At 35.7% G+C, this 57,671-nt stretch carries 48 protein-coding genes and 3 pseudogenes (1 of these 51 running past the window's edge); 40 read left to right on the forward strand and 11 right to left on the reverse strand.

All coding sequences use genetic code 11. The features are described from left to right. The coding region (locus PVA17_RS08140) for a hypothetical protein (RefSeq protein ID WP_274067393.1) at positions 1-190 on the forward strand (190 nt) is incomplete at its 5' end. A 48-nt stretch (positions 191-238) separates the two neighbouring features. Continuing rightward, positions 239-466 (forward strand): hypothetical protein, encoded by a 228-nt coding sequence (locus PVA17_RS08145; protein ID WP_248718840.1) that lies wholly within the window; start codon positions 239-241, stop codon positions 464-466. Positions 467-800: 334 nt separating this feature from the next. Here the strand turns inward: PVA17_RS08145 and PVA17_RS08150 are convergent, their stop codons facing one another. After that, complete coding sequence (locus PVA17_RS08150; RefSeq protein WP_132358655.1) at positions 801-1,760, reverse strand: helix-turn-helix transcriptional regulator; 960 nt, start codon at positions 1,758-1,760, stop codon at positions 801-803. Between the two features lie 169 nt (positions 1,761-1,929). Between PVA17_RS08150 and PVA17_RS08155 the strand changes: the two genes are divergently transcribed. From PVA17_RS08155 to PVA17_RS08230, 18 genes and pseudogenes are all read left to right on the forward strand, one after another. Then, positions 1,930-2,538, forward strand: coding sequence for an MptD family putative ECF transporter S component (locus PVA17_RS08155; RefSeq protein ID WP_274067394.1), 609 nt, complete (start codon positions 1,930-1,932; stop codon positions 2,536-2,538). 16 nt (positions 2,539-2,554) lie between these two features. After that, entirely contained in the window at positions 2,555-3,289 is a 735-nt protein-coding gene (locus PVA17_RS08160) for an energy-coupling factor transporter transmembrane component T (RefSeq protein WP_274067395.1), read from the forward strand. Further along, on the forward strand, positions 3,283-4,743 hold the full coding sequence (locus PVA17_RS08165; protein ID WP_274067396.1) for an ABC transporter ATP-binding protein: 1,461 nt from the start codon (positions 3,283-3,285) through the stop codon (positions 4,741-4,743). The genes PVA17_RS08160 and PVA17_RS08165 overlap by 7 nt, the downstream gene beginning before the upstream one ends. An 87-nt stretch (positions 4,744-4,830) precedes the next feature. Beyond that, positions 4,831-6,582, forward strand: coding sequence for an ABC transporter ATP-binding protein (locus PVA17_RS08170; RefSeq protein ID WP_274067397.1), 1,752 nt, complete (start codon positions 4,831-4,833; stop codon positions 6,580-6,582). A gap of 67 nt (positions 6,583-6,649) precedes the next feature. After that, positions 6,650-8,362, forward strand: coding sequence for an ABC transporter ATP-binding protein (locus tag PVA17_RS08175; RefSeq protein ID WP_274067398.1), 1,713 nt, complete (start codon positions 6,650-6,652; stop codon positions 8,360-8,362). A gap of 40 nt (positions 8,363-8,402) precedes the next feature. Beyond that, the gene (locus PVA17_RS08180) at positions 8,403-10,046 is read left to right on the forward strand and encodes a (2,3-dihydroxybenzoyl)adenylate synthase (RefSeq protein ID WP_274067399.1); all 1,644 of its coding nucleotides are present in this window, start codon (positions 8,403-8,405) and stop codon (positions 10,044-10,046) included. A 38-nt stretch (positions 10,047-10,084) separates the two neighbouring features. Continuing rightward, a pseudogene (locus PVA17_RS08185) lies at positions 10,085-15,955 on the forward strand (amino acid adenylation domain-containing protein); the annotation flags it as partial. Positions 15,956-16,123: 168 nt separating this feature from the next. Next, positions 16,124-17,515: pseudogene (locus PVA17_RS25530) on the forward strand (amino acid adenylation domain-containing protein); the annotation flags it as partial. Between the two features lie 108 nt (positions 17,516-17,623). Beyond that, a pseudogene (locus tag PVA17_RS25535) lies at positions 17,624-17,842 on the forward strand (phosphopantetheine-binding protein); the annotation flags it as partial. Then, positions 17,839-18,807: an ABC transporter substrate-binding protein gene (locus PVA17_RS08190; protein WP_132358638.1), complete on the forward strand. Its 969-nt coding sequence runs from the start codon at positions 17,839-17,841 to the stop codon at positions 18,805-18,807. The pseudogene PVA17_RS25535 and the gene PVA17_RS08190, both read left to right, overlap by 4 nt. A gap of 15 nt (positions 18,808-18,822) precedes the next feature. Next, positions 18,823-19,578 (forward strand): ABC transporter ATP-binding protein, encoded by a 756-nt coding sequence (locus tag PVA17_RS08195; protein WP_132358636.1) that lies wholly within the window; start codon positions 18,823-18,825, stop codon positions 19,576-19,578. Beyond that, positions 19,562-20,323: an ABC transporter permease gene (locus PVA17_RS08200; RefSeq protein WP_274067401.1), complete on the forward strand. Its 762-nt coding sequence runs from the start codon at positions 19,562-19,564 to the stop codon at positions 20,321-20,323. The genes PVA17_RS08195 and PVA17_RS08200 overlap by 17 nt, the downstream gene beginning before the upstream one ends. A 14-nt stretch (positions 20,324-20,337) precedes the next feature. Then, complete coding sequence (locus tag PVA17_RS08205) at positions 20,338-21,375, forward strand: methyltransferase (protein WP_274067402.1); 1,038 nt, start codon at positions 20,338-20,340, stop codon at positions 21,373-21,375. Position 21,376: 1 nt separating this feature from the next. Further along, positions 21,377-26,890: a non-ribosomal peptide synthetase gene (locus PVA17_RS08210; protein ID WP_274067403.1), complete on the forward strand. Its 5,514-nt coding sequence runs from the start codon at positions 21,377-21,379 to the stop codon at positions 26,888-26,890. Next, complete coding sequence (locus PVA17_RS08215) at positions 26,874-27,995, forward strand: saccharopine dehydrogenase NADP-binding domain-containing protein (RefSeq protein WP_274067404.1); 1,122 nt, start codon at positions 26,874-26,876, stop codon at positions 27,993-27,995. The genes PVA17_RS08210 and PVA17_RS08215 overlap by 17 nt, the downstream gene beginning before the upstream one ends. Next, on the forward strand, positions 27,992-29,074 hold the full coding sequence (locus PVA17_RS08220) for a Gfo/Idh/MocA family oxidoreductase (RefSeq protein WP_274067405.1): 1,083 nt from the start codon (positions 27,992-27,994) through the stop codon (positions 29,072-29,074). The genes PVA17_RS08215 and PVA17_RS08220 overlap by 4 nt, the downstream gene beginning before the upstream one ends. Beyond that, positions 29,065-29,838, forward strand: a complete 774-nt coding sequence (locus PVA17_RS08225) for a thioesterase II family protein (RefSeq protein ID WP_274067406.1) — start codon at positions 29,065-29,067, stop codon at positions 29,836-29,838. The genes PVA17_RS08220 and PVA17_RS08225 overlap by 10 nt, the downstream gene beginning before the upstream one ends. A 186-nt stretch (positions 29,839-30,024) precedes the next feature. After that, entirely contained in the window at positions 30,025-30,249 is a 225-nt protein-coding gene (locus PVA17_RS08230; protein WP_274067449.1) for a chorismate-binding protein, read from the forward strand. A gap of 199 nt (positions 30,250-30,448) precedes the next feature. Here PVA17_RS08230 and PVA17_RS08235 read toward each other — a convergent pair whose 3' ends face one another. Continuing rightward, positions 30,449-30,694, reverse strand: coding sequence for a YkuS family protein (locus PVA17_RS08235; protein WP_274067407.1), 246 nt, complete (start codon positions 30,692-30,694; stop codon positions 30,449-30,451). Positions 30,695-31,251: 557 nt separating this feature from the next. Next, positions 31,252-32,397 (reverse strand): hypothetical protein, encoded by a 1,146-nt coding sequence (locus PVA17_RS08240; protein ID WP_274067408.1) that lies wholly within the window; start codon positions 32,395-32,397, stop codon positions 31,252-31,254. Positions 32,398-32,918: 521 nt separating this feature from the next. Here PVA17_RS08240 and PVA17_RS08245 point away from each other — a divergent pair. Together PVA17_RS08245 and PVA17_RS08250 are read left to right on the forward strand one after the other, a co-directional pair. Continuing rightward, positions 32,919-33,107: a transmembrane Fragile-X-F protein gene (locus PVA17_RS08245; protein ID WP_132358613.1), complete on the forward strand. Its 189-nt coding sequence runs from the start codon at positions 32,919-32,921 to the stop codon at positions 33,105-33,107. Positions 33,108-33,232: 125 nt separating this feature from the next. Continuing rightward, complete coding sequence (locus PVA17_RS08250) at positions 33,233-33,883, forward strand: DUF4085 family protein (protein WP_274067409.1); 651 nt, start codon at positions 33,233-33,235, stop codon at positions 33,881-33,883. Positions 33,884-34,209: 326 nt separating this feature from the next. Here the strand turns inward: PVA17_RS08250 and PVA17_RS08255 are convergent, their stop codons facing one another. Beyond that, entirely contained in the window at positions 34,210-34,785 is a 576-nt protein-coding gene (locus PVA17_RS08255) for an LOG family protein (RefSeq protein WP_132358713.1), read from the reverse strand. 141 nt (positions 34,786-34,926) lie between these two features. Between PVA17_RS08255 and PVA17_RS08260 the strand changes: the two genes are divergently transcribed. From PVA17_RS08260 to PVA17_RS08270, 3 genes are all read left to right on the forward strand, one after another. Further along, entirely contained in the window at positions 34,927-35,244 is a 318-nt protein-coding gene (locus PVA17_RS08260; RefSeq protein ID WP_053482762.1) for a MazG nucleotide pyrophosphohydrolase domain-containing protein, read from the forward strand. Between the two features lie 24 nt (positions 35,245-35,268). Then, positions 35,269-35,712, forward strand: a complete 444-nt coding sequence (locus PVA17_RS08265) for a GNAT family N-acetyltransferase (protein ID WP_274067410.1) — start codon at positions 35,269-35,271, stop codon at positions 35,710-35,712. A gap of 397 nt (positions 35,713-36,109) precedes the next feature. Continuing rightward, on the forward strand, positions 36,110-36,616 hold the full coding sequence (locus tag PVA17_RS08270) for a hypothetical protein (protein WP_132358607.1): 507 nt from the start codon (positions 36,110-36,112) through the stop codon (positions 36,614-36,616). A 77-nt stretch (positions 36,617-36,693) separates the two neighbouring features. On the opposite strand, the gene PVA17_RS08275 is transcribed toward PVA17_RS08270, so the two are convergent. Then, positions 36,694-37,866 (reverse strand): multidrug effflux MFS transporter, encoded by a 1,173-nt coding sequence (locus PVA17_RS08275; RefSeq protein WP_274067411.1) that lies wholly within the window; start codon positions 37,864-37,866, stop codon positions 36,694-36,696. A gap of 439 nt (positions 37,867-38,305) precedes the next feature. On the opposite strand from PVA17_RS08275, the gene PVA17_RS08280 reads away from it, so the two are divergent. The 6 genes from PVA17_RS08280 to PVA17_RS08305 all read left to right on the forward strand — a co-directional run bounded on the left by PVA17_RS08280 (position 38,306) and on the right by PVA17_RS08305 (position 42,237). Beyond that, complete coding sequence (locus PVA17_RS08280; RefSeq protein WP_274067412.1) at positions 38,306-38,548, forward strand: hypothetical protein; 243 nt, start codon at positions 38,306-38,308, stop codon at positions 38,546-38,548. Continuing rightward, positions 38,524-39,162, forward strand: coding sequence for a GNAT family N-acetyltransferase (locus PVA17_RS08285; protein ID WP_274067413.1), 639 nt, complete (start codon positions 38,524-38,526; stop codon positions 39,160-39,162). The genes PVA17_RS08280 and PVA17_RS08285 overlap by 25 nt, the downstream gene beginning before the upstream one ends. A 107-nt stretch (positions 39,163-39,269) precedes the next feature. Then, entirely contained in the window at positions 39,270-39,800 is a 531-nt protein-coding gene (locus tag PVA17_RS08290; RefSeq protein ID WP_274067414.1) for a GNAT family N-acetyltransferase, read from the forward strand. A 172-nt stretch (positions 39,801-39,972) separates the two neighbouring features. Next, a complete protein-coding gene (locus PVA17_RS08295) occupies positions 39,973-40,188 on the forward strand; it encodes a hypothetical protein (protein ID WP_132358601.1) in 216 nt (71 codons plus the stop codon). Positions 40,189-40,604: 416 nt separating this feature from the next. Then, positions 40,605-41,228 carry a DJ-1/PfpI family protein gene (locus tag PVA17_RS08300; protein ID WP_274067415.1) on the forward strand — a complete coding sequence of 208 codons (624 nt, stop codon included), beginning with the start codon at positions 40,605-40,607 and terminating at the stop codon, positions 41,226-41,228. Positions 41,229-41,460: 232 nt separating this feature from the next. After that, positions 41,461-42,237, forward strand: coding sequence for a class I SAM-dependent methyltransferase (locus PVA17_RS08305; protein ID WP_274067416.1), 777 nt, complete (start codon positions 41,461-41,463; stop codon positions 42,235-42,237). A gap of 130 nt (positions 42,238-42,367) precedes the next feature. Here PVA17_RS08305 and PVA17_RS08310 read toward each other — a convergent pair whose 3' ends face one another. Continuing rightward, positions 42,368-42,766 carry a glucosamine 6-phosphate synthetase gene (locus tag PVA17_RS08310; RefSeq protein WP_274067417.1) on the reverse strand — a complete coding sequence of 133 codons (399 nt, stop codon included), beginning with the start codon at positions 42,764-42,766 and terminating at the stop codon, positions 42,368-42,370. Positions 42,767-43,044: 278 nt separating this feature from the next. On the opposite strand from PVA17_RS08310, the gene PVA17_RS08315 reads away from it, so the two are divergent. The 9 genes from PVA17_RS08315 to PVA17_RS08355 all read left to right on the forward strand — a co-directional run bounded on the left by PVA17_RS08315 (position 43,045) and on the right by PVA17_RS08355 (position 53,998). Further along, entirely contained in the window at positions 43,045-43,656 is a 612-nt protein-coding gene (locus PVA17_RS08315; protein ID WP_132358595.1) for an undecaprenyl-diphosphatase, read from the forward strand. Positions 43,657-44,132: 476 nt separating this feature from the next. Next, a complete protein-coding gene (locus tag PVA17_RS08320; RefSeq protein ID WP_274067418.1) occupies positions 44,133-45,956 on the forward strand; it encodes an IucA/IucC family protein in 1,824 nt (607 codons plus the stop codon). Next, complete coding sequence (locus PVA17_RS08325) at positions 45,928-47,682, forward strand: IucA/IucC family protein (protein WP_274067419.1); 1,755 nt, start codon at positions 45,928-45,930, stop codon at positions 47,680-47,682. Before PVA17_RS08320 ends, PVA17_RS08325 begins: the two co-directional genes overlap by 29 nt. A 2-nt stretch (positions 47,683-47,684) precedes the next feature. Continuing rightward, positions 47,685-48,917 (forward strand): AMP-binding protein, encoded by a 1,233-nt coding sequence (locus tag PVA17_RS08330; protein WP_132358709.1) that lies wholly within the window; start codon positions 47,685-47,687, stop codon positions 48,915-48,917. Then, complete coding sequence (asbD, locus tag PVA17_RS08335) at positions 48,914-49,171, forward strand: petrobactin biosynthesis protein AsbD (RefSeq protein WP_132358589.1); 258 nt, start codon at positions 48,914-48,916, stop codon at positions 49,169-49,171. The genes PVA17_RS08330 and asbD overlap by 4 nt, the downstream gene beginning before the upstream one ends. A 13-nt stretch (positions 49,172-49,184) precedes the next feature. Continuing rightward, positions 49,185-50,159 carry a DUF6005 family protein gene (locus PVA17_RS08340; RefSeq protein ID WP_274067420.1) on the forward strand — a complete coding sequence of 325 codons (975 nt, stop codon included), beginning with the start codon at positions 49,185-49,187 and terminating at the stop codon, positions 50,157-50,159. After that, positions 50,156-50,980, forward strand: a complete 825-nt coding sequence (locus PVA17_RS08345; RefSeq protein ID WP_274067421.1) for a sugar phosphate isomerase/epimerase family protein — start codon at positions 50,156-50,158, stop codon at positions 50,978-50,980. The genes PVA17_RS08340 and PVA17_RS08345 overlap by 4 nt, the downstream gene beginning before the upstream one ends. A 701-nt stretch (positions 50,981-51,681) precedes the next feature. Then, on the forward strand, positions 51,682-53,388 hold the full coding sequence (locus tag PVA17_RS08350) for a hydrogenase maturation protein (RefSeq protein WP_274067422.1): 1,707 nt from the start codon (positions 51,682-51,684) through the stop codon (positions 53,386-53,388). Positions 53,389-53,500: 112 nt separating this feature from the next. Then, positions 53,501-53,998 (forward strand): YfbM family protein, encoded by a 498-nt coding sequence (locus PVA17_RS08355; RefSeq protein ID WP_274067423.1) that lies wholly within the window; start codon positions 53,501-53,503, stop codon positions 53,996-53,998. Between the two features lie 242 nt (positions 53,999-54,240). On the opposite strand, the gene PVA17_RS08360 is transcribed toward PVA17_RS08355, so the two are convergent. The 5 genes in view from PVA17_RS08360 to tenI are tightly spaced (at most 17 nt apart) and all read right to left on the reverse strand, a layout consistent with a single transcriptional unit that may run on beyond the window. Next, the gene (locus PVA17_RS08360) at positions 54,241-55,260 is read right to left on the reverse strand and encodes a thiazole biosynthesis adenylyltransferase ThiF (protein ID WP_274067424.1); all 1,020 of its coding nucleotides are present in this window, start codon (positions 55,258-55,260) and stop codon (positions 54,241-54,243) included. Beyond that, on the reverse strand, positions 55,257-56,024 hold the full coding sequence (locus tag PVA17_RS08365; RefSeq protein ID WP_274067425.1) for a thiazole synthase: 768 nt from the start codon (positions 56,022-56,024) through the stop codon (positions 55,257-55,259). Before PVA17_RS08365 ends, PVA17_RS08360 begins: the two co-directional genes overlap by 4 nt. Positions 56,025-56,026: 2 nt before the next feature. Further along, on the reverse strand, positions 56,027-56,224 hold the full coding sequence (gene thiS / locus PVA17_RS08370; protein WP_366151255.1) for a sulfur carrier protein ThiS: 198 nt from the start codon (positions 56,222-56,224) through the stop codon (positions 56,027-56,029). 17 nt (positions 56,225-56,241) lie between these two features. Continuing rightward, positions 56,242-57,372 (reverse strand): glycine oxidase ThiO, encoded by a 1,131-nt coding sequence (gene thiO, locus PVA17_RS08375; RefSeq protein WP_274067426.1) that lies wholly within the window; start codon positions 57,370-57,372, stop codon positions 56,242-56,244. Positions 57,373-57,375: 3 nt separating this feature from the next. Beyond that, on the reverse strand, positions 57,376-57,671 hold the end of the coding sequence (gene tenI, locus PVA17_RS08380) for a thiazole tautomerase TenI (protein ID WP_337993605.1). 331 nt of this gene lie beyond the right edge of the window; the window shows 296 of its 627 coding nt (coding positions 332-627); the start codon falls outside the window, past its right edge — the gene reads right to left on this strand; it ends in the stop codon at positions 57,376-57,378.

A 57,671-nucleotide genomic window follows, 5' to 3' on the forward strand; every position in this document is an offset into this window, starting at 1 on the left:
ATCGAGGGCAATGGAACTTGAAAAAGCTGCCGCCTGCAAAATACAGACAGCAGCTTCAAAAGGTTGCCTAGCTTTTTTTCAAAATGTCCTTTACAAAGGGTACACTTTAAGGTTGCCTAGCTTTTTTTCAAAATGTCCTTTACAAAGGGTACACTTTAAACTTGGTCTGGCTTTTTATTATGTTTCATAATTTTTGTACTTACAACCCATTATATAAGTAGATGGGAGGTGTTGATTTATGGAGTATGAATATAAAGTAAAGTTTTACTTTGACGAAGGCCGTGAAGAAGAATATAAAATCAAAAATAATATTGAACAAGAAACATTTACAGAGGAGCTTTCTAATGGTTTCAATGAGAAGCCTTGGTATTCATTTACTGAAACAGAACATTATAAAACAATTTTAATCAGTACGAAAGAAGTTTATCAAGTAGTAGTAGAAAAAAATGTTTTAGAATTTGATTAATCAAAAGTATAAAGTGACATCTAACTTGGTGTGGCTTATTAGCATTTAAAAAAGGCTATTTTCTATAAGTGTTGCTGTTATAAAATAAAGACAGGATAAATCTACAAATTCTTGTAGAAATAATGCTGTCTTTATTTTAATTTTTTCATTGAAATATTAAACCTTTGCTATCAAATAACCGCGCTTATAGTCATCTTTATAATGGAATTGCTGAAGTTTGTTCTGTTTGTCATTTGAAATGAAAGCTGTGAATTTTGAATGGTATTTATCGAAATGTGAATCTGTAATGGAAAGTAGAGCAAGTTTTATGATGGTCAGTAACCCCCTACTATGTTTAACCTCTAAATATTTGCTGCCTATATTCTTTCGGTGTTAAATCGGCATAGCGTTTAAATAACTCTGAAAATCTACCTGCACTTTGATAGCCTACTGTTCGAGCAATTTCGTTAATAGGGAGCTCTGTATGAGCTAGTAATTTCTCAGCCTGATGAACACGTTGTTTTTGAATATATTCCGTAATTGTGCAATGATACACTTCTTTAAATAATTTTTTTAATTTTGTAGCACCCATACAAGAAATTTTAGTTAAATGATCTAACGTTAGTTGTAGGGCGTAGTACTTTTCTATATGAGTGGCTACATGCTCAATTTGGTGAATATCTTCTTTAGAAATTTGAGAGCAATGACAAGTTTCATTGAAAAGTACACGTTCCATTATAAGGGCTAATGCTTCATATACTTTCCCTTCATAAAAAAGTGCAGAGGTCAGATCAGCACCACGATAAGCCGCTATTTGTCGAAACAGGATTACCATTTCTGGAAAAGTAGTTGTGGCTTTTAGTGTTGTTAATGCTTGACGTATATTCACATATTTTTCACCATATTTATGAGCTAGAAATTGATCACAAAAAATAGGGGTAAACTCAATACCGATTGATTGTACTGGAATATTTTTATGAATAATAGCGCTATATTTTTCTCCTTTTCCCCAATAACTCCTTATATAACCTGGCTTTAATTGTTGGTAAGGGTTAAGCTCCTCACCTGAAATAGATTCATAGTATGAGACGGTTAAAAGTTCAGGCATTGTTAATTCTAACTGATAATCCTCAAAAAAATAAAAATCATGAATAAGAATAGAAAACATTTCCTTGTAATGATATATCCAATAATAACCTTTACCTAAAGTTGGATCGATTGTATATGTAGTACCTACTGAGTTATATTTGCTCATTTGGTCAAATTTTGAAAAACCATTCTCTAATAATAGAGGTTTAAAATGATGAGATGTCATCAGTTTTCTCCTTTCCTCAATTAGACTTTCCTCTTCCTTGATTAGACGTAAACATAGTGTAGTTATTTTTTTATGTACTACTATTCATTATAATGGTAATGATAATCATTATCAATGTAATAAAGTAAATATAGTAATAAATACTAGAGGAAGGAAGAGAAGTATAAAAATGTATTCGCAAACAATGCAACAAAAAACTTTAAGTATTAAAGATTTAATTACAGTCGGTATTTTCTCAGCACTGTTCTTTATATTCATGATGATTGGATCAGCCCTTTTTGCCCCCAATCCTGTATTAACGTTTTTAATGCCAGCTGGCGCAGCTCTATTAACGGGACCTATTTATTTATTAATGATTGCTAAAGTACCAAAATTTGGCCCTATTCTTATTTTAGGAATATTGTTAGCGATTATTACATTTGTTACAGGGATGTACTGGTTATGGTCATTAGCTTGTATAGGAGTAGCTATAATTGGTGAATTAATAGCAGCGATTGGTCAGTATAAAAATATTTCAATAAATATTTTAAGCTATATTGTTTTTGCACTTCATCCAATGGGTTCTTACGTAATGTTGTGGCTTAATCAACAAGCGTATAAGGAGTATTTGGTAGGTCAAGGAACAGAACAAGCTTATATGGATACGATGTTAACAACTGCCCAAAATTGGATGTTACCAACAATGTTTGTTGGCACAATGCTATGTGCTTTGATCAGCGGTTTATTGGGAAAAAAATTATTGAGAAAACAGTTTGAAAAATCAGGAGTGCTTGCATAGGTAGGGCGGTGAAATTATGAATAAGGGAGAAGAATTACAGGGCAATATGCATATGCATGTTTTCACCGTCAAACTTGATCCAAGAACGAAAATATATCTACTACTGTTAGTAAATGCAGCGGTTTTTTTGTCACCTTCTTTTCAATTTGAACGCATATTAATGGCCATAATATTTAGTCTTTGCTTTCTAATGGGAATGTTTTCTTTTTCATTGAAAATGATGCTTGGTTACGGGTTAATTCTAGGAGTTCACTTAGTAAGTGAAATGTTTTTGTCAGGTGCGTGGGAGCTAATGTTTGTATCATTTACAATGTTTATTAGGAAAATATTCCCGTGCGTTGTAATGGGTGGGTTGTTAGTTGGAACAACAAAAATAAATGAATTTATGACGGCTTTAGGAAAAATAAGAATTTCCAAAAAGGTAATTATTCCATTAGCTGTAATGTTGCGCTATTTTCCAATGATTGGTGAGGATTGGCGATATATAAAGGATGCTATGAAGTTAAGAGGCATCTCACCCTCCATAATAGGTTTTCTAAAAAATCCTGTGCAAACGGTTGAATGTATTTACGTTCCTTTATTGATGGCAGCCTCAAAAATTGCTGATGAATTATCTGCTGCAAGCATAGCGAGAGGGATTGAAAACCCGAAAGAGCGTACTTGCTTTCAACATGTGTCATTCCAATTCAGTGATAGTATTGTAATGTTTATATTTACATTTTTTGTGTTTGGAGGAGTGTTCATATGTTGAAAATCGAGCAATATTCATTTCATTATACAGATGAGAAAAGTGAAGGTATAGAAAATATAAATATTCATGTCAAAAAAGGACAGTGCATTTTACTGTGTGGTAAAAGCGGTTGTGGTAAAACAACTATTATCCGAGCAATTAACGGTTTAATTCCTTATTTTTATGCTGGAAAGCTAAAAGGGCAAGTGTTGTTAAATAATCAACCTGTAGAAAATAGGAAAATGTATGAATTAAGCGAACAGGTTGGGACGGTGTTCCAAAATCCGAGGTCACAATTCTTTAATGTGGATACTGATAGTGAGATTGTATTTGGAATGGAAAATATGGCATATTCAAAAGAAATGATGGAAGAACGAATGCGGCAAATTACGTCTGAGCTTCGTTTAGAAAGGCTTCGTCGACGCAATATTTTTCATTTATCGGGGGGAGAAAAGCAAAAGATTGCTTTTGCAAGTGTGTATGCTGTAGCACCCGATATTTTTGTATTAGATGAGCCTTCCTCTAATTTAGATGCGGCTGCTATTGAGGATTTAAAAGACATGATTGCATTACTAAAAATGCAAGGTAAAACAATTATTGTATCGGAGCATAGACTTTACTATTTAAAAGAATTAATTGATAGAGCCATTGTATTAAATAAGGGACAAATTGTATCAGTTTACTCACAGAAGGATTTTTTACAGCTTTCAGATCTTCAACTGAGGCAATTAGGACTCCGCACACTTTATTTAGACAATGTACAGTTTCAACATAAATCGCTACCTGCTGAACAAAAAGTTCATGAGCTTGTTGTGAAGGATGTCACTATATCGCACAAAAAAAGAAAGGTATTAGAAAATATTCAATTCACAGCAAAAAGCGGAGAAATAATTGCAATCACAGGACATAATGGTGCAGGAAAAACGACCTTTGCTAGAGCGATATGTGGTCTACATAAACTATCATCAGGAAATATTTATTTTAATAAACAAAAACTAACATTAAAAAAACAGGCTCAGCTTTCCTATATGGTCATGCAAGATGTCAATTATCAGTTATTCGCAGAAACGGTTGAAAAAGAATGTGTATTTGGGGTGAAAAATCCCAATCCGAATTTAGTACGAAAAGTATTGGAGGAAATGGATTTATTAGAACTGGTCAATCGACACCCGAATACATTATCAGGAGGACAAAAACAGAGACTTGCTGTAGCTGCAAGTTTAATAAGTGAAAAAGAAATTATAGTGTTTGATGAACCGACAAGTGGATTAGATTTTGACAGTATGCAAAAGGTTTCTAGTATTTTACAGAATTTAGCGGAGGCTAATAAAATTATTTTTGTCATTACACATGACTTAGAATTTATAGCATCTTGCTGTCATCGTATACTTCGCTTCGGAGATGGAATGAAGCAAGATGATTATAAGTTAAATAAAGAAAATCATCAGTATACAATTGAAACTTTCACTAGATAGCAGGAAATGGATCTAACGTAACTGACCTGCAATGTGCAGAGAAATGTACGATACAAAATTACGATGCAAGGGAAGGGCTGAACGATAATGGGGAAAGTTGTAAAACAAAATAAAAATCCGATCTTTATGCTTCTTTCTTGGGCTGGAAAGGATAAAAAATATTTATATTTGTCTGTTTTATGTTCTTTAATTAGTGGTCTTTCGACAATTGTACCTTATTTCATTATTTATCAAATAATTGAGCAAGTCTATCACAATAATTTAACAGAAGCTTTGTTAATTCAAAATTTATTGATTTTGGCTATTTCGATAATTGTTCGATTTGGACTCTTTGCTATTTCTGGTACCCTATCGCATAAGGGTGCCTATCGAACTTTATTTAAAGTGCGTTGTCAAGTAACAGAGCATATGGCGCAAGTTTCACTAGGTTCTTTAAATGAACGAAATACAGGAGAAATTAAAACACTATTAAATGAAGAAATTGAAAAGCTAGAGTTATTTTTAGCACATCATTTACCAGAGTTAGTGTTTTACTTGAGTGGTCCAATTGCTGTCTTCATCTATTTATGTACAGTTAACGTACCGTTAGCGCTTATTTCGTTTATTCCATTAATTGTTGCAGTGGCAGTAATGGCAATAATGTTTCGGGGGACGAATCAATTAATGGATCGAGGAGCACGTTCCATAGCCAATCTAAATGCAATTATTATCGAATATATTCAAGGAATGCGTTTAATTAAGGCATATAACATGAGTAGTTCATCATTTAAAAAGTTTACAAACGCAGTAGATGATGAATTTAATATCTGGAAAGAAATGTCTTTAAAAATGGGTCCACCATATGCGAGCTTTGTCATTATTATAGAATGTGGCTTACTCCTTATGGTACCTATTGGTGGAATGTGGTTTTTAAATGGTAGTTTAACAGGAAGTGTCTTTATTCTTTTTGCATTTGTAGGCTCATTGTATTTAACAGAATTACGACCTTTACAGGAATTAGGTTCAAACTTTGCACAGGTTTTAAATGCTGTAAAGAAATGCGTAGCCTTTTTAGAAACACCTGTTTTTGGGCAAGGGCAAGCATTTCCGAAGAATTACAATATCGAACTAAGAAATGTCAATTACTCTTATGATGGGCAAAAAGAACATTTAAAGAATGTGAATCTTTCTATTGCTGAAAATGAAAAAATAGCTATTGTAGGTGACTCAGGTTCTGGGAAAAGCACCATTGTACAGTTAATTTCACGCTTTAATGATGTTCAGCAAGGAGAAGTTTTGATTGGTAATCAAAATGTGAAGGATATTGATTATGAGGAATTATTAAAAAATATAACAACAGTTTTCCAAAAGACCTTTTTAACAAGTGGTACAGTGTTTGAAAACATTGTCATGGGTTCTAATGCCACACTCGATGAGGTAAGAACTGCGGCGAAAAAAGCACAAATAGATGATTTTATTATTTCATTACCTGATGGTTACGATACGAGGGTAGGGAGTTTTGGAACTAGATTTTCTGGTGGAGAAAAGCAGCGAATTGCTATTGCACGTGCCATTTTAAAAGATGCACCGATTTTAATATTAGATGAAGCAACATCCGCAGCAGACCCAGAAAATCAGGCCGAGATTGATCAAGCCATTGCTGAACTTTGTGTTGGTAAAACAGTAATTATCATTGCACACCGTCTTGGTATTATTAAGCATTGTGATCGAGTGGCAATTGTAGAAAATCAAACACTACAAGCATGTGGAACGCATCAAGAAATGCTAGAAGAAAACCCTTCATATAAAAAGACTTGGCAGGATTATAGTAAAGCTAGAGAAATTACGTATGAATTTTAACGATGTTGTACTTGTAGAAAAAGAAGGGTCTTTCAAGGGAAAGCCTATTTATGAAGGAGACTTAAGTATGGACAAAAAAAATGCATTTACAAAAAATGCTTCTTTTTATCTTTCTATTGTTTTCAATGTCATCGAGGGTATGCTAGCTGGTTTTAATTTTATCGTACTATATTACACGATTAATGCTTTAATAACAGAGCAATTAACGATGAACTTGTTAACTCGAATTCTGTCATTGTTAGGCGCTGTTTTTGTTATTCGTTTAATCATCTACGCGTTTGGTTATACGAGAGGGCAAATCGGAGGTGCCCAGATTAGTAGAATTCTTCGCTTGACACTGGGCGATAAAATGAAAAAAATACCGCTTTCCTCCTTTACGAAGGCACAAACAGGAGAGTACATTAATGCAACGACAACAAGTGTCAATAATTATGAAAATATTTTGACTCATAAAATAGGAGATATTATAAAAAATTCATCATTTACTTTACTGCTAATTGGCTTTATTTCGACTATTTATATACCTGCTGGAGTAGTTCTGTTATGTTCAGGTTTATTGTTAATACCAACTCTTTACTTGTCCTTTTTAATGGTAAAAAAATACGGAAATCAAAAGAAAAATATTATGACAAGTAACACAAGTGCTGTAGTTGAGTATATAAATGGTATTCAAACGTTGCGATCATTTGGTTTGGGTGGTGTTAAAAATAAAGCAACAACCTCATCAATGAAGGACTATAGTGATGTTAGTTATTTATATGAGATTAAAGTAATTCCAATTGGTACAACGTTTAGTATTTTGTGTTGGCTAAGTTTACCGATTGTTCTTTATTTAGCAGGACATCAATGGCTGGAAGGGAATTTAGATGCGTCTTCTTTCTTTCTAATTAGCATTTCCCCTTTATTTACATGCAAATTATTTGGCACACTTTTTATTGATTTAACCTCTTATAAAAACTTAATGATTGCAAAAAGACAAATTGAGTGTGTCATAGAAGAGGTGGAGGAGTTATCAAATGAGACTTCTTTTGAACCTGAACAGTATAGTATAGCTTTTCAAAATGTGAATTTCGCTTATAACCAAGGGGAACCTATACTACGAAATGTCAATTTTGAAATTGATTCTTCACAGTTTGTGGCGATTGTTGGACCATCGGGTTCGGGAAAATCAACTATTTTAAATTTAATAACAAAATACTATGAGCCTGAACGCGGTGATATATTAATCGGTCAGCAAGTTATTCAATCGATTGCTTCTGAAAAAGTATTGCAGAAAATTTCACTAGTCGACCAAGATATATTTTTGTTTAATGATACGATTTTAAATAATATTCGCTATGCAAAGCCAGAAGCGACAGAACAAGAAATTATTAATGCTGCGAAAGAAGCAAACTGCCATGATTTTATTGAGAAATTAGAGTATGGCTATGACACAATTGTTGGAGAAAATGGTAATAAGCTATCGGGCGGTGAAAGACAACGTATATCCATTGCACGTGCTATTTTAAAGGACAGCCCAATACTTTTATTAGATGAAGCGACAGCGTCGTTAGATATTGAGAATGAGCTGGCTGTAAAAGAAGCGATTAAAAATCTTTTGAAAAAGAAAAAAACGGTTGTGATGATTGCCCATACGCTTTCCATTATAAAAAATGCAGACAAAATCCTAGTTGTTAATGAAGGACAAATCGTAGAAGAAGGTTTACATGAAAAGCTCATTGCTAAAGAAGGCAAATATGCAGCAATGTGGAGAAAGGAACATCAATTAAGTAGCGTATAACAAAATGTATTTTGTAGATGAGAGGATGGGAGCGAAAAGCATGTCTTCACAAATGGATTGGTATTTACATGAGGTTGAACGATATGAGCAATTGGGTTTCTTAAGAAAGAAAACATTAATGGAGGAGCTAGAAATTATCGCTGAACAATTTCCTCATAACATAGCAGTTGTGGAAGGAAATCGACGCTTAACTTATCAAGAATTGCTTCAAGAAATTGAGCAATTATCGACAGGCTTTTTGTCATTAGGTTGGCGGCAAGGCGATCGAGTTTTATTACAATTACCAAATACAATGGAGTTTATTACTATATTATTTAGTTTACTAAAAATAGGTGTGCAGCCTGTTCTGATGTTGCCTTCTCATAGAGAAATAGAAATTGATACAGTTGCTAAGATGGTACAACCAATAGCTTATATATGTTGCAGCACTCATCTTGGTTTTCAGTATGAGTGCATGGCTGCACAGATTATCCCTCTGCATAAAAGTATTCGATATATTGTGACGGTTGGTAAATCTACTGTACAGTGGCCAGCAACTTTTACACATGTAACATTAAATCAGCTTAAAGAAAGTAACTATTCATTAGTGGTTAGTGATTTACCACATTATAGAGATACCGCGTTATATTTATTGTCTGGTGGCACAACAGGTATTCCAAAAATTATTCCAAAAATCCATGAGGCATATGTTTACAATGCACTAGCCTCTGCTGAAAAATGTGGAATGGGACCTGAAACTGTATACATGGCAGTACTATCTATTTCACATGATTATCCGTTATGTTCTCCAGGCATATTAGGCACTCTTTTTACAGGAGGCAAAGTGGTATTGTGTCAAACTTCTAGCTTTGATGAAGCATTTCAAGAAATAGAAAAGGAACGTGTGACACATACCTCAATTGTGCCGACAATAGCTAGCTTATGGTTAGAAGCTTTTGAATGGTATGAAGAATTGGATATGTCGAGTCTAGAGGTTGTTCTAATTGGCGCTGCTCACTTAGAGCAAAAAACAGCTGTTCATTTTATGGATAAATTTCAATGTAAAATACAACAAGGATATGGACTAGGGGAAGGAATTACTTGCTTCACAGCATTAGATGATCCAATAGAAATTGTTACGAGCTGTCAAGGGCGAGCAATTTCTTTAGGTGATGAAATAAAGATTGTAGATGAGCTAGGAAGAGAAGTTCCTCATGGTGAGCTTGGTGAATTGGTGGCAAAAGGACCGTATACATTTGGGGGCTACTATCAAGCACCTGCTTTAAATGCTGATGTTTTTACAATGGATTATTTTATACGTACTGGTGATAAAGCACGTATAACACCAGAGGGGAATGTACAAATTGTTGGTAGAGTAAGAGAACAAATTAATCGTGCAGGTGAAAATATTATACCCGCTGAAATCGAAAGCTTTCTACGAGCACATCCAATTATAAAAGATGTAGCTGTTATCGGTTTGCCGGATAAAGAGTTAGGCGAGAACATTTGTGCATTTTTAGTTACAGATGGACAAAAAATGGAACGAGATGAGATATGTAGTTTTCTAATTCATCTAGGCGTTGCTCAATATAAACTTCCAGATCAAATCATATATGTAGAGCGGTTACCATTTATAAATGTAGGGAAGGTTGATAAGAACAAATTAAAACAGATGGCTATAGAAAGAGAGGCGTCAAAGTATTGAGATTAAAGAATGATCTAGATAATATCCAAAGTCTAGCGTTGGAAGTCAATCATCTACTCGGTATACAGAAAGAAATACATGAGGATCAAAATTTATTAGAATTAGGCTTAAACTCCTTACAAGTGATGAAATTAGTTGGCAAACTAAAAAAAGTTGGAGTAACAATTACCTTTAAAGAATTAATATCCGAGCCGTATTTAAGTGCTTGGAATAAATTAATAAATAGAGATTATGTATATACAATTAATAATGATAACGAACTATTAGAAAATCAAGATAAGACAGTAGCTAATATGTATGAACCTTTTCCATTAACAGATGTACAGTATGCTTATTGGGTTGGACGACAAAGCGGTCAATATTTAGGTGGAAATGGTTGTCATGGTTATATGGAAGTTGATGGTCAAAATATTGATATAGAGAGGCTTGAAACGGCTTGGGCATTAATAATTCAGCATCATCCTATGCTCCGTGTCAAATATACAGAAGATGGTCAACAGCAAATTTTACAAGAATCACCTTTTACAACTATTGATGTCCACGATTTTACAACTTGCTCGCAAGTCGAGATTAGCGAAAAGCTAGAAACTATTCGCGCTAATACCTCACACCGGCTATTGGCAATTGATCAAGGGGAAGTAGCTCGTTTACAGCTATCTCTATTACCAAAGGGTAAAACTCGTCTCCATTTTGATATAGACTTACTTGTAGCTGATGTTCAAAGTTTCCAAATCATTTTAAGAGATTTAGCGGCAGCTTATTCTAGACAGCAAAAACCGAAGGCACCTGAAAATTGGAACTTTGCAAAATATCTACATGATAAAGCACTAGCAATTGCCAATGAAGAAAGCGACGCAGAGGCTTATTGGAAAAACAGGTTAACTACTTTGCCATTAGGTCCAAAACTACCGTTATCAAACAATGCTGAGTTGATACAACACACCCCTAAATTTACAAGAAGGGAGCATTTTTTAGAAGAACAATTTTGGAGTAAGCTTAAATTGACTGCCTCACACCATAACGTCACACCTGCAATCGTATTGTTAGCAGCTTATGCCTATACATTAAGTAAATGGAGCAGTGAATCTCGTTTTATTATTAATATTCCATTGTTTAACCGAGATACTTTGTCTGAAGAGATAGAGCAAGTGGTAGCTGATTTTACTACGCTACTATTATTGGAAGTTGATAGTGAGACTCCACAACATTTTTTAGCATTTACAAAAAGTTTACAACAGCAATTTCATCAAGATTTAAACTATACCGCTTATTCAGGTGTGAAAATTCAACGGGATTTAGCTAAGTATTATCCAGATGAAAAAGTGTTTGCTCCAATGGTTTTTTCATGTAATTTAGGTGTACCACTTATTAATGAAGAGTTTAAGGATGCATTTGGTACTATTCATTATATGATTTCACAAACGCCACAAGTTTGGTTAGATTTCCAAATGTTTGATATGGACGATGGTTTGTTATGTATTTGGGATGGTTTAGATGAACTATTCCCTTCAGGTTTGTTGGATGACATGTTTGAACTGTTTATCAAAACTATTCATTGGTTAATTGAAGATGAAGAGCATTGGCTTCAACAGCCAGCTATCGAAACAAAAGCACAAGAAGTAAGACGTCAATTAATTGATAATGCCACAATAGAAGATCATGCTCAATGCTTGCACACGTCTTTCTTCGAAAAAGCAAAGCAACAACCACAAGTTATAGCGCTTATAGATGGTATAAGTCAAAAAGAAGTTAGTTATGAGACGCTGTCATTTCAAGCAGAAAAGGTTGCTGCAGCCCTGTTACATAATGGTTTTAAACAAGGTGATCGAGTAGCTATTTCATTGCCAAGAGGATTAGAGCAAATACAAGCGATTTTAGGAGTCCTAGCTATTGGAGGCTGTTATGTTCCTGTACATGTGACACAGCCGATTGAACGTTATAAAAAAATTATTGAGAAGGCAAATGTTTCTTTTATTCTAACAACGGCCTCCTACGAAGAAAAGTACCAAGATATTGAACAAGTACAAGTTATTATGATGGAACAGATACATCAATTTGGTCATGTGAAGTTTCCTAAAGTAGATGTAAACAGTTCTGCTTATATTATTTTCACATCAGGTTCAACGGGAGAACCAAAAGGTGTAGAAATTAGTCATAAGGCCGCTTGGAACACAATTGCAGATATTAATAAAAAATATGATATTAGCAAAGAAGATCGTATTCTAGCATTATCATCATTAGATTTTGATTTATCTTTATATGATATATTTGGTCTTTTAAGTGTTGGTGGTAGCCTTGTCCTTCTATCAGAAGATACGGCTCGAAACGCAGATATTTGGTTAAAGTTAATATGTAATTACCGTATTACATTATGGAATTCAGTACCTGCTTTATTGAAGATGTTATTAATAGAAGCCGAGAGCGTAAAGTTGATTTATCAAAATTTACGTATTGTGATGTTGTCAGGAGATTGGATTAGTTTAGATATTCCTGAGAGACTGTTAAAAGTAGCACCGAAAGGGCTATTAGTAGCAATGGGCGGTGCGACAGAAGCGGCAATTTGGTCCAATTATTATGATGTCAATCATCCAATACCAGCAAGTTGGCGTTCAATCCCTTATGGAAGACCCCTGAAAAATCAGTTTTATAGAATTATTGATACAAATGGGGAAGACTGTCCGAGTTGGAAATCAGGAGAGCTGTGGATAGGAGGTGCTGGTGTAGCCAAAGGATACGTAGGAGAGCCACAATTAACTACTGAACGCTTTATTGAAGAGAAAGGTATTCGTTGGTATAAGACAGGGGATATCGGTCGATTTTGGAACAACGGCCTTATCGAGTTTTTAGGAAGAAATGATTCACAGGTAAAGGTACGGGGTCACCGTATTGAATTAGGTGAAATCGAAAGTGCTATTAGTAGTTATGAAATAGTTGAGGATGCTACTGTCACGGTCAGAGGAGAGGAAAACCAATATTTAGCCGCTTATATTGTAAGTAGTTCTGAAAAAGAGCAAGCACAAACTATTAAATATAATAAACCAATGATTGATTGGTCTTATATTGTTCAATTAAAAGAGAATGGGGATTTTACTAAAACTTACAATGAGAATGAAAATCGTTATCGGCCGTTAAAGGATTATTGTGAATATCTTACTATGGAAATGATTAGTAAAATAATTTCCAAATTAGGATTTCCGCTAGAAAAAGATGTTCGTTACAATATTTTAAAAATAATAGAGCGAGAAAAAATTAACAGCAGATATCAAAGTTTAATATATCAATGGTTTAGTTTTTTAGAAAAAAACAATCTAGTTTCTTGTGAAGGATCTACTATTCATAATAAACAATGCTTAATCGTTAATAGTGAAGAACAGTTTAGTAGTTTAGAGAAAATGCAAACAACATATATAAGGGAGTTTGTTTCTGACTTTTTTGAAAAAAGCTATGCACTTTTAACGGGTGAGCTAGAGCCTTTAGAATTATTGCTTCATCATAACATACATCCTTTAGAACAATTGACTGAAAACATGTCTGATGGAAAAAAACAGCAGGATTTAATAGCGACTCTGATTCAAACCGTTTTAAGTAATCGAACAGAACGCCAAGCACCACTCAAAATATTAGAGGTTGGGGTACGTCATACGAACACACTTCGTATGCTAGCAGAGACCTTTTCAAAAGATGACATTCATTATATTGCTACAGATGAGTCCAACTACTTTATAAATCGTGTTCAAAAAATAGTAGGTTTACAGCCCAATATCCATTTTAAAGTACTTGATATAAATAAATGTCCAATTTCTCAAGGTTTTATAGATGGTGAATATGATTTGATTGTGGCGTCGCACTCTTTGCATAGAGCAGTCCATATTAGAAATTCACTTAAAGATTTAAAGAAGTTATTAAAGCATGGTGGGCTATTCGTTAATTTAGAAATGACGGAGAATAATCCTCTGCAATTAGTCAGTACAGCATTTTTAGAAGATGGTTTTACACATTATAAGGATGAACGGGAAAAGACATGTCTTCCATTACTATCGGAAGATCGTTGGCTCTCTATTTTTAAAGAAGAGGGCTTTACAAATATTACGCTTCAGCCTATTGATACAGCCTTTACTCAGTATTTATTTGTAGCTCAAGTTGAAAGACAATCATTTTCAGAATTCCAGCTAGAGCCACTTAAACATTATTTAGAAAAACGATTACCAAGTTATATGATTCCTCATGTAATTATTCCATTAGAGGAGTTACCTATTACGGCCAATGGCAAAGTGAATCGAGCAGCATTACCAATCCCTGAAATTGAGCAAGTCCATTTAGCTACAAAAGAATTTATTGCACCAACAACCCCAATCGAAATAAGGTTAGCAGAAATATGGACCGAAGTATTAGGGGTAGATGCAATTGGCATACGTGATCATTACTTTGAGCTAGGCGGAGATTCATTATTAGCTACTCAGCTTAGTGCAAAAATAAAAGAGCAATTTGCTGTCAAAATTAGCTTAGAAGCAATCTTCAATCAACCTGTTTTTCAACAGATGGCATTGTTATTAGAGGAATTAGTGCTACAAAAGACAAATGAAGAAACGGAGAAAAAGCTACCAACTATAGTGCCTAATGAGCGGGATCGTTTCGAGCCATTTCCATTAACAGAAGTTCAACAAGCATATTGGCTAGGTCGTAGTGGTATTTATGCATACGGTGATGTATCCACTCACTGCTATTTTGAAATGGATTGCCCAGCTCTAAATCATGTAAGAGTGGAACAAATATGGAATCGTCTCATACAACATCATGATATGATGAGGGCCGTCATTTTAAATGATGGACAACACCAACAGGTTCAAGAGTTTGTAGAGTACTATTCTATTGCATCGTACAATCTTACAAATCTTTCAACAGAACAGCAAAAAGAACAGCTTACATTAGTGCGAAGTGAGATGGAGCATCAAACATTTAATCCAAGTGAGTGGCCATTGTTTGATATTCGAATGTCGACTATAAATGACCATAAAACAAGACTACATATTAGTTTTGACAATATTATTTTTGATGGTTTTAGTATGTTCTATTTATTTAAAGAGTGGAAGCGCCTATATGATGATTCTTCTGCAAAACTACAAGTGCTTCAAACTACATTCAGAGATTATATATTGGCTTATGAAAAAATTCGGGAAACAGAAATGTATGAGCAGGATATGCAATATTGGCATCAACGTATTGATAATATGTACCCTGCACCAGATTTACCTCTACTTGATTATAAAGGAGATTTATCTAACTGTAAGTTTACGAGATATGAAGAGAAACTATCTTCACAGCAATGGCTAGCCTTAAAGCAATTAGCTACCAAAATGAACTTGTCTCCAGCATCCTTGTTAATTGCTGCTTATGCAGAAACTTTAGCAAGATGGAGTAGTCAACCAAAATTTACAATAAATCTTACTCGTTTCCATCGTGTGCTATTTGAACCGGATGTAGAACAGCTTATAGGTGACTTTACATCGCTTAATCTTTTATCTATTGATATGTCAAAAGGAGAATCTTTTTTAGAACGTGCTAGAAATGTTCAAAAGCAACTATTGCAGGATTTAGAGCATCCTTATGTGGGTGGTGTATATGTAGAGCGTGCACTAGCTAAAAAGTGGAATCGTCAAATGGGCATAATGATGCCATTTGTCTTTACGAGTGGATTAGGGCTTGAAAAAAATAATGGGGCAACAACAATGGGTGGCTATTTAGGAGATATTGTATATGGATTATCTCAAACTCCTCAAGTTTGGCTTGATCATCAAGTTTCAGAGCAAAAAGGTGAACTATGGTTAAGCTGGGATGCAATAGAGGAGATTTTCCCACAGCATTTAGTCATTGGCATGTTTGGGGCATACATCAGCATTTTAAAAGAGCTTTCTACGAAGGAAGATTTATGGGAAAAAAGAATTGAAAGTCTTGTGCGTTTACCATCTCATGAGCAAGTAGGAAAAATTAAAGGGCAGGACACAGAAATATCAAATGAGACGTTGTTAAGTCTTGTTGAAAAACAAATAGCAGAAAATCCTACTAATATCGCAGTGTTCTCAGAAGAAAATACTATTACGTATCAACAGCTATGTCATTTAAAAAATCATACTGCTCAATCATTACTTGAACGGGATAGTACTAAAGGGAAATTAGTTGCTATTGTTATGGAAAAAGGATGGGAACAAGTAGTTGCTGCATTGGGGATTATTAAAGCTGGGAAGGCATATTTACCGATTGATTGTACAACGCCTATTGAACGGATGGAATTTCTTTTAAAAGAAGGAGAAGTTCAATCTATAGTAACACAAGCACATATACTCACACAGCTACCCTTCCTAAATGATTATCATGTGACGGTCGTTGATGCTAAATGGGCACATCAAGAATGTCTAGTCGATAGTCCTGACTTGTCGCCTTCAGATTTAGCGTATGTCATTTATACTTCGGGTTCTACTGGTAAGCCGAAGGGTGTCATGATTGATCATAGAGGTGCAGTAAATACAGTATTAGATATTAATCATCGACTTGCTGTTTGTACGGAGGATCGTATTCTTGCATTATCTAACTTAACGTTTGATTTATCCGTATACGATATTTTTGGCATACTTGCTGCTGGTGGTGGAATTGTTATACCAAAAGCGGAGCATGTAAAAGAACCTGCATATTGGAAAAAATTAATACAAAATCATCACATCTCCATTTGGAATACAGTGCCGGCCTTTATGCAAATGTTAACAGAATATAGTAGGAATATAGAGTCTGTTCAGTATCCAACACTAAGGGCTGTGTTATTGAGTGGTGACTGGATTTCATTAAGCTTGCCTACAGATGTTTGGGAAATTGCGCCAAAGACTCGAATATTGGGATTAGGTGGTGCGACGGAGGCGTCTATATGGTCAAATAGTTTCGATATACAAACAGTAAATAGGGATTGGAAGAGCATACCTTATGGCAAACCTTTAGCCAATCAATATTACTATATACTAAATGATCAAATGGCAGCTTGTCCTGTGAATGTACCAGGAAAATTGTATATCGGAGGATTAGGACTTGCTATTGGATATTGGAAAAATGAAGAGCGGACAAATGACCAATTTTTACTTCATCCAATTACAAAAGAACGTCTATATGATACAGGAGATTTAGGGCGGTATTTACCTGATGGCAATATTGAATTTTTAGGGAGGGCAGATTCACAAATTAAACTAAATGGCTATCGGGTTGAAATAGGTGAAATAGATTATCACCTAGCTAAATTGCCTACTGTGAAGGAAGCGGCAACAATTGTTCATAAACGTAATGGAGCAACAATATTAGTGGCATATGTAGTATTAGAAGATGAACAAAATGGTCTAACTATTGAACAAACCAAAAATTTATTGGCACAAAAATTACCTAATTATTTGTTACCTACTGTGTACAAATATATTGATAAAATGCCACTGTCAGAGAACGGAAAAGTTAACCGTAAACTTTTACAACAGTTACCTTTAGAGCAAGAGGAGTCATCTGAATATAGAGAGCCTTTTACAGAGATGCAAAAAGAAATAGCGAAAATTTGGGAAGAAATATTGTCTTATTCTCATCCTGGAATTGATGATGATTTCTTCGCATGTGGAGGTAATTCTTTAATGGCCATTCAAATCATCGGAAAAATAAAGGAGAAATTTAGTATAGCGCTTTCTATTCAAACATTATTCACTCATTCACGTCTTGAACAACTAGCAGCATTCGTTGAGGAAAACAATGTCACTATGGAGGAAGGTGCTCTATGAGACAATATCACCTTTCTCGAATAATTTTTATGATTGTCATTTTAGCTTTCATAAGTGGGTGTAGTGAAGATACAAAAATGACCAAGCATTCTTCACTAAAAATAGGTGTGTTGCGTATCGATGATAGTCTGCCTCTTTATGTTGCAGTGAAGGATCAGCTTTTCCAAAAATATGGTGCTGATGTTGAGCTTATAGAGTTTGGCAGTGCCTCTGATCAAGCGAAGGCGATGGAGGCTGGTGAGCTAGATGGCATGATGACTGATATGATCGTTCAAAATTTAATAAAAAAGGGGGGCATTGATGTTAAAACGATTGCATTAGCATTAGGTGCGACTGAGAAGGAAGGAAGATTTTTAGTCGTTTCTTCTCCACATAGCTCTATTGTTGAACCGAAGCAGCTAGTAGGGCAATCTGTCATGATCTCTGAGAATACAATGATGGATTATTTAATGGAGCAATATGAACGACATTTGAAACTAGATTCTTCTGAAATAGCGAAAATTCATCTTCCGAATCTTTCATTACGTGTAGATACAGTATTAGCTGGAAAAGAAGCGCAAGCGGCTATATTACCTGAGCCATTGGCAAGCTATGCTGTTGCACAAGGTGCAAATATTGTCATTGATGATACAACACTTGGAGAGAACTTTTCACAATCAGTCATCGTTATGACACAAAAAAACATAACAGAAAATAGAGTTGTGATTGAAAACTTCCTAAGAGCTTACAACGAAGCGATTAAACAGTTAAATCAGCATCCAGAAAAATACTTTGAACTTGCTCTAAAAGTGGCAAACGTACCGGAAGCTTTAAAAGGGCATTATGCAGTTCCAGTTTTTACTCCTAATTGTGTGCCAGCACAAGAAAATGTCGAGCGTATATCTGATTGGTTAGTTTCTAGAGGATTATTGGACAAAGCTTTTCCATATGAAGATCTAGTAGAAACGTCATTGGAAGAACAATAAAAAGGGGGATATGTCGTGTATAGAATTCAGCATGTTGACTTAGCGTACAAGACAGCTTCAGGTACGGTTAATGTCCTGCAAAACATTAACCTTCAAATATCTTCTGGTGAATGTGTAGCTATTGTTGGTGTTTCTGGTAGTGGGAAATCCTCTTTATTAAAAATTGTAGCTGGTTTGGAAAAACCGAGTAATGGAACCGTTTATTTTGATGGAAAAGAATTGAAAGGACCACAGCAGGAGATAGCGATTATTTTTCAAAATTACGGCCTGTTCCCATGGAAAAGGGTGAAAGATAATATAGTTCTCCCTTTAAAGCTTGCCAAACGACCTAAGCAGGAACGGGAAAAAGAGACACAATTTATTTTATCACAATTGAATATTCACAATCAGCAGTACAGATATCCTTTTCAACTATCCGGGGGACAGCAGCAAAGGGTTGCAATAGGGAGAGCTTTAATCCAAAAGCCAAAAGTTTTGTTAATGGACGAGCCATTTTCAGCGTTAGATATTTTAACGAAGGAGCAATTAATACTAACATTGCAGAAAATACGTCATGAAAGAAATTTAACGCTACTATTTGTGACACATAACATTGATGAAGCGTTGATGATGAGCGATCGCATCGTCGTCTTTCACGCGAATGGAAAAACAATTGCAGGTATCATTGAGAATGATTATCAGATAGAGGGGCGACGTAATCCTGCTTTCATGTATCGTCAACAACGAATTAAACAATTACTAAAGGGAGAGCCGTGTGAAGAAGACATATAGTATAGTCATCGCTACCATTATCATTATTTTATTATGGCATCTATCTAGCATCTCATTGAATAAAGCTTTTTTACCTAAACCTTTTGAAGCGGGACAATCATTTTTAACAGTAGTAATTAGTGGTGAATTAACACAGCATTTTTTCATAAGTAGTTATCGAGTAGGTATCGGTATAATCTGTGCTCTCTTTTTCGCGATTCCTACAGGTTTACTTATGGGGTGGAATAAAAAGATAGATCTTTTATTAAGTCCTTTATTATATGTGCTTTACCCTATCCCAAAGGTTGTTTTTTTACCAATTATTCTCGTGCTATTTGGATTAGGGGATGTCCCAAAAATCATGTTAATTGCCTTTGTTCTTTATTTTCAATTGGTAGTAGTAATTCGTGATGCCGCAAAAGGAATTCCTTATGCTCAGAAACAAGTTATTCAATCATTGAACGCTACAAAACTACAAACACTGAGCCATTTGACACTACCCTATTGCTTACCGAGCGTAATGACTTCCTTGCGAGCTTCATTAGGAACAGCATTAGCAATCCTATTTATAGCTGAAACCTTTGCATCATTTAGTGGATTAGGTTATTACATTTTAAATCGAATGGATAGTAGAGATTACTTAGCTATGTATGCAGGTGTAATAGGGCTAGCTTTATTAGGAGGAGGGCTATATGCCCTTATTAATATCGTAGAGAATACTATTTGTAGATGGTATAAATTGATGGCAGATAGCAACAGTAATTAATAAGGAGATTAACTATGGATATACAAGAAAGTATGATACGTTCAACGATTCAAGGCTTTTCTACTTCTTATTTGCTATATACAGCTTGTGAATTAGGAATATTTGATGCCATATTCGATGAACGAAAGCATGTAATGTTATTGGCACAGGAATTAGCGCTTGACGAAGAAATGCTCTTTCGTTTTATGCGACCATTAGTAGCTTTGAAATATATGGAGGAAGAAAATAATTATTTTAAATTACTTCCTTTAGGGGAGAAATTATCAGGACAAGCAAGTGATTCATTAAAGGATTTTTTATTATTCACAGGCAGACAGGCAATGCCTTATTGGTCGAAGCTTTATGAAGCGATGAAAACGAAGAAAATCCCTTATCAATTAGTAGAACAACAGTCTTATTTTCAAGCGCAAGTACAGCAAAATGAAAAATTTGAAGTGTTTAATAAGATGATGAGTAAAACAAGTGAACGGCTTCAATTAGAAGCATATTTTGCAGAAAAAAAAGATTGGTACTGCATCAAAAAAATTATCGATGTGGGTGGAGGATCTGGAGAGATAATTGCGAAATTTTTGGAATTTTACCGCAATGCTCAAGGGATTGTAATAGATCTGCAACATGTACAACAAAAGGCAGAAGGAAAATTGGAGCTTTACGGCATCAACAGTCGATGTTCATTTCAGGCAGGAGACTTTTTTCAAGAGGTACCTAAAATGGGTGATCTCTATATTTTATCGCGAATCCTCCATGATTGGGAGGATGAAGCAGCAATCACAATTTTACGTAATATCGCTCAAAGTATGGGCGAAAATTCTACACTAACTATCATTGAAAAATTATTACCAGAGGTTATTGAAGGAAATGCCTCGCATTTATATATGACTGATTTAAATATTTGGACGATGTGTGGAGGTAAGGAAAGAACACAATCCCAATTTGAGGCGCTATTTCATCAAAGTGGATTAACGATCAAAGCACTTTATTCATTAAAAGAAGATGACTATCTAATAGAAGTTGTGAAAAAGGACTTCGAATATCAGGAGGGAATATTATAAAATGAAAAAATTATTAGAGGAGTATAGCGAGCTGGGAGTGAACTTTTGGGTAGAAGATGGAAAATTACATTTTAAGGCTCCAACTGGTGTACTTACAAATGAACGTAAAGAGCGATTGAAAGAATATAAAGAACAACTCCTTGATTATTTACAGAAGGAACAACAATCAATTATTCATGATACTGAAAAACGCTATGATTCCTTTCCGCTTACTGATATTCAATCAGCCTATTTAGTAGGTAGAAGCAACAATTATCGTTATGGAGGAATAGGTTGTAAAGTATATGCAGAACTAGTTGGCACTTTTTTTGATCCTACACGGCTTGAAAAGGCATGGCACCAAGTCATAAAGCGACATGATATGCTCCGTGCGATAGTGCATCAGGAAGGTTATCAGCAAGTATTAAAAAACGTAGAGCTCCCAACTATACAAGTTATTGATTTATCAGATGAAGTACCTGAAGTAGCCAATCAACGATTATTACATGTAAGAAATGAGTTATCTGTTAAGCAATATGCTCCTGATAAATGGCCGTTGTATGACCTAGTCCTTACACAGCAAAAAAATCAAAGTGTTATTCATCTATCTATTGATATGTTAATTGCTGACTTTGTCAGTATCAATGTATTAATAGCAGAATTAGAACACTATTACTATACAGAAAATACTCCATTACCAGCTTTAGATATTCAATTTAGAGATGTCATGATACAACAATATGAACAACGTGATCGCTCGATTGCCAATGAAAAAGCTAAAAATTATTGGACTAGTCGTTTAGAGACTTTCCCAGAGGCGCCAGAGTTACCCGTTCAAAGCGACAAAATTGATAGGAATACAATTCGTTTTGAACAATTTAATTTCCTGTTACCTAATCATAAATGGCAATTTTTAAGTCAGAAGGCAAAGGATCATCGGCTAACTCCTTCCAGTATTATTTTAACAGCTTTTGCTGAAATTATTGGCTTATGGTCAAAACAATCTCACTTTTGTATGAATATAACGATGCTTAATCGACCTAATATTCATGCTCAAATTAATGATGTAATTGGAGATTTTACGACCATCAATCTGTTAGAAATACATGCAAAAAGAGATAGAGCATTTTATGAGCATGCGGCTGAAATACAACAGCAGCTTTGGACAGACTTAGAGTATCGCGATTTTTCAGGAATTGAAGTATTGCGTGAATTAAAGCGACATCGTAATCGTGATGTTATGATACCGGTAGTTTATACAAGTACATTAGGTGCAAACGCGAATAGTCATATGTCTGAAAATGAGCCTAAGTTGAAATTAGCATATAAAATTAGTCAAACACCTCAAGTATGGATTGATTGTCAAGTATCTGAACAACCGGATGGAATATTAATAAATTGGGATGTACGTGAAGGTATTTTTCCAAGTGGGCTAATCGATTCAGCCTTTCAATTTTTTGTAGATCACTTAACAAAACTTGCAACTCACGAAACAGCATGGACAGAACGTCAATTATTAGGTTTACCTTTAGCAATGCAAAAGATTAGAAATGAAGTAAATAAAACAACGATTGATTTACCTAAGGGGTTACTCTATGACAATGTGCTAGATGCAATTACACAATATGCTAAAAATATAGCTATTTACGCAGATGGTAAATATTTTACATATGAGGAGCTCGGTCGTTATGTTTATGCCATTCAACAGGCATTGATTAATAAAGGTGTGCGGCAAGGAGATTTTGTAGCAATTGACTTACAGAAGGGTATTTGGCAAATTGCTGCTGTAATAGGAACATTAACAGCAGGTGGCGTGTATTTACCTTTAGATATTGAGCAACCGATTACTCGTAAAAAAAATATTATAAGTGAATCACAAACCACTTTTATTTTAGGTCATGCTAGCCATAGTGATTTATACGAACAAGAATCTCTTTCCTTTATTGAAGTCGAGCAATTAAACACTGCTTTAGAAGCACAGTTAATTCCTGTACGTCTAGATGTAGAACAGCCAGCTTATATTATTCATACGTCTGGCAGTACAGGAAAAGCGAAAGGCGTTATTGTTAGTCATAGGGCAGTACTAAATACAATAATGGATATGAATCATCGTTTCCAAGTAACAGAGCATGATCGAGTTTTAGCAATTGCCAATTTAGCTTTTGATTTATCGGTATACGATATTTTTGGATTATTAAGTGTTGGTGGTAGTGTTATATTACCAGAGCATAAACGTCTTAAAGATCCAAAACATTGGTTGGAGCTTTTAACATCTCATCAAGCCACTATTTGGAATTCAGTACCAGCCCAATTGCAACTTCTTCATGCATACATGCAGGATGCGACAACAACTCTTCATAAAAAATTACGTTTAGTATTTTTATCTGGAGATTGGATACCTGTTACATTACCAAAACAAATGGCACATTATTTTGAACAAGCGAAATTTATCAGCCTTGGTGGAGCAACAGAAGCAGCAATCTGGTCTATTTATTATCCAATAGATATAAATACTACCTATAAGAACAGTATTCCTTATGGTAAGCCATTAGCAAATCAATATTTTTATGTGTTGAATAAGGAGCTAGAGTCATGCCCTGATTGGACAATTGGTGATTTATATATTGGGGGAGAGGGGCTTGCCACCGGTTACCTACAGGATGAAAAAAATACTACAGCGAAATTTATTGTCCATCCTTACACTGGAGAACGTTTATATGCAACTGGAGATATAGGGAGATTGCTACCAGATGGTGTGATTGAGTTTTTAGGGAGAGAGGATACTCAAGTAAAAATTAATGGGCATCGTATTGAGTTAAGTGAAATTGAAAGTTCTATACAACGTATGCAGCTGATAGAGCATGCAGCGGTTATTGCAAGTAAAGATTTGGCAAGTAAAGAATTTAACATTTCAGCATTCGTGCAAGCAAGGAAAAATGCAAATGAAATAAAAACATTGGTTTCTTCAGAAAGATTAACAACTGTAGTTAAAAACGCTGGAGATCATGCGACCCATAATGTAGATCGAGAGTTATTTGCACAATGGTCTACAATTTCAAATTGGACAGCCGTACTAGATATTATGAAAACATTCCAAGACTTAGATATTTTTATAGATGATCGAGAATTTTCTATAAGTGAAATTCAGCAAATAGTCAAAGTACATCCATACTACCATCAGCTACTAAGAAGATGGCTGAATGTTTTATGTAAAGAAAATCTTATAAAGCAAAATCCAGCAACGTCAAACTATTATCTAGTCAATAAAGATTTACCACACAATGCATCAGAAATCTCTTGGCTAAAATGGAGAGACATTGAAGAAAAAATGCAGTATGGAAAAAAACTTGTGGATTACTTTGAAGATTCAAGTAAGCATCTTTTAGGTTTACTTCGCGGGGATATTGATTCATTAGATTTATTTTTCCCTAAAGGAAGCTTTGATATTGCTTTAGCGGCATATAAAGACAACCTAATTAGTCGTTCATTAAATGAAGTTACAATTCAAGCTGTCCATACAATTGTAGATGAATTTAGAAAGGCTAATCCAGAGAAAACGTTCCGAATTTTAGAGGTAGGAGCTGGCGTAGGCGGTGTAAGTTTAGAGTTAATACCAACATTAAATCATAAAAATGTAGAATATGTTTTTACAGATTTATCACAATTCTTTTTAAATGAAGCGCGAAAATCGTTTGAACCTTATAAGTGGGTTACATATGGTTTGTATGATATCAATCAATCCTATTGGTCTCAAGGAATTCAAGCATCTTCCTTTGATTTGATTTTATGTAATAATGTTTTACACAACGCTAAGAAAGCTCCACAAGTGTTACAAACCTTTAAGGAAATGACAGTTGAAGGAGGAGCGTTAATAGTAGCAGATACGACTGGGGAAAACTATTCACTTCTTACATCAATGGAATTTCATGCTGGTCTAAATGATTTTGAAGACTTTAGAAAAAACAATGATCAAGTATTTTTCAATCGTGAACAGTGGCACGAGTTATTTGCAGCAACAGAGGTGGAGATAGCCGGTGTATATCCTACAAAAAATGATCCATTAGCCGCTGCAAATCAGGCAGTATTTGTCGGTCAATTTATAGGTGAACGTAAGAGACTTTATGCGAGTGAGGTTCAGCAATATTTAGAAAGACAACTACCAAAATATATGATACCAGCGCATATTGAAGTGCTTCGTGAACTACCGTTATCTGAAAACGGCAAAGTGGATCGAGGTGCATTACAAAGTCGACTAGAAGCATCCAATCCATTTATTGCACAATCCGGTGAATCTCCGCAAGGTGACTTAGAGAACAGAATCGCAGAAATTTGGGCGAAAGCACTAAATAGAGAAAGTATTTGGCGCAATGAAAACTTCTATCAAGCAGGTGGCGATTCATTACTAGTTGCACAAGTTGTGGCAGCAATGAGAGATACACTTTCAGAAGTGGAGCATTGGGAGTGGGATCAATTAATGGTAGAGATTTTACAAACACCGACGATTGCAGAAATTGCAGAAAAGATAAGTCACTCGCTTGAAAATCATCAAACAATGCAGGATGAAACTGCCTCAGATACGAAAACATCTTTCGTTATATTAGCTGAAGGAGAGGTTGGCAGAAAAATAAAAGTACTATTCCACGATGGAACGGGAACACTTACACCTTACAATCAATTGCTCCCTTATTTAATAGATGAACCTAACCGCAAAGACACGATAGCAGGATTTATTTTTGGTGATGAAGAAGATTATTTAGCCTATACACCTGAAACACTTATTCAAAATTTAGGGCAAAAATATGCGCAACAATTGTTAAAGCTAAACGCTTCAAACATTGAATTAATAGGGTACTGTATGGGAGGGCTTATTGCTGTTGAAACGGCAAAGGTGTTACTTGCAGAAGGTGTTCAAGTTGAACCAGTCATTACAATAGATACTACGCCTTGTGATGCAAAGCTTCGAAATGATCTATTAATGGAAAGAACATTTGGTTTATTAATAGGCGCTGATCTTGTAAAAAGTGGTCACGATGTCGAGGATGAATTACTTAAAAAAGCACTACATGATTTAATCAAAAAAGAAGCGAATACCATTACAATTGAAGATTTATGTAATCTAACCGGAGAGTTTGCACCAATTGCACAATGTTATCAAAAGCTTGCTGGCAAGTCTCCTAAACAGAGATTAGTAGATTTATATACTACCGTTCCAGCTTTGCAAGGTGATATTTCAGCTTTTCAAAAGCAACGAATGGTAACGCTATATCAAATCTTCTGTCAAAGCTTTAAAGGTGTTGTATCGTATGGAACCGAGCCTTTCATGGGAGACGTAGTTGCATTTAGTTGTATTGATAAAACATCGTCCTTTTTACCAGTAATGAGTACAAGAAACGAAGAATTTTGGAGAGATATTATATTTGGTCATTTAAATATCATTCCTATAAATGGTAATCATATTACGTGTTTGCAGGAGCCTAATGTGAAAGAGACTGCTAAATTGCTGCTTAAAGGAGTAAGCCATGAACCATCAATTTAAAATAGGAATTATTGGCTACAATGGGGCTGTTGGACAAGCGGCTGTACGATATTTAAAAGATAAATATCCATTACGCTGTGGGAGTAGAAGTGAGCATAAAGAACATTCTCAATTAGACAAATTTATGGAATATATGCAGGTAGATATATATGACCAAATAGCGCTAGAGACATTTTGTGCAGGTTGTACAATCGTGTTAAATTGTGCAGGCCCCTCGTATAGCATTATTGATAGAGTGGCGCAAGCTGCCATAAAAGCTGGAGCTCATTATGTCGATGCATTTGGGGCAGATTTATTGGAGAAGAAATTTATGCAGCAGGAGCTAACTAATATAATGATTCTCTCAGCAGGAAGTTATCCCGGTTTATCGGGGATTCTTCCCCGCCTATTAGCTCAAGAAGGATTCGATCAAATAGATAAAATAAGCGGTTATGCAGGAGGAGAAGAAGTGTATAGTAAAGGCGCAGCAGCTGATATAATGCTTAGCTCTATCTATGGTTTTGGTACAGCGAATGCCTTTTATAAGGATGAAAAAATAGTACGTGATATAGCACAGACAGAAAAAATAAATGTGACAATTAATGGTGAGGAAAATACAGTCTATGCTCAAAGTTATCTAACAAATGAAACAATTCTTCTTGCAAAAAAGCTACATATAAAAGAAGCACATTGGCATAATATTTATCCAAATAAAGCTGTTTTTTCATTATTACAACAGGCATGTATACAATTAGCAATGAAAAATACGCCTGAACATTTACATCAAATTGTAGATGATCTGATGGAAAAACTTATCCTTTACCCTGTTCGACAAACATGGTACACACTCGTCATAGAGATGATTGGGAAATATAAGGGACAATCGATACGACGACAAGCTCAATTACTTTGTCAAAATAGCTTTACAATTAGTGGCATTATTTGTGCGCTATCAGTAGAAGCCATCATAGAAGGGATCGTTCAGGAAAATAGGGTTTATTGGGCTTACGACATATTGAATCCAAGTAATGTCATGCGAGAATTACATGAACAGCGTGTAATAGAGGATTTCATCATTACTTCACAGACAGAAAATCATGCAGGCTTGGAGGTAGGGATTTTATGAGGCCATTAAGAGTAGTCGTTTGTGGTACGAGATTCGGTGCGTATTATTTGCAAGCAATCTTAAATTTACCATCTCATTATAAGCTTGTAGGTATTTTATCTAGGGGTAGTAAACAGTCGCAAGAACTCGCCAATACATTGAATGTTCCACTTTATACAACTGTAGAAGCTATAACAAATGAGCAGGTGGATGTTGCATGCGTTGTTGTTAAATCAACGATCGTGGGTGGAGAAGGGACAAGCATAGCACAAGCATTTTTAGAGAAAGGCATACATGTTATACAGGAGCATCCTGTTCATGAAGCTGACTATGTAAAGTTAATTAAAAGTGCGAAAGTAGGTAATTGTAAATATCACTTAAATAGTTTTTATCCAAATGTCGATGCTGTACATTCCTTTATACAAACCGCGAAAACATTAAGAGAAGTTAGTGATATTATTTATTTAGAGGCGGCTTGTAGTATCCAAGTACTTTTTCCAATGCTAGATATTATAGGGCAAGCCCTTGGTAGTTTACAAACCTGTATACTTACACCAGTTAATATTCCTACAGAGCATGATCCTTTTTATATGCTATCTGGACAATTACGGGATACCCCTGTGACATTACGTGTTTTCAATCAAATGGACTTAGCTAATCCAGAAAGTAGCATTTATTTATTGCACAGAGTGACATTGGGAACGAATAGAGGAACATTATATTTACCGGACACGCACGGTTCAGTACATTGGATGCCGTGTATGAGTTCGTCATTAAACGAATCGGCTATATTAAATAATAGAATAGACAATAATTTTTTAAGCTATCCAGTGGAGGAGATTGTTTTTACAGCACAAAACAATAGCTTTGAAGATTTATATAAAAAGGTATGGCCTAAAAGCGTTGAACGCTCGCTTCTAACATTTTATGAAGATATTTGGAGTCGTTCTTACTTTAATCAAACAACACAATATTATTTAACAGCTTGTAAATTGTGGAATGATATTGGTAAAAAAATAGGGCCATCTCAAAAAGTTTGCATACAGGAACGCGAACCATTAAGAATGAAGGATTTGAAGGAGGATGAAGAATGGGTATGATGGATGTTAAAAAATGGTTCCCTTTTGTGGACGACTTAGATTATGAACATTGTAATAAGCTTTTCTGCTTCCATCATGCAGGAGGTAGTGCCGCCTCCTTTAGAAATTGGAAAACATGGGAGCAGAACTTAGCTGTATTTCCGATAGAGCTACCTGGTAAATCAACAAGAATAAAAGAACAATATATTACAGATTATCTTCATGTGATGCCACAAATTGCAGAAGCAATTAACAGAGTAACAAACCAAACGCGAATATATTTTTATGGTCATAGCATGGGAGCTATTCTTGCTTTTAAAACAGCCTGTTTACTAGAAGAAAAATATAAGAAAAAAGTGAATTTATTAATAGTAGCAGGTCGCCATGCACCTCAAGATCATTTCCCTGATGACTATCAAACATATATGGATGATAGTGAATTAGTTAAAGAATTAATACGAGTAGGAGGTACACCGAAAGAGTTATTGGAAAATAAAGAAGTTTTACAACATATTTTACCAATGGTGAAAAATGATTATCGTTTGAATGAGTCTTTTGATTATCGTAATGAATTATTTCATGGTCCGATTGTTGCTCATTGCGGAACTAATGATCCAGACGCACCAGCAAGTAGTACGAAAAATTGGGGAAATGTCACGACAAATTCTTTTAATTTGAAAGAGTTTTCGGGAAGTCACTTTTTCCCATATGAAAATAAACAGGATTATTATAAGAGTTTAGAGCAGAATTGTATACAGAGTTCTTCTAAGATTTGTATTAAGTAAAAAAAATTTTAAAATGAGGGTATCTTAAAATTAGAGATACCCCCGTTTTGTATTCATATAAAGTAATTATTGAACCTGTAAAAGCTGTAATACATCCTTACCAATTTGCCCAGGGTTTGTCTACATTTACCCATTTAACTACCTCAATATTTTTCTTAGCAAGCACACGTTTTTTGTGATCCACAGATCTCTTCATGGCTAACAAACTTGATGCACAAAAATAAACAGGGTTATATTTTTTCAATTGAAACGGGCCACTTACAAAATTTAATTGGAGCAAGTCCAGAGTTACTAGTGAAAAAGGAAGGGAATATTGTTACAATCAATCCATTAGCGGGTTCACGTAAACAAACCTTTAATGAGGTGAAAGATGCTGATAGATGCAATGGGGCTAAAAGAGAATTAAAATGATGCAAAGAAAGTATTCTAAAAAAGCACAACAAGATTTTTTTACAGTAAGAGCTTATGAAAAAGAATAGATAAAATTTGTAAGAATCCAAGCATAGAAATTATTAAAGACCTGGGCTAATGAGCATTCTTTAATCACATAAATAGTAAAAGGTGCTGCTCTATAGTCAACAAAGCTATAGCGACAGCACCTAATCATTTATTAGTGGAAATATTTATCGACACGTTGAAGTACTTCGTCAGCAGAAAGACCATCAGCGTCAATAACAGGTCCTGCCATGATAGGATCACTAATTCCCATAATATCTCTGTCTTGCCCAGTGATTACGCAGGCATCACATTTTTTCGCATCTTCTTCAGTACGAAGTTGAATAACTTCATAACCTTTTGCCTTTAAAGCGCCTTCAACGTTTGTTAACGATTGTTCCACACCAATTATTTTAGACATTACTCTTCCACCTCCTATATGTAATGTGTCAAATAGGCTTGCTAATTATTCACTTAATTCATTTTTTTGTTATACATAATTAATTTAATGGCGGGAAATTAGTGAAATTCATTTTCCACTGCAACGAAATGATATTAGCAATTATATATACTGAAGTACAACTTAAAAGAGGAGGGGACTTATATCGGAGGATGGACAAATGGAAGATCTACTTATATTTTTTTCTGTAAAAGATCGTAGACTTTGAAAAAACTGGTACATCAGCAAAAGTTGTGGATGACTTTTGTTAAAACGTCTACTATGTAAATAGTTGTTTAGAGTGGAGACTGGGCGACTCCTCGGGGGTCAGATCACAGCGTCAGGATAGCGCAGCGGATGTTTTCTGTGCGAAAGGGTAGTGCTAACGTAGCGGCAGCAACAAAGCACCTAGTCGGAACGGAAATCAACCACACGTTTTGGTGATGATCCGAAAATCTTGAAATACTATTATGGAATCAACAAAAGAGGAATCCCAACAATCATCCTAAATGATTGTTGAGACACCTCAATTCTTTTTCTTATTGTGGAGTATATTCTTGGCCGTTAATTGTTACTTTAGAAGCAGTAATTAGTATTTCTTTATTTGCTATGAAATATGGTTCTAAAATATTATTAAATGCTTCCCATTTCTCTTCAATTTTTGCTTTGTCTTCTTTTTTATCTAACTTTAAGATTTCTTCATAAAGCTGTTTTAATTGCTTGCTATCCGCTTCACTAATTTTGAATTCATAATCAGCCATGTATTCTTCAAATGTTGGAGGCGTTATGAATTGATCCATGATGTAATAGAAATCCTCCCATAGTTTTTCATACAAATCAGCATTGTCATCTTTTTCTGCTTTTTGAGCCTTATCATAAATATCTTTTAATTTTGCTAAAGATTCAGCTGGGATATCTAACTCAAATTTTTCTATGAATTCTTCAAATGTTGGAGTTGGATAAAGTTTTTCATAATACGGATGAAGAATTGTATAAAACTCATCCATTTTTTCGACTGCCTTTTCCTCTTGACCATCTTTTTCAAGTTTTACCCATTCTTCGTAAATACTTTTAAGTTTTTTATTATCATTTTCTTCAAAAACTATATTTTTTTCACTAAATTCGAAATCTGCCATATACTCTTCAAATGTTTGAGGTTGCCACTTAGCTAAAATATATGGTTTTGTGATTTTACCCATTTCTTTATATATTTTATCAATTTCTTCAAATTTCTTGTCGATTTCTTCTTCTGTCATGTCATTTGACAATTCTTTTTCCAGCTTTTTCTTTTCATTAAATAATTTTTCTAATTTTGTTAGCTCTTCTTTCGTCACCTCTTTAGGCAATTCTTTTTTATAAGCTTCGAATGTGTCGAAATCTGAATAATCCTCTGCTACGCTACCTTCAACAGTGATTTCTTGACCTTCTACAAAGTTCATTTTTTCAAGTTGTTCATTCGAAAATTTATAAAAGCTGATATAGTAGTTTTTACCATCTCTGCCTTTTAGATCAATGCCATCCCCGTAGATGCCTTTAATCGTTCCTGTAATTTGTTGTTCGATTTGAACAGTAACACCATTTGTTGGTTCTACTGCAGTAGCTCCTGCTTGAAGTGGTGTCAGAACAGCCATTCCTATTGTTAGTGCTGAAGCAATCATCCAAGTTTTTTTAATCGGTTTTTTCATAATCAATTCTCCCTTTTATTTACTCTGGAACTAACGTTTCCAATATTTAGACGTATTTCCAGACGAAAAGGTTCATTATTTTTTAAAAAATTTTAAAACATTCTATGTTGTTAAAAAGTTGGTTCATTACCAAAAGTTGTGGATGACTTTTGTTAAAACGTTTACTATGTAAATAGTTGACCTTCGTTCCGACTGGCCGACTCCTCGGGGATCAGCAATAGAGGAACGAAGGCTAAAAGCATCACATCCTGTGATAACGTCTTCGTGACCAACATCGTGTTGGCCCGAGACCCTACAGCGCAGCGGATGTCCATCAGACACCCCTAGGAAGCTTTGCTCTATGCGAAAGCGAAGCGTCAGGGATAAAGCGCCCAATCGGAACAGAAATCAACCACACGTTTTGGTGATGATCCAAAAAGTTCAAATATTGTAGGTAAAGTGCTTAAATAGTTGTATAACAATAAAGTTTGAGACTTGACTAAATTCAGAATGATGAAAATCGGGTGTATGGTGGTGAGAATATGGGAATCGCTGAAGTATTAACAATCGTCTTTATAGTATTAAAGCTCACGGATGTTATCGCATGGTCTTGGTCGTTAGTGCTTTTGCCAGCGATTATATCCTTTAGCATTTACGCATTAATTTTGGTGATGAAGTTAGTAATGGTTATGATAGCGGTAGTGGCAGTGAAAAAACGAAAAGAGATGTAGAATGGAGTTTTAAATAAAACGTACGCATTTGAATGATTCAAGCGGAATTTTTGATTTAGTTTTTCCATTTTTTCATCTAGAAGAAAAAACAAGATAAAGATCAGTAAGAGAAAGGGGATTTTTAAGTGAAATATTTCACTAAAAATTGGTATCGCGAAATGCAAGTCTATGGTTTTTTAACTTTTCCTGACTCTAAAGAAGATTGGGAAGATGGTTTAAATTGGAAAAACGAAGATGGGACAAGCTATATTGAAATGTTACAAGCAGAGTTGGAATGGCGAAAAAATGATTTATTAACGTTTCTTCCGGCGCCATTTCATCCATATATTTTAGAGGGTTCTCTAAAAACAGAATATCCATCTCGAGAATTAAGAAAAATGGCTGAAGAGTGGAATGAAAATTATCAAAGTCGTAGTCGAGATATACGTAAACAGTATTTACAACAATTTGAAGAAATAAAAGAGCAGCTACCATCTCAAGTTCTTGAAATACATACAAAATCATTACATGATGGAGAAGTATTATCTTTCTCCTCCACTGAAACTTCAATTACACTTATGATAGCTGGAACAAGTGTAGGTTGGTACGACACAAATGTAAAACTAACTTTTAGTGATATAGAGATATGTTCGGTTCCAGAACAATTAGAAGGTTCTTGGTGGCTATATGATGAAATCTATAAAACTAAAACAGGGTTTGAATTACACGTTTTATTTGACTGTCCACTTTGTGAATTAATGATACAGGCTAGGGAATTAAAGATTGAGACACTATAGACTGTGATATATATACAACGGAAGCATTTGTAACCAATAGATCCATGCTATGTGGATTTGTTGATTGGAGTGAGGCTGAGTGACTCCTTGGGATTAGCGTCACAGCTGATACCCTGGAGAAATCTGTGCGAAAGCGAAGCTACGCAACAAAAGTGGTTTATCGGACGCCTCCAGGAAAGCACTCAGTCGGTACGGAAATCAACGGCCCATTGTGTAGAAAGATCATATTTTATTTAAATCTCATAGACAAATGAAAAACAGCTGATTTCATAGATTTCAGCTGTTTTCTGTAAGAGAAGAATGTTTATTAAATTCAATCCAATATCCTATTTATTCGTTTGATACGTTTTAACTGCAGGGGGAGCATAAGCTGCACATTTATCTAATAGTCCCTCAACGTCTTCATCTACAAGTAGGGCATTTCGATATTGGGCTTGTAAAAATTGTTCGTTTTGCATATGGTCAAATAACCCAATGAGTAAATCATAATAATGATTGATATTTAAAAGTCCACAAGGCTTTTGCAGAAGGCCGATTTGATTCCAAGTGAATACTTCAAAAAATTCTTCTAACGTACCAGGGCCTCCGGGTAAAGCGATAAAGCCATCAGCAAGTTCCATCATTTTGCTTTTGCGTTCATGCATAGAATTGACGACTATTAGCTCTGTTAAATGCTTATGAGAAATTTCTCGTTCCTCTAACAATGTCGGAATAACCCCGATCACCTTGCCGCCTTCACGAAGTACCGTGTCTGCAACTGTTCCCATCATACCTACACTCGCACCGCCATAAATTAAGGTAATATTACGTTTTGCTAATTCTTTTCCTAGAAGAATAGCTCCTTCTTTATATGCTTCTGATGCACCGATGCTTGATCCGCAAAATACTGCAATACTATCCATCATTGTTCCCCCATATCTGTTAAGTATATTTCCGCAATAACGGGCAGTGAACTTTAGCGGGGGATGAAAAAGCCCCCTAATTCACGTTTCACTTTTATAGTATAATTTAAATTCAAGAGGAAAGAAATGGAGGAAATAGAAATGGAATTAAATGAGTTTCAAAAATGGCTAAAGGATTACTATGATACTCGTGGTTGGTCTGATTTAAGCATTTTTACGCGTATTGGTTTTCTAGCTGAAGAAACTGGAGAAGTGGCGAGAGCTATACGAGCGTTAGAGATTGGTAGAGATAGACCAGATGAAAAGATTCAATCATATGAAGAAAATAAGCAAGAATTAGTAGAGGAGCTTGGAGATGTTTTAGGGAATATTATTGTTATAGCAAATAAATATGATATTTCACTGGAAGAAATTTTTTCAGCGCATCAGGAAAAGCTAATGGAGCGTTATAAAGCATAGAATACATATAGAAGGGGGATTTATATGGATTATCAAATTGAGATTTTATTAGAAAATCACGATGACTTTACTACGTTTTTAAATACAAAATTAAAAGAGTATAACGATGAACATTCACCGTATCATAAAGAAAGTAGACAAAAGGGTTCTATTCGTTCGTTAAACCTAATCGTTACTGATCATCAACAGCAATGGATAGGCGGCATCACAGCTGAGGTTTATTGGGGTTGGGTTGAAATCAATAAATTTTGGTTTAGTAAAGAATACCGTGGAAAAGGTATTGGTGGACAGCTACTGGCCAAAGCTGAAGAAACGGCCAAGCAAATGGGTGCTACGAAGGCATTATTAACTACATATGACTTTCAAGCACGTACGTTTTATGAAGCGAGAGGTTATCAAGTTGTTGGGGAAATAAAAGATTATCCGCCCGGAAGTAGCTATTATACAATGGTTAAACATCTACTTTAAGTTTAAAAAGGCTGTCTGTTTAGCTCTTTGTGACAGCCTTTTGTTATATCCTTATTTATCCGCAAATCATAACTAAGCAATTCAATAAGTTTTTTAGTTCCCGTAATCGCATCAGAATAGACAACGAGTGGATATGCGGGGGAATCACCCATTAGATAAGGATCGTATACCAATGATAAAACGAAACAATGAATAACATTCTTTATTTAGGGGTTTTAAATATTCTTTAAGAAATAGCAAACATAAAAACAGAGTTAATTTTACATATCTTGTAGATTAACTCTGTTTTTATGTTTTAACAGCAACAATCTTTTTGAAAACAGCCTAAAAATATATGGCTAAAAAATGTCTAAAAAAACGCCCTAATGTCAAACTTATAATAAAGGGGAGATTTAGTGTGTACTCGATATCAAACTTTAAATTACTCGTTGATAATCAGGCAGAAATTGATACCATTCATCAAAATTGTGATCATTTAATCCAGACAACTGTAACGCCTAAAATGGATGAGGAAGTCAATACTTTTTTAGATGCCATTAATAAAAAACTAACCGAACAAGGATTTACAATTACAGAGACATCTACTGGACTAATCGCAAAATATAGTGAAGCAGTTATTAATGTTGACAAGCATTCGAAAGATTTAGAGGAGTGCTTTTTCATCAATTTAAATAATTATGCAGAGGATCAAGTTTCCATTGTTTTGGATGTTTCCGATATAATGATGCCGAAAATCTCCAATAATCTTGATGGCTACTCTGAAATTATTGAGCAAATGACAGATACATTAAAGTACGCAAAAAGTCTTGAAAAAGCTTGTACTTCACCTAAGTTTATTTATAAAACCCAAAGTAATATTATCTTTCATTCTGCTGAAGAAGTCGTCAATTATTATTTTCAGTAAAGAGGCAGCCACCCTTATATAAAATAGGGTGGCCGATAAATGAAGTGCTATTGTTTATATATTCCCGCTACAATATTTTAAACAATAAATTTTCTTCCGAATAAAAATAGTATCATCGATAGAGTGAAAAAATAGAGTGGCATAATCAACAACGAACCATTATGCAGGAAACTCATACCTGATGTTATTAAACTTACAAGTAAGTAATAGCCTAAGCTGAAAATTGCGCCAGCTGTCCCGATAACGTCCTGAAAGTTAACAAGTGCAAGGCTTAAGCAATTAGGTAGAGCAATTCCTGATCCTAATAAGGTAATAAAAATGGTTACTAAAATGCCCACTAGTAAGACAATATTAGGTAATGGGAAAGAACTAACGATTAGTAGCAATAAAGCGCCGATAGCCATCACAGAGCAACCGAGATGAATTACTTTCTCTGGCTGATAGCTACTGACAAGTCTTTTGGAAATCATGGCACCAATAATAGAGGCAAGCGCCACAATTATACCAAGAAATCCATAAAGTCCTGGTGATAAATTGAAATGATCAATAAAAATAAAGGGTGCTTCGGCATAGTAACTGAATAGCACGCCATTTATCCCACCAATTAGCAATCCAAAGGCAAGTACCCGTGGAGATGAAATAATACGTTTTACAACTGGGAAAATAGCAATTTTTTTTCTCATTGATGTATCTGTTGTTTCTGGAAGTCTAAAATAAGTGTAAATAAACAACAAAATACTCATTGCAACGAGCACAAAAAAAACGGCTCTAAAACCAAAGGCTTGATCGACCCAGCCACCAATCAGCGGCCCTACTGCAGGGGTAAAGGCAATCACCGCAGAAATTTGCGCAAACATAGCATGTCTCTTACTACCAGATACGCTTTCACGCAAGATAGTTTGCGTTATTATCGAGCCTGTCGCCGCCCCAAAGGCTTGTATAAATCTACTAACTAATAGAAAAGTAATAGTTTCTGCGTAAAAACACATGAAACTACCAATACTATAAAAAATTAAACCGCCTAGCATGGCCGGTCTTCGTCCAATAAAGTCAGAAATCCATCCCCAATAAAAAACCCCAAAAGCAAACCCTATAAAATAAATACTTAAGGTTAACTGTACAGAGCGATTTGAAGCATTCAAAGCGTCTGAAAGATCAGGTAGTGATGGTGAATAGATTGTCTCGCTAATCTGTGGAAAAGCTACAAGAACAATCATTAATAGTAAAGATGGTGCTACATGTTTTTTCAACTTATTGCCCTCCTACAAGCAAAATCTACTTCTTTAGCAAAGAGTAGACGTAGCTAGGGAAACGGCGGGACCATAATAAGTATTCGTTCATAAGATGTCATTTTCAATCACCTAAATATGCTTAAAGTAGGAGTGCATAGTTCTAGTTACAATTATAAAGATTTTTGCTATTTTTAAAAGGCATATATAGAAAAATTATGAATAACTTTAATAGTTTGGTTTAATTACCGAAAGCATGGTTTCATTTCCATTCCGGTAGAGCGTTTTCATTGTGTCAATAGGTGTTTTTTACGCTCCAGTCTTCACTTCGAATGAACGTAATAAAAATGCAAATGGTCATCACCAAATTTTAATGATAAATCTAAACTTTCAAAAAATTACTTGTACACATTATAAAACTTGTATAAAATAGAAACAAACGTTCTTATAGGGGGATTAAATGACTACATCTCATAAACAGTTACAGTTAGTATTATTCGATGCAAATGATATTCCTGGATTAATGGATCTTTCTAACTCTGTCGGGTGGGATTATGATGAATCCGAAATTAAAACGGTGATGATGTCAGGTAAAATATTTGGGCACAAAAATGCTGAAGGGAAAATTGTTTCAAGTGCTGCCATTATGACATATGATACAAATTTAGCTTGGTCATTGTGCATGCAAATTACAGAGGACTAGGCCTAGGGAAATTAGTTACTCAAAAATGTATTGAAAGTGTTTCCCAACATACAGCTATTATGCTCGTCGCAACGAAAGACGGAGAACCATTATATAAGAAACTAGGCTTTACAACTGTAGATTATGTGCATAAATATCTGGCTGACAATTATAGCGGTGCACATAACATAGCTTCTAATGAGTATACGATTGAAGATTATAATGAGAGTGATTTTGCTGAAATTGTCCGCTTAGATGCGGTCGCCTTTGGAGATAAAAGAAGTAATTTTTTACGGAATAGGATAAAACAAGCTAAGCATTGTATCGTTGTGAGAGATCATCAAACAAATATTATTGGCTTTGGGTTGTCCGTTCAAGGTCCGATAAATCTAATGTTAGGCCCAATCATAGCACCTGATTCTATAACAGCTAGTCTCATCATTAATACTTTAGCGAAAGACCATCATGGAAAATTAAGAATGGATGTACCATCTGGACATGCTGAAATGATAAAGTGGTTAGAGCAAAATGGTTTTACAGAGGTAAATAGACCTCCAGTTATGATTCTTCATGCAGAGGAAATGCCGACTAGAAATAATACGCTATTTACTATAGCCGCACAAATTTTTGGCTAACATCACTTTAACAAAGTGAGCACACTTTCTATTGGGTGTGCTTTTTTTGTTTTTAAAGGATTTTACTAGAAGTGTGGAGAATAGATGATAATAAAGGGGGAGAATGAATGTTTCCTAATTTAGAGACAGCAAGACTTATTTTAAGAGAATTAACGCAGGATGATGCGGAGGGTGTATTTAATTGCTTTTCTCATAAAGAAGTCACTCGCTATTATGGACAAGAGCCATTTATTGATTTACAGCAAGCACAAAGTTTAGTGAAATTATTTTCAAAGAACTTTGCTGAAAAAAGAGGGATAAGGTGGGGGATTGAAAGAAAGGAAACAAAAGGTATAATCGGCACAATTGGTTATAACGCTTGGTCGCCTAGCCATAGACGGGCAGAGATCGGTTATGAAATTCATCCTGATTATTGGAGAAAAGGATATACACAAGAAGCGGTTACCGAAATTGTGTCGTATGGCTTTGAGCATATGGGTCTTACCCGTATAGGTGCTGTTGTATTTATAGAAAATGAAGCCTCGAATAAGCTGCTAACTAAAGTGGGCTTTCAAAAGGAAGGAATTCTTCGAGATTATATGTATCAAAATGGTCAGGCGCACGATACATTTGTCTATTCTATATTAAAAAATAGATAAGTATGTTTTCTATTAACCATGGAAATATAGGTAAGGCATTGTTATATACCTTTTATTGGTTAATAAATGATAACTAAGATACAGTTTTGCATTTGCTTTTTTCGGTTATAGTGCTAGTAAAGGCTAGGATTTTTATTAGTGGTGAAAAAGTAACAGTAAGGGGCTTTGTGAAATGGGAATACAATATAGCACAGCTTATTTTGAAAAGTTGGATTTACTTGAAATTTTATATGCGGGGCAAGCAGCGTTAAAAGAAACGCTACCTACGCACAATGCCAGTAAAAATTATTTAGAACGCTTTGAACAAATAGAAGCAGCCATTGCTAAGCTAAATAAGGAAATTCGAATCCTTGAGCTAAACATTATCCAATCTGTAGATATTGAATAGATAAAAGTAAAAAAACTCATGCAATAAATAAATGCGTGAGTTTTTTTGTTATTTCAAACGATTATTAAACTTCCCCCTCCTTCATATTAGATCAAAATCCTTCTGGTGAAACAACGTCTTCCTTATAGGAACTACGTTTTACTACTATTAGAAGTAATACTAAAATACTTATAAACAGCAATTCAGCATAATGAAATTGCTGCAGAGTTTCAAAGGACTTCACTGAAGGAAAGTTAGCATATAACTCAAACGCTATATTGGGAGTTATTATGTATTGGCTACAACACGATACGCAACAAATCTAATAACATTTTTACTTTAAATTACAAAATTGGTATAACAAATAAGGTGAATTGGATTATTATGTTACAATTAAAGTACTGATTATGATGGATTTTTACGAAGGGGTGTATTAAATGAAATCAAAAAGAGTCGGAATTTTACTTTATGATTATGTAGATGTTTTAGATTTTACAGGACCAGCAGAAGTATTAGCACTAACAACTAAGAATAAAGTCGAGGAAACCTTAACTCTTTATAAAAAAGAATTATTACCTACGAAACCATTTGAAATATTTACCATTTCAGAAACAGGGGAGCAAATAAAAACGCATTCAGGAATAAAAGTAGAACCTGACTTTAGTTTTGACATTAGCCCTGAACTAGATATTCTAATTATACCAGGAGGACCTTTAAGAGCTGTTCAATCTATGATTAAAAACCAAAAAATTAAAGAGTGGATTATCAAACATAAAAATAGTGAATACATATGCTCAGTTTGCACGGGTGCGTATATTTTGGGCAGTACTGGATTATTAAACGGCAAAAAAGCAACTACTCATCATTTAGCATTAAAAAATTTACAAGAAAAATACCCTGAGATTCAAGTAGTATCAGAAAGCAAAGTTATTCATGATAGTAACCTCATAACTTCTGGAGGGGTTTCATCAGGAATTAATATGGCTTTATATCTTGTTGAGCGAATTATGGGGAAATCTGTAGCGAAGCGAACAGCTAAAACTATTGAATTTGCACTTTAATATAACTGTGTCATCTAAACAAAAAGGCTCTCTTTATACCTTCGAACTGTATCCCAATTGTTGTACTACAATCTACTACTAAAAAAATTTAAGTACTTTCAAAAATCAAAATGGAAACTTCGGTAATAAGATTAATTTATGAAAATTGATAATTAACATTGATTTTACTTATGTTTCGACTGATTGTAAAATAATGTTAGTAAGAAAATCCATCAAGAAAAGAGTGATAAAAATGAGCATTGATTTTCACAACAAAGACAATCAAACTACTTATACAACTCGACAGGCTGACCACTCGTGGATCGAAGCAATAAAAGAACTTGTCCCGATCATGCATACTTCGAAGGCTGCAGATATTGGCTGTGGCGGAGGCATTTATGCTAAAGCATTAGCAGATATGAATGTACCTTCTGTAATAGGTGTGGATTTTTCACAAGCTATGCTCGTTGGGGCAAAAGAAAATTGTAAAGGCTATGATAATATTACTTTCAAGCAAGGAAATGCATTGGCTACAGGCTTAGACAATGACAGTTTCCAGTTAGTACTAGAAAGAGCTTTAATTCATCATATCCAAGATTTAAAAGCTTGTTTTCAAGAGGCATATAGAATTTTGGAGGATAAAGGGATTTACATTATCCAAGACCGGACACCTGAAGATTGTTTATTAAAAGGTGATGACCACCATATTAGGGGCTATTTCTTTGAGCGTTTTCCAAAATTAAGAGAGCAAGAAATAAAACGCAGACATAGAAGTGAGCTAGTAATTAAAACACTTAAGGCAATTGGGTTTAGCGAGGTGCAAGAAGTACAGCTATGGGAAACAAGAAATGTGTATGAACAAAAAGAGCAATTGTTAAAAGATTTACGGGAAAGAACAGGCAGAAGTATTTTGCACGAGTTAGACGATGAAGAATTAAATGAATTAGTGAATTATATGGATAAGTCGATTTCAACTGAGAGTTTTATAGTTGAAAAGGACAGATGGACCATTTGGAAAGCTGTAAAATAATTTACTTTTTAAGTCTGTTGTTAGTAGTTATCCACTGGTTGAGTAGTTCAATCCGTCAGTATGGCTCTGCTATCCGTCGATTCGATCAAAAGAAGCTCTCGGTCGCTGTCAACCGAGAGCTTTTAACTATTTATTTCCCTACTAATGCGAAAAGGTATTGATCTCGATCCGCTTCCTCTTGCATTGTATTATCGACTAACATTGCACCATACCTCACATTTGTCATATCACGATCAACTAAAAATTGAACATTCACTTTCGAGGCTTTATTATTGACTGGACAGTCTCCTTTAAATTCAACAACATCCTGTCCTTTTTGGGTTTCAAAATACACCCAGTATGGATTTTGACAAACGCTAGCAAAACCCGATTCTATTGTTTTACTACTATTTTCGAATGAATAGTTTTTTACATATGTAATATATTCATTATCTGTAATGTCCTTTTGTGGACCGTAAAAATACCAGAACACCCCTAAAATTCCGATCGGCACAATCCACAGTATATTCCTTTTGCTTAATTTCCCCATATTTAAAGCCCCCTTTATTAAAATATTTTATCATCTTTATGCTGTTTTTTGCTAGCTTACTATAATATTTTCTAGTTTGTGATTCAATATTGTAAAAAACGAATTTGGGAAAGAAATTGATTTTTTTGCGGTTTGTTGATGAATGGGGATTTTTTTGTAAATAAAAGAAACTATGAGGCTTATGATGACGTCATGTATGAAAGGGTTATTCAAATGGCAGTAGCGCATATTTGAAAAACGTTAATTTACTGAGAAATGAAAAGCAAGGAGATTTAAAAATGAATTATGGAATATTTCAATGGATCAATGATCTAGCTGGTCGCTATTCTTTGCTGGATAAGGGGATGATTTTCATCACTGATAGCGTTCCTTATATCGTTATCGTATTCATGTTATTTTTATGGTTTACAGCAAACAAAGAAAAAAGGACAGAAAAACAATATACAGCTTTTTACATTGTCTTTACATGTTTACTTGGATTGGGTCTAAACGCACTCATTCACCTATTCAACTATCATCCACGACCATTCATTACATATGATGTTCATCAGTTAGTACCACATGCTGATGATTCTTCGTTTGTAAGTGATCATTCAGTATTAGTATTCGCTCTAGCGTGGACGTTACTTTTACGAAAAGACTCGTGGAAGTATCCTGTATTAGTATGGGCCATCTTAGTAGGTATTTCACGTATCTTCGTCGGCGTACATTATCCAGCTGACGTGATTGGTGGAGCCCTTCTGTCATTTGGGGCAAGTTTAGTCATTATCAAGTTCTCCAAAGTTTTGGAGCCGGTTGTACAAGTTCTATTTAAAATCTATAACAAACTAACGAAACATATCCCTTTTTTAGCAAAGTTCGGTCATAAAGATCTAAGTCAGGGGAATTAATAAAGTAGAGATGAAGAGTCGCATATTAATGCGGCTCTTTATTTTGTTAATAAAAAAATTATGGGTATACAAAAACAAAAGTACATTCATTCCGAGATAGCGTTTTCTCCTTGTAATATTTTGTCGTCACAATAGATCAAAAATCAATAAAATCAGATAAGTGATAGAAGAAAAAATCTTTGCTGCTTGTATTGCTATATAGGCCTTTAGACATTTGACCAATTATGAATTTCCTGTATTATGTAAATATAGTTGAAAATGATAATCATTATCAATAATATCGCGTACATATCATCCTATAAATTTTTCATGTTCTTTTAATTATTGGGAATGTGTACCATTCGTCAGTCACACATTTATTTCCATTTACTTCTTATTATCAGTCTTTCTAATGAGGAAGACAAATTTTTTTAACAATTGTTGAGAACCATTATCATTTACTAGCTAGAAGATTCTGTGAAAGGATGGCTAATTACATGCAACAGATTGCTAAACAGATTGCAGAAAATGCAACGTTTCAGGCGTTTATGAATTGTTATATACGAGAAGTGAATAGCGGACATTGGATCGAAAAGGAGGAGTGGATAACAGAACAGCGACTAACTATCCTGATTACAGAGGGACATATGTTAGAGCTTGAGTTGCCGATACAAAACACCCGTATTGCATTAGGTGTGGAATACAAATCTCTTGTTGGGAGACATAAATTTGGTGTTTCGTTGAAGTATTGTACGAATAAAAAACAATGGCTTGTCGAAGATAAATTAACGATTCTCATCATGCTCATTCAAGAGCTACATTTAATGGCGAAGGCGGATGGATGTCCTGAATTTTCTCCCCATTTTGATGAACTTATTTTGCGCATCATTGAGAGCTATCAAACAATGGCAAATTATATTGAAAACAGTTTGAAAGATAAGAAACAACATGGAGCAAACGCTACATTTATTGAAGCTGAGCAGTCTCTCTTATTTGGACATTGGCTTCATCCGACACCTAAAAGCAGACAAGGTATGGCAAATTGGCAACAAATGAGTTTTGCTCCAGAGCTACAAGGATCTTTCCAACTTCACTATTTTCGTGTCGACCCTAAAATTGTGAAAGAGTCCTCTGTATTAGAAAAAAGTGCGAGTGAACTCATTTATCAGTCTTTAACAAAATCACAACCTGATTTTGTTATGTCAAAGAAAGATTGCCTCATTCCGATGCATCCGCTTCAGGCACAGTGGCTTTTACAGCAACAGTATGTAAAAAAAGCACTTGCTGAAGGATTGATAAAATACGAAGGTGCGCTTGGGGCATTGTATACAGCAACCTCTTCGATAAGAACAGTATATAGCCCAAATGAAGAGATGATGTATAAGTTTTCAATTCCTGTAAAAATAACGAATTCATTGAGGATAAATAGAACACATGAACTAAAAGCTGGAATTGTTATGGCTCGGTTAATGAATAAGATTAATTTCCTACAAAATTATCCATATTTCCGGATGATTGATGACCCAGCCTATATGACTGTAGAGTTCCCAAATCAGACGGAATCAGGGTTTGAGGTTATTTTTCGCTCAAACGTATTTCCTAAAGGATATGATGAAGGAATATGTATGATCGCTACTCTCGTGCAAGAGCCCTTACCAAATGAAAAATCAAAATTGTGTCAGCTCATTATGACAATCTCACAATCTGAATTCCGCTCTTTAGAGAGTGTCAGTTTAGATTGGTTTAAAGTCTATTGGAAATGTGCTATTGAATCATTATTAAGATTATACGATGAGCATGGAATAGCTCTCGAAGCACACCAGCAAAATAGTCTGTTAAACATTTCTTCTGGTTATCCAACTACTTATTATTATCGTGATAACCAAGGATATTACTTATCAAAAGCATATAAAGAAGAACTTCTTTCAATAGAGCCTTCTTTACATGAAACAGCTGAGCTATTTTACGAAGATTCCCTTATTCAAGATAGATTTACATATTATTTGTTTATGAATCAATTGTTTCCCGTTATTTCTCGATTTGGAGCAGATCAGCTAATCGATGAAAAAATTCTTTTGAAGTGGTCTACCGATCAACTGCACGTATTAGAAAAAGAATTTACAGGTTTCGGGAAGGCATTCGTTCGTAACATTTTACAACAAGAAGAGCTTGCGTTTAAAGCAAATCTATTAACAAGGTTTCACGATGTAGATGAACTAGAAGCCGAACTTGAACAAGCGGTATACACGAAAATTCCAAATCCGTTCGTTCTTCAGCATGAGGAGGCAGAGTATGCAGCAGCTACAGCCTTTAGCTTCTAAACAAGGAGAGCTACGTGTAAGACGGCAGCTTGTAGAAGCAATGATTTTTGAAGGACTAATTAAATATGAAGAAACTTGTCTAGATAAATGGACTTCCATTTTTACGCTTGTTGGTCAGAAATGCACCTATCGTTGTAAAGGAAGAAGAATGGCATTTGATCGCATCAGAATACAGGGAGATAGTATTTTTCTAGTAGGAAAAGATGAAACGTTACTAGAGGCAACGCTTGAGGCTCTAGTTGATGAATTACTTTCGACTCATAGAGACAAAGTTCGATTACTAAAAGAACTTCATTTAACGAGTAAGCTATGTGAATGGAATGATCGACATCTCCAAATGCCGACGTCGAGAAGAAAATCGAGCTATGAGGAATTAGAATCAGAAATCATTGAAGGACATCCATATCACCCTTGTTTTAAATCCAGAACCGGTTTTACGATCGACGACCATAAACACTATGGCCCTGAGGCAAAGCAATCATTTACCCTGCAATGGGTTGCAGTGAGAAGAAGCTACGTACGAATTTCTGTTCTTGAAGAGGAAGAGGACTTTTGGAAAAGAGAGCTAGGGCATTTGCTGTGGGAAGACCTTCTTGCAACGCTGGTGGTTTTCGATGGAACATTTGAAGAATATACGTTTTTACCAGTTCATCCTTGGCAGTGGCATAACATGAAGCATGAACTAGCTGGCTTAATGGAGCAAAAAGATCTAATACCTCTAAATGTGCAAGGAGATTACTATCGGGCAACCCAATCAGTACGAACATTATGGAATTTTACAAATCCCAAAAAGGCGCAATTAAAATGCTCGATGAATATGGTGAATACCTCTTCATTACGAAAGTTACATGCTCATGCTGTTTGTGCTGCTCCTCATATTTCAGCATGGCTTAAACAGGTGATTCAATTAGACGCCTATTTACGTGAGGAAGCGTCTCTTGTTGTACTGGAAGAATATGCAGGGATTATTTTTGAACCGAATGCAAACAAACATAGTAGCAAACTAGAAGGACAGCTTGGCTCCATATGGCGAGAAAGTGTGCGCTCGTATATGAAGGATGAGGAGGAAGCGGTACCGTTTACGGTACTAATGATGATGGAGATAGATGGGCGTCCATTTGTTGATGATTGGCTTTGCCGATATGGAACGGAGGAATGGGTAAAACGCTTGATCGAAGTGAGTGTTATTCCTGTGTGGCACCTGCTTGTCGCCCACGGTATTGCTGTTGAGGGCCATGCGCAAAATATGATTTTATTACATCAAAATGGGTGGCCGACTCGGGTTGTACTAAGGGATTTCCATGACAGTGTCGAATATATGGAAGAATTCATTGCAGACAGAAGCCTAATTCCAGACTTTGAAACGATACACGATTGTTTTAAAGATGCACCTGTCGATCGTTATTATTGGATGTCTTCTGTTGAGGCTTTACGAGAGTTAGCGATGGATACACTATTCGTGTTTCATTTAAGTGAACTATCTTATGTGCTAGAAGAGCAGTATGGATTTGCAGAAACACATTTTTGGAGTCAAGTTAAGGACGGAATACAAAAGCACTTTGAACGCTTTCCATCATTATGCTCAAGAAATGAACAGCTTCAGCATACTAGCACACAAATTTATGTTGAATCTTTGCTAACAAAGAAACTTCAAAATCAAGAAGAAGGTAATTTTCGACACATCGTCAACAATGCGTTGGCGCAAGCAGATAAAAAGGGGAAATGATGATGTTTTATGTCAATGATCAATTTTATACAGTTGAAGATATCGAGAAGCAATTTGAAATATATGAAAGCTTACCGCAGCTAAGGGCGTGTAACAATCGCAGACTAGCTATTTGTACGGATGACACTTTCCAATATATAGCTCTTTGTTTATACATTCGCGAAAAAGGTGGATCAGTTGTCCCAATCCATCCAGCTACGCCAAAAGAGGGAGCTGTACGGCTAGCTTCTTCAGCAGGTAGTCATCTTTTAATGTTCCAATCGATTGATACTTTCATCGAACTATCAAATCATTCCAATAACCAAGAAGGCGTATTAGTTCAAATGAGCTCAGGTACAACAGGAGCCCCGAAATGTATTGAACGAACGTGGAGTTCAGTGGAAGAAGAAATTGCAAGTTATGTAAAGACTTTACCTGTCGATTCCATGACAAATTCTGTTGTCGCTTGTCCGGTTACGCATTCTTATGGATTCATTTGTGGTGTTTTGGCTTGCATAAGAAGGGAGGCAAAGCCAGTTATTATTACGAATAGTAATCCTAAATATATTTTGAAAAAACTAAAAGAATATCCTAAGCACATACTCTATGCGGCTCCAGCGTTGCTTTATACATTAAGTCGATTATTACCTATTGATCAACAATTTGATCGTGTGATGACGTCAGGAACTATGATGCCGCACAGTTGGTTGACATCATTAAGAGAGAAATCTAACCAAGTATTACAGCAGTATGGATGCTCTGAATCCGGGTGTGTTGCGATTCATCCTAATGTGAAAGATCCGAAACAAATGGGATACCCCCTTCCTCATGTGAAGGTGACAGCTGGTGACAAACAAACACCGAGCGAAATTATCATTGAATCGTCTACACAAACAATTTATACAAAAGATCTCGGCTTTATAGAAGATAATGTTCTTTCTTTTCTTGCAAGAATGGATGACACGATTAATGTAGCAGGCTTGAATGTGTATCCGCAAGAAGTTGAAACCGTGTTAATGAATGACCCAAGAATAGTCGAAGCAGTCGTTTATAAGAAACAAGACAACTTATCAGGAGAGCGAGTATGCGCACAATACGTGTCTACCGAACCGATAGATAATATGGAGCTTAGAGAATGGTGCCGGAAATATCTCGCCCCACATCAAATTCCGATGGAGTTTGTGTTTGTTCATGAAATTGACAAGCTACCGAATGGCAAAGTAAGTAGAAAAAAACTTGGAGGCATACCAGTATGACGCGACAACAATTGATTAAGAGCATCTATGATATTTTAGAAAATTCATTAGAGTTGCAGACACTGTCTTCTTTTAATGAAGATGCCCGATTAAATGAGGATTTGTATATGGACTCCATTATGGTTCTTCAACTGATTCTTCATATAGAGTTGGATCTTGGCATTTCCATTCCTGATGAGGTTCTCGTTCCTAAAGATTTCAGAACAGTAGGAGCACTGGCAAGCTTTTTAGAAAAACAGCAAAAGGTAGAATAATCGGAGGCTAAAAATGATAAAAGTGCATTGTTTTGTAAGCTGTGTTTGTGAGGTTATTAAGAGAACGGAAGGCGTCGATCATAGGCCTTACTATTTTGGGGTATGGGACGCAGATTTTGATGTGCTCGATAATGGAGTGCTAACATACCACTCTGATCAAATTGATCATCATTTCTTTCAAATATGGTATGAAATGCTCTATGGAATCAAGCTATACAAATGGTATGACGACAAGCAATCAAAACAAGACAATATAAACAAACTGCTAAAGTTATTAGAGAATAAATCTCCACACCAACATGTGATGGTGATGCTAGATTTATCGATGCTTCCAGAGCGAGAGAATAAATTTCATCAACGTCCATTCCCTCATTATGTGATGCTAGAATCAACAGAAAATGAGGGAGATTGGTTTATGTATGACCCTGATTTTCGCTGGGAAGGGATTTTACCGAAAGAGAGAATTTTAGCTGCAATCCAAGAGCCAACTGTCGAAGGTGGTTATTACTTTAATGCTGAGACGATTATTGCGCCAACTACAGAGACGGTTGAAGCCTATTTTAATACATGTATAAAGCTGCATTGTAATCCGTTGACCGATGCAATTACCGAGATTGTTAAAGAGTATATTGCAGGAAAAGAAAAAGAAAATATGTCAAAACTTCCGACTACATTAAAACAATTGCCGGTTATAGCGATCAGAAAATATGCGTATGAACATGCGTTTGCATTTTTTTGGGAAGCACTTGGCCGCGATGAGGAAAGCTTTGACACATGGTGTGATGATATTGAGCGTTTAGTGAATGGCTATACAACGATTCATTATCGAGTGATGAAACTTGCGATGACACAAGATTTATTAGTAGCTAAAGATATTTTTGTGAAGTTAGAAGAACAAAATCTCCTTGAGTTCAAGATTAAGCAAGGATTACAAAAAAGTTTTGAAGCATGGTTAACATTACAGCATAAGAAAGAGGTTAAAGTATGAAACTATCTATTTGTACAATCTCGTTTCGGCACCATCTCCACTCCATTGACCAATTAGCCCAATTTGCAAAAAATCAAGGTTTTCAAGGAATCGAGCTCTGGGGTGTTCATGCAAAGAACTTGGCAGATGAACTTCATTATGGAGCAGATTGGCTAAGCTCCTACGGTTTAGAAACAAGTATGCTTAGTGATTATTTGCCATTAGAAGCACCAATTTCCGAGATGATGGCTGAAACAGAAAAGTTATCTGCCCTTGCTAGGCGCTGGGGAACAAATAAGATTCGCACATTTGTAGGAAAGAAGGGCAGCTCAGACACGAGTCGGAAAGAAAGGGAAGAACTTATTTTCAGACTAAGAATGCTCTGTGATTATCTTAAGTCAAAAGGGCAATATTTGCTTGTTGAAACGCATCCGAATACATTGACAGATAATCTACCATCGACGATGCAGTTACTCGAAGAAACGAATCACTCAAGCCTACGAGTGAACTTTGACGTTTTGCATATATGGGAATCAGGGATAAATCCTATTGTCGCTACAAAGCAACTTCGTCCTTATATCTCACATTTTCACTTTAAAAATATTGCCTCACGCACACAACTCGATGTTTTTGCTCCAAACAATGTTTATGCTGCAGCAGGGTCGAGAGAAGGGATGGTTCCATTGTTTGAAGGTGCCATTGATTATAATGAATTTCTAGCAGAGGTACTTTCAATCGTGGAGGTAGATGCATCATTGGAATGGTTCGGATCGAATGTGAAGAGCGTGTTAGCAAAAGATGTACAGGAGGTAAAGAAGGCGTTGCAGTTGGTGCAAGTTTAATATGTAAAAGCTAACTAACTGTTTTCGTAAAGGAAAGAGGCAGAGATTTAGTGAGAAAATCAGAAAAGTGCGAGAAATCAGGAATTGATTTCTCGCACTTTTTAAAGTTTTAACTAGTTTTGTCCATTTTCCCTCATCAGCAATAGAAGCTTTTACTAAAACGCCTTCAGCTTAGTGGATTTAATTATAACCAATTTACTTTTCCAAAGCGTACTCATCAAAGTGATTATATAAAAATACGATCAAAAAGTCTTTTTCTGAAAAGTGGGTCAAACTATTGATATATCAACATTTCCAACGTCTATAAATTGGTTATTATTGATAATTTGTCTATTATATGTCAATTTTGTGATTTTGAAGTTTTTTATTGTATTTATTTTATGTCTTGCATTGACTCACATCCCTCGAAAAAATAAAATGAGAACATTGGGAAATTTTCCTAATTAAAGGGCGCTTTTTTTCAGGGCTTGAAAAAGAAAATGCCCTCTTGCATGATACATGATTGTCAACTAGTAAATGACTCATCATCACATAAGCAGGGCTTCATTTAGGATTCTAATGCGAACCAAAAGACCAATCAAATATCAGAAAAAACGCATGCCATTGGTTCAATGAGGTATACATTGTGTATCTAAAAACAATAACAAGCCCTGTTAAATTTTGTTTATCATTATCAAATAGAAAGATATTGGAGGATTAAAATGAAAATATTATTTATAACATCCGCTCATAACAGCATGAGCCAACGTTTTTACGTTGAATTGACAGATAGAAAATATGAAGTGGATATTCATATCACCTCAACAATAGACGCAATGATTCAAGCAATAGAAGTTTCAAAACCTGATTTGATTATCTGTCCGTTCCTGAAGACTGCCATCCCAGAGGAAATTTGGAAGAAGTATGTATGTATTATTGTACACCCTGGTATTAAAGGGGATAGAGGACCTTCTTCTATTGATTGGGCGATCATGGGGCAGGAGAGAGAATGGGGAGTTACACTACTTCAAGCAGATCAGGAAATGGATGCAGGAGATATTTGGTCTACAAACAATTATTCGATGCGTGAAGTTAGTAAAAGCACGCTATACAGACATGAAGCAACACATGCAGCTGTAAAAGGATTACTTGATTTATTGGAGAAGTTTAAGGCATATCAAAAAGAAGAGTATTTTCCTGAACCATTAGATTATAATCATTCAAATGTGAAAGGTACACTTTTACCATCAATGAAACAATCTGACCGTAGCATTCATTGGCTTAGTGATAATTCTGAAACTATTGCAAGAAAAATTCGTGCTGCTGATAGTAACCCTGGAGTTCTCGATACTATATTCGGTGAAGAGTACTATTTATTCGGTTGTCATGTAGATGACAGAATAGTTGGGAATAGTGGGGAAATTCTTGGCTATCGTGATGATGCAGTATGTGTAGGAACGATTGATGGGAGTATTTGGATTAGTCACGTAAAGAAAAAAGGTGGGATAAAGTTACCAGCATCACTTGCTCTATCACATTTATTAAGGAATGTTCCTGAATTCCCTATTACCCCTTTTGACGATATTGAAGGAAGAACATACAGAGAAATCTACTATAAAGAAAAAAATCAAGTAGGGTACTTGCACTTTGATTTTTATAATGGCGCTATGCACACCTCACACTGTAAGAAACTTCAACAAGCCATTAAAGAAGCGAAAACAAAAAATAGTAAAGTATTAGTTTTAATGGGTGGACATGATTTTTGGTCTAATGGCATTCACTTAAATACTATTGAATATGCTGAAAATCAAGGGGATGAATCGTGGGAAAATATTAATGCGATTGATGATATGATTCTTGAAATTCTAAATACACCAGACAAAATTGTTATGACTGCTATGCAAGGAAATGCTGGTGCAGGAGGGGTCATACTAGGTCTTACAGGTGATTTTATTTTTGCAAGAGAAGGTGTTGTTTTAAATCCTCATTATAAAAAAATGGGGAACCTATATGGTTCAGAATATTGGACGTATTTATTACCAAAACGCTTGGGGAAAGAGTTAGCTTTTGAAATTACTGAAACATGTCCTGCCTTAAGTACATTAAAAGCAAAAGAAATCGGATTAATTGATGATTATTTTACAGGTAATGTCCAAGATTTTAATGAAAAAATACAAAAAGTTGCTGAATATTGGGCATCTTCGTCTCTTTATGATGAAATTATTGCAAATAAACAAGCAGAACGAGAAAGAGATGAAAAAGAAAAGCCATTAGCAGAATATCGCCATGAAGAATTAGAACAAATGAAGATTAACTTTTATGGAGAAGATAAAAGTTACCATATTGCCCGGAAAAAATTTGTCTATAAAATAGCTTGTGATCAGCCAAGCGTTCTTCTAAATGATAAAATAACGATTTCAAATAATTAGTGCTAATTCCCTTTCATCGGAATGGGGCGGACCAAACGCCTACACATAGAAGAGGGTTTGCCGTTTTGAATGATGAGATATAATTGATAGAAAATAAAGGGGAAGATACACGATGGGAATTATAGCCAGTTACTTATCGTTAAACAATGCTTTAGCGGATGAAATTGCTGAGTTAAATAATTTCCATATCGTCAAGCGACTTGAGGAGCTTATAGAAAATCATAGCTGTCCCGTAAATGAAATGGATAAATTATGGGACGGATTGCATTGTTTGCTAACAGGGATCTCTGCCTCACAGCCAATCGAGAACCACCCATTAAGCGAGGCCATTGTCGGCGTTCACGTGCTGGATACTGAAGAATTTGTCAGTGTCATTGGTTCTGAAGAGCTTCCCCGCATTTTAGAAGCTCTTCATTCTATGGATAGGACTGTCTTGCAGCAACAATTCAAGCCAACAATTTTTAGAGCCAAACAGATTTATCCAGATATTTGGGCGGACGATGAAGCCGTGGAGCTTTTCGCGGAACTTATAGCGGAACTCGATCAGTTAATCCATTTTTATCAACAAAGCCTTGCCCGGGGGCATGACATATTAATCAGCATTTATTAAAACCGCATCAATCTTAAACCGTACCCTGTCAAGAGATTTACTCGATAGGGTACATTTTGAGATACGAAGGGGTTTATTATATATCCTACCAAAGCGGTACAAGATGGGGGAAATTATGAAGGCAAATTTCTAAAGCAATATAAAAAGAAAACCCGAACTATTAGGAAACACTAAATACATTTCGTTATGTAGTTCGGGTTTTTCAACAGCTAAAAACTTTTTGTCCAGCCTCATTCAAATTTTTATCCTAAATAGCGATGATACAGTGTTTTCGCTTCCACAATATCTTTTGTTCCGTGGACTAAAACCCGCCCGTCTTTAAAAATAACCAAACGGTGATCATCGACACTATAAGATAATAGATAAGGGTTGCGCTGAACATTCCCGCCTTGCTGCAAAAAAACTTTTTCCAGTTTGGCTAAATCCTGTTCTTTTTTTGCGGAAGGCCGGATTTGAACAGAATCCCTTCCGCATAGTACAGCTGTTGTTGTTTGATTTTCAAATGATAGGTAGGGATATGTCCGATTGTTCCCACATGATAGGCAATCATCTTTTTTCATCTTATCCACTTTTATCGCACTATATTGGTTTTTCCAAAGATCAAAAGATAGTAACTTATTTCGCAATGCTGCTGTATCATCCACTAATATTTTTAAAGCTTCACTTATCTGATGGGCAGTAACCATTTGCGCGGCAGGACCGATGATTCCCGCGGTATCGCACGTTAAACCTCCGATAGGAACTGTTTCCAATAAACATGAAAAACAAGGGTTTTTTTCAGGAATGATCGTATATGTAATACCATAGCTCCCCACACAAGCGCCATAGATCCAGGGTACTGAGTATTTTTGCGAGACATCATTCATCATCATTCTTGTTTCAAAGTTATCGGTCGCATCAATCATGAGATCGACCTGTTTTGCCCATTCTTCCAGCTCAAACACTGACGCATCTGCTACTATTGCTTCGATCGTTACAGTTGAATTGATGGCCTCCAGGCGTTTTTTTGCTGCGATCGCTTTAGGCATTCTGTTTTTTGCATCATCTTCAGCGTATAGCTGTTGACGCTGCAGGTTTGACCATTCCACATAATCTCGGTCCACAATCGTCAGTTTACCTATTCCCGCGCGGACTAGTGCTTCTGCATTTGTTGTTCCCAGCGCTCCAGCTCCAACAATCAATGCATGTTTAGCTGAAATTTTTTGCTGTCCGGATTCCCCGATTGGTGCAAATAATTCCTGTCGTGAATAGCGATCATTCATCCAATACTCATCCCTTCCAAAGGACTGCTCGCTGTAGCATAGCGTTTCTTCGGAATTCTACCAGCTTCAAAGCCAAGGCGTCCGGCTTCAATAGCAAGTTTCATAGCTTTTGCCATCTTGACAGGGTCTTTTGCTGCAGATACAGCTGTGTTTAATAAAATTCCATCAGCACCCAGTTCCATTGCCATTGCTGCATCAGCAGGAGAGCCGATACCAGCATCGACAATAACTGGCACCGTTGCTTGTTCAATGATAAAACTTAAGTTAAGCGGGTTAATGATTCCCCGTCCGGAACCGATCGGTGAGGCTCCTGGCATTATGGCATGGCAGCCTAATTCCTGCAGCTTTCGGGCTAAAACAACATCATCTGATGTGTATGGAAGCACAATAAACCCTTCCTTTATTAATTCTTCTGTTGCTTTTAACGTTTCAACAGGGTCAGGAAGCAATGTTTTGTCACATCCAATAACCTCTACTTTAATCATATCGCAAAGGCCGGATGCTTTCGCAAGCTTTGCAATGCGGACGGCATCGACTGCGTTTTCGGCTCCTGCTGTATTTGGCAATAAAGTATATTTTTTACTATCAATCTTTTCTAAAAAATTTGGCTGGTTCGCTTCAAAGATATTCATTCTCCGAACAGCAAATGTCAGGACTTCTGACTCCGATTCAGCAACAGCTTGCTTTTGGATATCAAAATTAGGGTATTTTCCTGTTCCAAGCAGCAAATGGGATTGAAATGAATAAGGACCTATTTTTAACATAATTATCCGCCTCCAACAAAATGTACAATTTCAATACGGTCTCGGTCAGAGAGCAGGGTTTCCTGATGATCAACTTTGTTCAGGATCTCTCCATTTACCTCAATTACAACTACTTTATCTAGCAATTTGTAATATTCAAGCAGGTCCGAAACGTACACAATTTCCTCTGACAACTTCAAATTTTCTCCATTTAGTATCACTTCCAAGATTTGTCCTCCTAACTAACTGATATTTGAGATCGATCAATGCGAAACGCAGAAAGAAACTGTTCATCTTCCACTTGACCTGTAAGCAACTGGGCTGTGAGTTTGCCAGTAAGTGGGCTTAATAGAATTCCGTTTCGATAGTGTCCGGCAGCTACAAATAGCCCCTTAATAGTAGGATGCTCGCCAATATAGGGAATCCCATCAGCTGTCTGCGGCCTAATTCCTGCCCACACCCGTTCCCACGGGGCATCTTTCAGCTGGGGAATCAGCTTTACGGCTTGTTCAATCAAGGTAGCAATTCCTCCAGCTGTTACTTGTTTATTAAACGTATTTTCCACGACTGTGGCCCCAATGTAAATTTCGCCATTTCGCTTAGGAACAAAATAACAGCGTTTATCTGAAAAAATTGACCTGTGAACGATCGGCTTATTCGGCTTTACAGAAAAACATTCTCCTTTCACAGGATAAACGGTCAAGTTGATTCCCGTATTTTTCATTAAATCGGCAGCCCAGGCGCCGGTAGCGACAACGACCTGTTCACAATAGAAGGCTCCCGCTGGTGTGTTTACTCCTTTGACAACGCCGTTTTCATAAATAAAAGAAAGGACCTCTGTATTTTCGCGGATTTCTGTACCAAAATGCTCTGCAGCTTTTGCGAAGGCAAGTGATAATTTTGCAGGCTGCACATGGCCGTCATTTGGAAGGAACATCGCACCGGCAACAGTTGGTGCTAATGCAGGTTCCATTTCTCTTACTAGTGTTGCATCGAGCCATTGGATGCCGGAATCCCAGTTCTGCTGGAACAATACCTGACTTTTTAACGCTGTAGCTAATTCTTCCGTTTCTGCAATTTTTAACATGCCTTTATTCACAAATTCGATATCGATCCCCGTATATGTCAGTAATTCATTAGTGATGGAGGGGAACATCGCCTGGCTTTTTAATGCCAATTGGAAAAATGGACCGTCGTGTTCCATTTCCGCCTGTGCTGCCAGCATACCTGCTGCTGCACTGGAGGCTTCGTTGGCCAAAGTTCCTTTTTCAAGAATGACGACTTTTTTTCCTAGTTTAGAAAGTTGATAGGCAATGGAAGAGCCATTAATTCCTCCACCGATAATGGCAACATCAAATGTATTTTTCACTCATCACATCTCCATTTTAACTTCTTTTTGATAGACTTTTATTGCAGATAGAGGATCATCGGAGTTTAAAACGCCTGACATCACAGCAATACCGTCGGCCCCGCTGTTTATTACCTGTTTAGTATTTTCAGGAGCAATACCGCCGATTGCAATAACAGGAATATCTAGTGAACCAGTAAGTTTTTTTAATTCCTCTAAACCCCTTGGTTTCAATCCTGGCTTTGATTGGGTAGAAAAAATATGACCATATATCACATAGTCGGCTCCCAAGCGTTGAACCTTTTTTCCTTCTTCGACCG

The sequence above is a fragment of the Lysinibacillus sp. CNPSo 3705 genome (assembly GCF_028674935.1).
In the GTDB taxonomy this organism is placed as follows: Bacteria; Bacillota; Bacilli; order Bacillales_A; family Planococcaceae; genus Lysinibacillus.

Bases quoted from the DNA above. Each gene is read 5' to 3' on its own strand.
- PVA17_RS08145 (WP_248718840.1), top strand. From the start codon at position 239: ATGGAGTATGAATATAAAGTAAAGTTTTACTTTGACGAAGGCCGTGAA.
- PVA17_RS08150 (WP_132358655.1), bottom strand. From the start codon at position 1,760: ATGACATCTCATCATTTTAAACCTCTATTATTAGAGAATGGTTTTTCA.
- PVA17_RS08155 (WP_274067394.1), top strand. From the start codon at position 1,930: ATGTATTCGCAAACAATGCAACAAAAAACTTTAAGTATTAAAGATTTA.
- PVA17_RS08160 (WP_274067395.1), top strand. From the start codon at position 2,555: ATGAATAAGGGAGAAGAATTACAGGGCAATATGCATATGCATGTTTTC.
- PVA17_RS08165 (WP_274067396.1), top strand. From the start codon at position 3,283: ATGTTGAAAATCGAGCAATATTCATTTCATTATACAGATGAGAAAAGT.
- PVA17_RS08170 (WP_274067397.1), top strand. From the start codon at position 4,831: ATGGGGAAAGTTGTAAAACAAAATAAAAATCCGATCTTTATGCTTCTT.
- PVA17_RS08175 (WP_274067398.1), top strand. From the start codon at position 6,650: ATGGACAAAAAAAATGCATTTACAAAAAATGCTTCTTTTTATCTTTCT.
- PVA17_RS08180 (WP_274067399.1), top strand. From the start codon at position 8,403: ATGTCTTCACAAATGGATTGGTATTTACATGAGGTTGAACGATATGAG.
- PVA17_RS08190 (WP_132358638.1), top strand. From the start codon at position 17,839: ATGAGACAATATCACCTTTCTCGAATAATTTTTATGATTGTCATTTTA.
- PVA17_RS08205 (WP_274067402.1), top strand. From the start codon at position 20,338: ATGGATATACAAGAAAGTATGATACGTTCAACGATTCAAGGCTTTTCT.
- PVA17_RS08210 (WP_274067403.1), top strand. From the start codon at position 21,377: ATGAAAAAATTATTAGAGGAGTATAGCGAGCTGGGAGTGAACTTTTGG.
- PVA17_RS08215 (WP_274067404.1), top strand. From the start codon at position 26,874: ATGAACCATCAATTTAAAATAGGAATTATTGGCTACAATGGGGCTGTT.
- PVA17_RS08220 (WP_274067405.1), top strand. From the start codon at position 27,992: ATGAGGCCATTAAGAGTAGTCGTTTGTGGTACGAGATTCGGTGCGTAT.
- PVA17_RS08225 (WP_274067406.1), top strand. From the start codon at position 29,065: ATGGGTATGATGGATGTTAAAAAATGGTTCCCTTTTGTGGACGACTTA.
- PVA17_RS08235 (WP_274067407.1), bottom strand. From the start codon at position 30,694: ATGTCTAAAATAATTGGTGTGGAACAATCGTTAACAAACGTTGAAGGC.
- PVA17_RS08240 (WP_274067408.1), bottom strand. From the start codon at position 32,397: ATGAAAAAACCGATTAAAAAAACTTGGATGATTGCTTCAGCACTAACA.
- PVA17_RS08245 (WP_132358613.1), top strand. From the start codon at position 32,919: ATGGGAATCGCTGAAGTATTAACAATCGTCTTTATAGTATTAAAGCTC.
- PVA17_RS08255 (WP_132358713.1), bottom strand. From the start codon at position 34,785: ATGGATAGTATTGCAGTATTTTGCGGATCAAGCATCGGTGCATCAGAA.
- PVA17_RS08260 (WP_053482762.1), top strand. From the start codon at position 34,927: ATGGAATTAAATGAGTTTCAAAAATGGCTAAAGGATTACTATGATACT.
- PVA17_RS08265 (WP_274067410.1), top strand. From the start codon at position 35,269: ATGGATTATCAAATTGAGATTTTATTAGAAAATCACGATGACTTTACT.
- PVA17_RS08280 (WP_274067412.1), top strand. From the start codon at position 38,306: ATGACTACATCTCATAAACAGTTACAGTTAGTATTATTCGATGCAAAT.
- PVA17_RS08290 (WP_274067414.1), top strand. From the start codon at position 39,270: ATGTTTCCTAATTTAGAGACAGCAAGACTTATTTTAAGAGAATTAACG.
- PVA17_RS08295 (WP_132358601.1), top strand. From the start codon at position 39,973: ATGGGAATACAATATAGCACAGCTTATTTTGAAAAGTTGGATTTACTT.
- PVA17_RS08300 (WP_274067415.1), top strand. From the start codon at position 40,605: ATGAAATCAAAAAGAGTCGGAATTTTACTTTATGATTATGTAGATGTT.
- PVA17_RS08305 (WP_274067416.1), top strand. From the start codon at position 41,461: ATGAGCATTGATTTTCACAACAAAGACAATCAAACTACTTATACAACT.
- PVA17_RS08310 (WP_274067417.1), bottom strand. From the start codon at position 42,766: ATGGGGAAATTAAGCAAAAGGAATATACTGTGGATTGTGCCGATCGGA.
- PVA17_RS08315 (WP_132358595.1), top strand. From the start codon at position 43,045: ATGAATTATGGAATATTTCAATGGATCAATGATCTAGCTGGTCGCTAT.
- PVA17_RS08320 (WP_274067418.1), top strand. From the start codon at position 44,133: ATGCAACAGATTGCTAAACAGATTGCAGAAAATGCAACGTTTCAGGCG.
- PVA17_RS08325 (WP_274067419.1), top strand. From the start codon at position 45,928: ATGCAGCAGCTACAGCCTTTAGCTTCTAAACAAGGAGAGCTACGTGTA.
- PVA17_RS08330 (WP_132358709.1), top strand. From the start codon at position 47,685: ATGTTTTATGTCAATGATCAATTTTATACAGTTGAAGATATCGAGAAG.
- asbD (WP_132358589.1), top strand. From the start codon at position 48,914: ATGACGCGACAACAATTGATTAAGAGCATCTATGATATTTTAGAAAAT.
- PVA17_RS08340 (WP_274067420.1), top strand. From the start codon at position 49,185: ATGATAAAAGTGCATTGTTTTGTAAGCTGTGTTTGTGAGGTTATTAAG.
- PVA17_RS08345 (WP_274067421.1), top strand. From the start codon at position 50,156: ATGAAACTATCTATTTGTACAATCTCGTTTCGGCACCATCTCCACTCC.
- PVA17_RS08350 (WP_274067422.1), top strand. From the start codon at position 51,682: ATGAAAATATTATTTATAACATCCGCTCATAACAGCATGAGCCAACGT.
- PVA17_RS08355 (WP_274067423.1), top strand. From the start codon at position 53,501: ATGGGAATTATAGCCAGTTACTTATCGTTAAACAATGCTTTAGCGGAT.
- PVA17_RS08360 (WP_274067424.1), bottom strand. From the start codon at position 55,260: ATGAATGATCGCTATTCACGACAGGAATTATTTGCACCAATCGGGGAA.
- PVA17_RS08365 (WP_274067425.1), bottom strand. From the start codon at position 56,024: ATGTTAAAAATAGGTCCTTATTCATTTCAATCCCATTTGCTGCTTGGA.